The 42,349-nt window shown below is 41.1% G+C and carries 27 protein-coding genes and 2 pseudogenes; 14 read left to right on the top strand and 15 right to left on the bottom strand.

Annotation, left to right across the window (positions count from 1 at the left end; all coding sequences use genetic code 11):
- The first annotated feature begins 283 nt into the window (after nt 1-283).
- On the top strand, nt 284-2,137 hold the full coding sequence (locus tag H6G76_RS27415; protein WP_190708216.1) for an aspartate kinase: 1,854 nt from the start codon (nt 284-286) through the stop codon (nt 2,135-2,137).
- 43 nt (nt 2,138-2,180) lie between these two features.
- On the opposite strand, the gene H6G76_RS27410 is transcribed toward H6G76_RS27415, so the two are convergent.
- Complete coding sequence (locus H6G76_RS27410; protein WP_190708214.1) at nt 2,181-3,047, bottom strand: hypothetical protein; 867 nt, start codon at nt 3,045-3,047, stop codon at nt 2,181-2,183.
- A 478-nt stretch (nt 3,048-3,525) separates the two neighbouring features.
- Here H6G76_RS27410 and H6G76_RS27405 point away from each other — a divergent pair, with 478 nt between their 5' ends.
- From H6G76_RS27405 to H6G76_RS27390, 4 genes and pseudogenes are all read left to right on the top strand, one after another.
- Nucleotides 3,526-5,019 carry a tetratricopeptide repeat protein gene (locus H6G76_RS27405; RefSeq protein WP_190708212.1) on the top strand — a complete coding sequence of 498 codons (1,494 nt, stop codon included), beginning with the start codon at nt 3,526-3,528 and terminating at the stop codon, nt 5,017-5,019.
- Between the two features lie 220 nt (nt 5,020-5,239).
- Complete coding sequence (smc, locus tag H6G76_RS27400; RefSeq protein WP_190708210.1) at nt 5,240-8,917, top strand: chromosome segregation protein SMC; 3,678 nt, start codon at nt 5,240-5,242, stop codon at nt 8,915-8,917.
- A gap of 257 nt (nt 8,918-9,174) precedes the next feature.
- A pseudogene (locus tag H6G76_RS27395) lies at nt 9,175-9,435 on the top strand (hypothetical protein); the annotation flags it as partial.
- A gap of 58 nt (nt 9,436-9,493) precedes the next feature.
- Nucleotides 9,494-10,474 (top strand): PRC-barrel domain-containing protein, encoded by a 981-nt coding sequence (locus tag H6G76_RS27390; RefSeq protein WP_190708206.1) that lies wholly within the window; start codon nt 9,494-9,496, stop codon nt 10,472-10,474.
- Nucleotides 10,475-10,532: 58 nt separating this feature from the next.
- Here the strand turns inward: H6G76_RS27390 and H6G76_RS27385 are convergent, their stop codons facing one another.
- Nucleotides 10,533-12,083, bottom strand: coding sequence for a hypothetical protein (locus H6G76_RS27385; protein WP_190708204.1), 1,551 nt, complete (start codon nt 12,081-12,083; stop codon nt 10,533-10,535).
- 19 nt (nt 12,084-12,102) lie between these two features.
- The gene (locus H6G76_RS27380) at nt 12,103-13,704 is read right to left on the bottom strand and encodes a tetratricopeptide repeat protein (protein ID WP_190708202.1); all 1,602 of its coding nucleotides are present in this window, start codon (nt 13,702-13,704) and stop codon (nt 12,103-12,105) included.
- Nucleotides 13,705-14,131: 427 nt separating this feature from the next.
- Here H6G76_RS27380 and mrdA point away from each other — a divergent pair, with 427 nt between their 5' ends.
- A complete protein-coding gene (gene mrdA / locus H6G76_RS27375) occupies nt 14,132-15,970 on the top strand; it encodes a penicillin-binding protein 2 (protein WP_190708200.1) in 1,839 nt (612 codons plus the stop codon).
- 331 nt (nt 15,971-16,301) lie between these two features.
- Here mrdA and H6G76_RS27370 read toward each other — a convergent pair whose 3' ends face one another.
- Nucleotides 16,302-16,577, bottom strand: coding sequence for a UBP-type zinc finger domain-containing protein (locus H6G76_RS27370; RefSeq protein WP_190708198.1), 276 nt, complete (start codon nt 16,575-16,577; stop codon nt 16,302-16,304).
- A 304-nt stretch (nt 16,578-16,881) separates the two neighbouring features.
- Here H6G76_RS27370 and H6G76_RS27365 point away from each other — a divergent pair, with 304 nt between their 5' ends.
- Nucleotides 16,882-18,150 carry an NAD(P)/FAD-dependent oxidoreductase gene (locus H6G76_RS27365; RefSeq protein ID WP_190708197.1) on the top strand — a complete coding sequence of 423 codons (1,269 nt, stop codon included), beginning with the start codon at nt 16,882-16,884 and terminating at the stop codon, nt 18,148-18,150.
- Nucleotides 18,151-18,161: 11 nt separating this feature from the next.
- On the opposite strand, the gene H6G76_RS27360 is transcribed toward H6G76_RS27365, so the two are convergent.
- The 5 genes from H6G76_RS27360 to H6G76_RS27340 all read right to left on the bottom strand — a co-directional run bounded on the left by H6G76_RS27360 (nt 18,162) and on the right by H6G76_RS27340 (nt 28,106).
- On the bottom strand, nt 18,162-18,440 hold the full coding sequence (locus H6G76_RS27360) for a hypothetical protein (protein ID WP_190708195.1): 279 nt from the start codon (nt 18,438-18,440) through the stop codon (nt 18,162-18,164).
- Nucleotides 18,441-18,796: 356 nt separating this feature from the next.
- Nucleotides 18,797-22,048, bottom strand: coding sequence for an efflux RND transporter permease subunit (locus H6G76_RS27355; RefSeq protein WP_190708193.1), 3,252 nt, complete (start codon nt 22,046-22,048; stop codon nt 18,797-18,799).
- Nucleotides 22,049-22,064: 16 nt separating this feature from the next.
- Nucleotides 22,065-23,372, bottom strand: a complete 1,308-nt coding sequence (locus H6G76_RS27350) for an efflux RND transporter periplasmic adaptor subunit (protein WP_242056538.1) — start codon at nt 23,370-23,372, stop codon at nt 22,065-22,067.
- Between the two features lie 107 nt (nt 23,373-23,479).
- Nucleotides 23,480-23,893 carry a DoxX family protein gene (locus tag H6G76_RS27345; RefSeq protein WP_190708191.1) on the bottom strand — a complete coding sequence of 138 codons (414 nt, stop codon included), beginning with the start codon at nt 23,891-23,893 and terminating at the stop codon, nt 23,480-23,482.
- A 982-nt stretch (nt 23,894-24,875) separates the two neighbouring features.
- Nucleotides 24,876-28,106: a DEAD/DEAH box helicase gene (locus H6G76_RS27340; protein WP_190708189.1), complete on the bottom strand. Its 3,231-nt coding sequence runs from the start codon at nt 28,104-28,106 to the stop codon at nt 24,876-24,878.
- A gap of 558 nt (nt 28,107-28,664) precedes the next feature.
- Between H6G76_RS27340 and H6G76_RS27335 the strand changes: the two genes are divergently transcribed.
- Complete coding sequence (locus H6G76_RS27335; protein ID WP_190708187.1) at nt 28,665-30,821, top strand: polyribonucleotide nucleotidyltransferase; 2,157 nt, start codon at nt 28,665-28,667, stop codon at nt 30,819-30,821.
- Nucleotides 30,822-30,939: 118 nt separating this feature from the next.
- Here H6G76_RS27335 and H6G76_RS37320 read toward each other — a convergent pair whose 3' ends face one another.
- Complete coding sequence (locus tag H6G76_RS37320; RefSeq protein ID WP_242056537.1) at nt 30,940-31,179, bottom strand: transposase; 240 nt, start codon at nt 31,177-31,179, stop codon at nt 30,940-30,942.
- Nucleotides 31,166-31,336: pseudogene (locus tag H6G76_RS37315) on the bottom strand (Uma2 family endonuclease); the annotation flags it as partial. The gene H6G76_RS37320 and the pseudogene H6G76_RS37315, both read right to left, overlap by 14 nt.
- A 376-nt stretch (nt 31,337-31,712) precedes the next feature.
- Here H6G76_RS37315 and H6G76_RS27325 point away from each other — a divergent pair.
- On the top strand, nt 31,713-31,976 hold the full coding sequence (locus tag H6G76_RS27325) for a DUF3146 family protein (protein WP_190691661.1): 264 nt from the start codon (nt 31,713-31,715) through the stop codon (nt 31,974-31,976).
- A gap of 38 nt (nt 31,977-32,014) precedes the next feature.
- Here the strand turns inward: H6G76_RS27325 and H6G76_RS27320 are convergent, their stop codons facing one another.
- The 3 genes from H6G76_RS27320 to ntcA all read right to left on the bottom strand — a co-directional run bounded on the left by H6G76_RS27320 (nt 32,015) and on the right by ntcA (nt 34,840).
- Entirely contained in the window at nt 32,015-32,461 is a 447-nt protein-coding gene (locus H6G76_RS27320; RefSeq protein WP_190708185.1) for a pre-16S rRNA-processing nuclease YqgF, read from the bottom strand.
- Nucleotides 32,462-32,505: 44 nt separating this feature from the next.
- Nucleotides 32,506-33,996: a DUF3084 domain-containing protein gene (locus H6G76_RS27315; RefSeq protein WP_190708183.1), complete on the bottom strand. Its 1,491-nt coding sequence runs from the start codon at nt 33,994-33,996 to the stop codon at nt 32,506-32,508.
- A gap of 172 nt (nt 33,997-34,168) precedes the next feature.
- Nucleotides 34,169-34,840, bottom strand: a complete 672-nt coding sequence (ntcA, locus tag H6G76_RS27310) for a global nitrogen regulator NtcA (RefSeq protein WP_015113299.1) — start codon at nt 34,838-34,840, stop codon at nt 34,169-34,171.
- Between the two features lie 533 nt (nt 34,841-35,373).
- Between ntcA and fabI the strand changes: the two genes are divergently transcribed.
- From fabI to H6G76_RS27285, 5 genes are all read left to right on the top strand, one after another.
- Nucleotides 35,374-36,150, top strand: coding sequence for an enoyl-ACP reductase FabI (gene fabI, locus H6G76_RS27305; RefSeq protein WP_190708182.1), 777 nt, complete (start codon nt 35,374-35,376; stop codon nt 36,148-36,150).
- A 96-nt stretch (nt 36,151-36,246) separates the two neighbouring features.
- Nucleotides 36,247-36,894: an imidazoleglycerol-phosphate dehydratase HisB gene (gene hisB, locus H6G76_RS27300; protein ID WP_190708180.1), complete on the top strand. Its 648-nt coding sequence runs from the start codon at nt 36,247-36,249 to the stop codon at nt 36,892-36,894.
- Nucleotides 36,895-37,004: 110 nt separating this feature from the next.
- Nucleotides 37,005-37,988 (top strand): ABC transporter ATP-binding protein, encoded by a 984-nt coding sequence (locus H6G76_RS27295; protein ID WP_190708178.1) that lies wholly within the window; start codon nt 37,005-37,007, stop codon nt 37,986-37,988.
- Between the two features lie 432 nt (nt 37,989-38,420).
- Nucleotides 38,421-39,941 carry a polysaccharide biosynthesis/export family protein gene (locus H6G76_RS27290; protein ID WP_190708176.1) on the top strand — a complete coding sequence of 507 codons (1,521 nt, stop codon included), beginning with the start codon at nt 38,421-38,423 and terminating at the stop codon, nt 39,939-39,941.
- Nucleotides 39,942-40,558: 617 nt separating this feature from the next.
- On the top strand, nt 40,559-41,401 hold the full coding sequence (locus tag H6G76_RS27285) for an SPFH domain-containing protein (RefSeq protein WP_190708175.1): 843 nt from the start codon (nt 40,559-40,561) through the stop codon (nt 41,399-41,401).
- 2 nt (nt 41,402-41,403) lie between these two features.
- Here the strand turns inward: H6G76_RS27285 and folP are convergent, their stop codons facing one another.
- A complete protein-coding gene (gene folP / locus H6G76_RS27280; RefSeq protein WP_190708172.1) occupies nt 41,404-42,249 on the bottom strand; it encodes a dihydropteroate synthase in 846 nt (281 codons plus the stop codon).
- Between the last annotated feature and the right edge of the window lie 100 nt (nt 42,250-42,349).

Below are 42,349 nucleotides of genomic sequence, written 5' to 3'. Positions count from 1 at the left end.
GCCTATTTTATTAACCCAGATTTTTGCCAAGCTTACTTCTTTAGGACGTATTCATCCCGTTTCTACAGGCATTAAACCCTCGTAAATTGGCTAAGGTATTGACTTTTATGAGGTTTTTTCAACACAATAGGCAAAATTAGCCACAAAATTTACATGACAAGTTTTTTGTGCCAACTGATTCTGATAATTTAGTAAATTAAATAACTACTGCTAATGCCTTCAATGCTTCCTAGCCCGGTGGGAATATTGATGAAAGTAGGCACACCTCATTTAACACAAAGTTATGGCGCTTATAGTTCAGAAATACGGTGGTTCATCTGTCGGTTCAGTCGAACGTATCCAAGCTGTTGCCCAGCGTGTATATAAAACAGTTAAAGCAGGAAACTCGTTGATTGTAGTAGTTTCCGCAATGGGTAAAACCACTGATGGACTCGTCAAACTAGCTAGTGAAATCTCAAAGAATCCTAACCGCCGGGAAATGGATATGTTGCTTTCTACTGGTGAGCAGGTCACAATTGCTCTCCTAAGTATGGCATTGCAAGAAATTGGACAGCCTGCTATTTCAATGACTGGCGCACAAGTAGGAATTGTGACTGAAGCAGAACACACCCGCGCCCGAATTTTGCACATAGAAACTGACCGTCTACTGCGTCATATTAACCAAGGTAAAGTAGTTGTAGTAGCTGGTTTCCAAGGGATATCCAGCACCGGAGAGTTAGAAATTACGACCTTAGGACGTGGTGGTTCCGATACTTCAGCCGTCGCCCTAGCAGCAGCAATCGGAGCAGATTTTTGTGAAATTTATACAGATGTCCCAGGAATTTTAACTACAGACCCGCGCTTAGTCCCTGAAGCCCAGCTGATGGATGCCATTACTTGTAATGAAATGCTGGAACTAGCAAGTTTGGGTGCAAAAGTATTACATCCCCGTTCAGTGGAAATTGCCCGTAACTATGGTGTACCTTTAGTAGTGCGTTCTAGCTGGACAGATGACCCTGGTACTTGGGTAACATCGCTCAAACCGCAAGAGCGATCGCTGGTAAATTTAGAAATTGCTAAGGCTGTAGATGCAGTAGAGTTTGACATGAACCAAGCCAGGGTCGCGTTGTTGCGCGTACCCGATAAGCCAGGGGTAGCAGCTAAGTTATTTGGGGAAATCGCTCGTCAAAATGTCGATGTAGATTTAATTATTCAATCAATTCACGAAGGTAATACCAACGATATCGCCTTTACCGTCACCACACCCATATTAAAACGGGCAGAAGCAGTAGCAGCAGCGATCGCACCAGCCCTGAGAAATCCATCTAATCCCAAATCAGACGAAGCCGAGGTAATTATCGAGCAAGACGTTGCCAAAGTTAGTATTTCTGGTGCAGGGATGATTGGTCGTCCTGGGGTGGCGGCGAAAATGTTTACCACCCTCGCGGAAGCAAGCGTGAACATTCAAATGATTTCTACGAGTGAAGTCAAAGTCAGCTGCTTAGTGAATGCCACAGACTGCGATCGCGCTGTTGCCGCACTTAGTACCGCCTTTGAAATCGCAGCTAAGGGAGAGTCAGAAGAGACAATAAGCAGGGAACAAGAGGTAGTCCCATGCCCCCCGCCCCCTGCACCCTGCCCCGTTTCCTCTTCCCCTGTGCGCGGTGTCGCCTTAGACTTGAACCAAGCACGGCTGGCGATTCGCCAAGTTCCAGATAAAGCCGGGATGGCGGCGAAGTTGTTTGGCATCTTGGCACAGCACAACATCAGCGTTGATATGATTATTCAATCTCAACGCTGTCGCATCATTGATGGTGTTCCCAAACGGGATATTGCTTTTACAGTTCCGCGTATGGATGGAGAAACTGCCCAGAAACTACTCACTCAGGTGGCAGCAGAATTAGGCTGGGGTGAAGTGGTTTTAGATAGTGCGATCGCTAAAGTTAGTATCGTTGGTGCAGGTATGGTGGGACAACCAGGTGTTGCGGCTAAAATGTTTGGGGCGTTGGCACAACACCAAATCAATATTCAAATGATTGCCACCTCAGAAATCAAAATTAGCTGTGTTGTCGCCCAAGAACAAGGTGTAAAAGCCTTACAAGTAATTCATGCTGCCTTTGAATTAGCTGGTAGTGAGAAATTTGTAGTTCCCGCATAGAAGCCAACTACAAATTGACAGGAAGCCTGTATTGGCTTCCTAATCATAAGTCTTTCGGGGTAGCCATGATCTCTGCTGACATATCTTCACCACACCAAACTAAATCTAGTTTTTTGAGTTGTTCTAGACTCAGACAACGTTCTGCTTCATTCATCCAAACAACTTCAGGTTCTTCCATTGCCGCTAGCAAATCTTGAAAGATGATTACTTGATCAAACTGAGGATTTGTTTCTTGATCATTTAATATTGCTGTGACTCGCTGTTGAGGTAACTCTTGCAAGCTATTAAAAATAAATTTTGTCGGAAAGTCTACATCTTGCAGGGCTGGATGCCGTTTGACTAAACCAGCCAGTAAGACTCCTAAATAAGCTGCTGCTTGGGTATTACTTAATGATTGCACCTGACGAGCCGCAATTATGGTTAAGTTTTGATAAAAGGGGCATCCTAAATTTTGCTCAATCGCCGCAATTGGATCTGCAACTTTAGCGAATTGCAATTGAGCTTCAAAAAATTTTTGCTGCTGTTGTGGTAAGTGATCAATTAAGACTTGTTTGGTGCGATCGCTAATAATTATTTCAGCATCTAGCCCAAAACTAAAGTCTTTTCCTGGTTCCAAACCTGCGTTAACTAAGATGTGAAAGACATTATTTTGAGCTTGTTGCTGCATTTGTTGATATCTAAATTTCCCTAAACAATTTTCAAAAAACCAACTGTGACTTTCAGCATCGCATTCTAACAGCACTTCATTGACTATTAAATTAGTTAACTTTTCTTCTTTGATAATCTTTTGCCATCGAGTAATCAAATTCTGAAGGGCAGCCATGTCGCGCTGATGCAGTGCCTGAGTCAATTGACGCTTGGCTTTTGTTAGTTGTTTGTTTTTGTGGCGTTGAAATATATTGATTTTCACGCTATTTTGCGTTTATGGCAGTTTGATTACAACTCTTTTAGCGTACTTAGCAATAGCCTGTCATGAGTAAAATCACGGCGAAAACTCTACCAAGTAATTGTTTAGTAGTTACTCAGTAATAATTTTACAAAAATAGAGGATTATTAATCTCAAAATCAGACAAAAATATTTTCTTAGCTTATTAGCTACGTAGTAAGATGACGTATTTTCTCTGAGCTTTATTGTTTTTTAGTCTACACTGCTATATGGTGTTTATTATAGTTACTTGTATCAATTGACAATTATTTTAAAGTTGTATACTTTGTCTAACAAATACTGGTATACAAAAAATTTATAGTACTAATAACTCTAATATAGCAATCCTAAATGAATTACAAACAAATCTACTCCCTACTCCCTACCTCAACCAGTACTTTATAAATCAAATAGGATTGCTATATATAATCATGTAACTACGTATAAAAAATTTATCTATACTATGGATGGTCAAATTCTTGAGGTACGTTACCGCATTTTACAAGTCTTGTGTATGGAGGAAGCAGTACAAAAATATTTGGTTGAAGATACTGCTTTAGCTGATCAGCAATTTATTGTCAAGCGACTGCATCCAGAAACTCAAAATATTCAACATTTAAAACAATTACGAAAATCTTTTTTTAAAGAATATAAACTTTTAAAGCAACTTGGGCAGGAACACGACAGAATTCAGAACATTTATGACTCTTTTGAAGAAAGCAATGAATTTTATTTAGTTCAAGAATTGATTGTTGGTCATCAATTAACGGAAGAAGTTTTGTCAGGTGTACCTATAAATGAAGAACAAGTAATTGATTTATTATTAGAATTATTAGAAATTTTATTATACATACATAGTCGTGATGTAATTCACCAAAATATTCAACCATTAAGTATTATCCGCCGATATTCAGACAATAAACTTGTTTTAGTTGATTTTGGTTCTGTTCAAGAACTGGTGACAACTACAGTAGGCAATTTGGAATATATACCTATAGAACAATTACAGGGTCAACCTCAATATAACAGCGATATCTACGCGTTAGGAATAGTGGCGATCGCTGCAATTATGGGTTTAACCACCGAAGAGGTATCAATATTACAAAGTCAGAAACATTTATTCACGGGTGAACTAATTTGGTATGACGGAATCACAAGAGTGAGTCAAAATCTGATCCAAATTATCGATAAAATGGTCAGGTTTGATTATCGTCAACGTTACCAATCTGTAGCAGCAGTTTTACATGATCTCCAACAGCTAAAATATGCTCATTATGAGCCACCAAAACGTCAGGCTAGAAAATTGGGACTCATGCTTATAGGAGTAGCTAGTTTGATGATTGTTATGATTACAGGATGGTTCTTACAAGGACTAAAACTAGGAAGTAATGAGCAATTTAGTTATCAAGAAGGAATAAGTCAATATGAAAAAGGCAATTATCAAGAAGCAGTAAGTAACTTTACTCAAACTATTGAAATTAACCCACAAAATTCTTTAGCTTATAATCATCGAGGTGATGCTTTTTATCGCTTAGGTGATTATGAAAAAGCACAAGCAGATTCTAGTCGAGCAATTGCACTGAATCCTCAAGATGCTAATGCTTATTATGACCGAGGATTTGCTAGGTTTGGACTAGGGAAATATCAACAAGCGATCACCGACTACACACAAGCGATTAAAATTAACTCTCAAAACTCCTACGCTTACTATGGAAGGGGTTTAGCACGGGTGAAAATTAAAGATTATCAAGCGGCGATAGGGGATTTTAGCCAAGCGATCACTATAAATTCTACATATGGTTTAGCTTATTATCGTCGGGGTTTATTATACGCCCAATTAAGTAATAAAAAAGTAGCGATCGCTGATCTAAAAAAAGCAGCAAAACTGTTCCAAGAACAGGGAGATAATGATACTTACAGAGATATACTGCAAGAAATTAAAATCTTGCAAAAATAACTATTGGCTACTTGCAAAATCATCTAGTCAAAAATGCTAGAAAAGAAAATTATCTTTTATATTCCAATAATTCCTCTCCTCTGCGCCTCTGCGGTAGCCTGCGGCAAGCCGCTTGCGCGTCTACGATAATCCTTAAATTCTCTATACGAAACTATTGCGAAATTTTTATTAGTTGATACACTTGTTCTTCATTAACCATTAGCCCAGTGAACCAGCGCATATGGTATACGTCAAGCGCGTGGAACTTACCAACTTCAAATCCTTCGGCGGTACTACCTCAGTCCCTTTGCTACCGGGGTTCACTGTCATCTCTGGGCCAAATGGTTCCGGTAAGTCTAATATTTTGGATGCGCTGTTATTTTGTTTGGGACTCGCCAGTTCTAAGGGAATGCGGGCTGATCGCCTGCCGGATCTGGTAAATAATACTCAAACGGCTAAAGGACGCGCATCCGTGGAAGCTAGTGTGACGGTGACGTTTGATTTATCGGGGGAGGATATCTCACGCAAAGGCGCAGAGGAGGACACTTGCGTGGGCGGGTCTCCCGACTTGAGCAAAGTGTCCGTCGCGGGGAGTGAGGATGGCGCGGAGGAATTGGAGGAAGATGAAGAGAATTCCCACTCCCCACTCGCTACTCCCGACTCCCCAACGGAATGGAGTGTCACCAGACGGTTGCGGGTGACTCATCAAGGAACTTACACGTCAAATTACTATATCAATGGTGTTGCTTGTACGCTGACGGAGTTGCATGAGGAGTTGGAGAGTCTGCGGATTTATCCTGAAGGCTATAACGTCGTGTTGCAAGGGGACGTTACTAGCATTATCTCGATGAATGCTAAGGAAAGGCGAGAAATTATTGATGAGTTGGCTGGGGTGGCGGCGTTTGATCGCAAGATTCATCAAGCCAAGGGTACTTTAGATGAGGTGAAGGAAAAGGAAGATAGCTGTCGGATTATTGAGACGGAGTTAACTGCACAGCGCGATCGCCTTTCTCAAGATAGAGCGAAAGCAGAAAAATATCAAAAGCTGCGAACGGAATACTTGCATAAGCAATCTTGGGAAGCAGTTTTATCGTGGCGTTCGCTGCAAGCACAGCAAGAAAAGTTAGCGACAGAAATTCAAAATGGCGATCGCTCTCATAATGACCTTACACTCCAATTAGAAACTCTGAATGTCGGCATTACCCAAAAAACTGCTGAACTAGAACAACTCAATGCTCATGTGAAAGCTTTGGGTGAGGAGGAATTATTAGCGGTACAGTCTAGCCTCGCTACTCAAGAAGCAGAACGCAAGCAACTCCAGCGTCAGCAAACAGAATTAGAAACAACTTCCCAAGAAACAGCCAAACGCTTGGTGCAAACGCAGCAAGAAATTCAACAGCATCAACAGGCTTTAGGAGAAATTGCTCAAACCCAGAATGTCGAACGACAATCTATAGTTTATTGTCAACAGCAACGGGATGAGGCAGAACAAGCACTGCAAAAATCCCGTGAAGCCGCCGCCGAAATCGCTTCAGCTTCGGAAGTATGGGTGCAGCAACAAACTGCACTGAACCGTCAAATCGAAACTGTACTGCAAACTCTGGAACCGCAACGCACAGAGCAAGCACAGTTAAAAGAACGTAATAGTCAGCTACAAGAATTAATTCACGAACAAACTCAGTTAATTGCCAATTTAGAACCGCAGTTAGCAGAAAAACAAGCTGAGTGTACGCGAGTTGAGGCAGAATTTAACGTCTCTAACGAACCCATCCAAAACTTAGCGCAAAATCTCGCCGCTACAGAACAGGAATTACAAATCCAGCAAGATACGCAAAAGCGGCTTTCCCAAGAGCAACGGGAAAAACAACGCCAGTTAGATAAAATTGAGGCACAAACACAAGCACAGCAAGAAGTCCAAGGTACTCAAGCGAGTAAGGTAATTATTCAATCGGGAATGCCTGGGGTTTGTGGTTTGGTGGTACATTTAGGACGAGTGGAACCCCGTTATCAATTAGCGTTGGAAATTGCTGCTGGTGCTAGGTTGGGACATATCGTAGTCGATGATGATGGTATCGCCGCCGCCGGAATTGAACTTCTCAAGCAAAAACGCGCGGGGAGAGCCACCTTTTTACCATTAAATAAGATTCAAGCTCCGAGAATTACCCAAGATGCAACCCTGCGATTAGCTAACGGCTATGTCAATTATGCTGTGAACTTGGTTGAGTGCGATCGCCGTTATAAAGATGTATTTAACTATGTTTTCGGTAACACTGTCGTATTCGCTAACTTAGAACAGGCGCGGAAAAACCTCGGTTTATATCGCATCGTCACCTTAGACGGAGAATTATTAGAAACCAGTGGCGCAATGACTGGTGGTAGCACAAATCAGCGTTCAGCGTTGCGCTTTGGCACAGGAGAAGCGGCAGAATCAGATGAAGTTATTGCGTTGAAAAATCGCTTGGCAGATATTGAACGGATTTTAGATCGTTGTATCGATGCGATCGCATCCTTATCAACCAAAACTAAACAGCTATCCCAAGAACTCACGGAAGCACGTCAAGCAAGGCGCGAACAGCAATTGCAATTAGAACAGTTGCAAAAAGATATTAAGGCTTTAACAGCGCAATTAGAAGGGACGCGATCGCAACTTGCCCAAAATACGGAAAAATTCTCCACCGCCCAATCTCGCCTAGAAATTTTAGATAAAGATTTACCAGGGCAAGAAGCGCAACTACAACAATTACGTCATGCTTTAGCTGAGTTAGAAGCATCTCAAACACCCAGCGAATGGCAGCAAATCCAAGCGGTAATTAAAACGCAAGAGCAACAATTACAACAACGAGAATCTTCATTACGGGAAGCAGAACAACGGCTGAAAAACTTAGAAAATCAGCAACAAAGGTTGCAAGAACGTATTCAAGAAGCTGAACAAAAAATTGCTCAGTATCATCAAGAACAAGCAACTTCTCAGCATAAAATCCAAGCACTCAGCACCCAGCACGCAGCACTCAGCACCCAAATCACCGAAACTCGCGCCAAGCTGGGCGAAATGGAAAAAAGCTTGGGTGAAGAAAAACAAAAACGTGACGCAATTGAACAAGAAGTGCGATCGCATCTTCTGCGTCAGCAACAATTGGAATGGGAACTCGAAAAGTTGCAAGAAACCCAGCAAAAGCGGCGGGAGGAATTACTAACCCTACAAAGCCAATTGCAAGAACTACTCCCAGAATTGCCCAGTCCTTTACCAGAAGTACCCGATCAAGTAGATTTAGAAGAATTGCAGAAAGAATTGCGATCGCTTGCCAAACGCCTACAGGCAATGGAACCTGTAAATATGCTGGCGTTAGAAGAATACGAACGCACCCAAAACCGCCTGCAAGAACTTACAGACAAGTTACAGACGTTAGAAGCAGAACGTACCGAATTATTATTAAGAATTGAAAACTTTACCACATTGCGGCAACGCGCCTTTAAAGAAGCCTTCGATGCTGTTAACGAAAACTTCCAATCGATTTTCGCAACCCTCTCAGAAGGCGACGGCTACCTACAACTTGATAATCCCGAAGATCCCTTTAACAGTGGTTTAAACTTAGTTGCTCACCCCAAAGGTAAACCAGTACAGCGACTAGCTTCCATGTCTGGGGGAGAAAAATCCCTCACCGCCTTAAGTTTTATTTTCGCCCTACAACGCTACCGTCCATCACCTTTTTATGCCTTTGACGAAGTAGATATGTTTTTAGACGGAGCAAACGTAGAACGATTATCTAGAATGATCAAACAACAAGCACAACTAGCACAGTTTATAGTTGTGAGTTTGCGTCGTCCGATGATAGAATCAGCCGAACGCACCATTGGCGTTACTCAAGCACGAGGTGCTTATACCCAAGTTTTGGGAATTAAATTAAAATCATCTAGTTAGATTCAGGGCTTACGCAAAATCATGAAAAAACGAACCACAAAGGACGCAAAGTTCACGAAGTTATAAGAGTTTCAGAGGGTTCTTGCATAAGTCCTAAGGTTAAAGGTGACAGGCGACAGATTAAGGAGAGAGTTAACCACCTCTCAACGCCATTAGCCATTGATTTACATTAGCTAATTTTGATATTTGTTCCTAATGAAAGTCATAGCAGGATATTAAATACATCACGCAGCAAAAACTTTACAAAGTCTTGCTTGATAAATTTTATTTTTGCTCTGCAACGCTACTGCCCGCCATCTTTTTATATTTTTAAAGAATATAGAATAGATATGTTTTCAGACGGGGCAAACTTAGAACGATTAGCTAGAATGATCAAACAACAAGCACAACTTATAGTTGTGAGTTTGCGTCATCCGATGATAAAATCAGCCGAACGCACCATTGGCGTTACTCAAGCACGAGGCACTTATACCCAAGTTTTGGGAATTAAGTGGCCCACCTCGAATACATCTGCTTGAAACTTTGTTAATAATAGTGTATAGATAAACCGGATTCGAGATCAGGACTCGGTATAGAATGACCTCTGAACAGATAATTAGGCGTTCCGACTTATTAAATACTCAGGTGATTACCCGCGATAACGCCAAGCGGCTAGGGATTGTGAATCAAATCTGGGTTGATATCGATCAAAGAGAGGTTGTGGCTCTTGGTTTACGAGACAGCCTGATCTCTATCTCTGGACTGCCACGCTATATGTACCTCAGCAGTATCAACCAAATTGGTGATGCCATCCTGGTTGATAACGAAGATGTCATAGAAGATATTGAAATTGAAGCTTTCAGTAATCTCATTAACTGGGAAGTAATTACAGAAACAGGTGAAGTCTTAGGCAGAGTCCGGGGCTTTAAGTTTGATGCCATCTCAGGTAAGCTGCACTCTATAATTATTGCTTCCTTGGGAGTACCACAAATTCCCGATCAATTTCTTAGCACTTATGAGATTTCAATAGAGGAAATTGTTAGCACTGGCCCCAGCAGATTAATTGTATTTGAAGGAGCAGAAGAACGCACAACACAATTAACTGTAGGCGTTCTAGAGCGTTTAGGTATCGGGAAAGCACCTTGGGAACGAGATGCAGAAGAAGAATATGGTTATTCTGCACCGCGTACAGTTGCACCTTCAAATCAGCTACCTAGTGGCGTACCATTACAGCCACCTAAGCCAAAAGTTCGCACCCCCGAACCCGTAGCGCGGGAAGAAGAATGGAATGAAGACTACGTAGAAGAAGAAAGACCACGGCGCGAAGTCATGAGAGCGCAACAGTATGAGTCTATCCGCTACGAAGAAGACGAAGAAGAAGATAACTGGAGTGAAGCCACAGGGCGAGATAGATATCAACAACCGCCCAAGTACGAAGCCAAAGCCTACACCGACGATTACGATGATTATGACGATGATGTAGAAAGCGATGCTTGGGAAGATGCGCCAAAACCAGTGAATATTCCCAAAAAAGTCAAAGAAAGACAGCCAGAATACGAAGAAGAAGGCGGATATTAAGTTTGAGTTTTGACCCCTCCTCAGTCACGAGGAGGGGTTAACTTTAGTCAGTTAATTTCTATGTTTTATTTACCCAATAAAGATGATATCGTTCACTATCCACCCAAGCCCTATTAAAATCCTTGATAGGAACGATATTTAAATCATTTCTGGTGGAACCCAGTTTTTTATTTAAAATCAATAAAATTTTGTTTTTGACTTCTTGGCTTTCAAATAAAAAATGAATTTGTCTTAATACCTCAGCTTGGTCAACCCCTTGCCGACCTTTTTTATATAGGGTAAAGCTTCCCATTTTCTGTAGTTCAGGATAGTAAAATTTACGGTTGAGATAACCTGATAAGGCAGCCATATTCGCATCTCTGCTGGCTACAATAAATTCATTATTTAGCTGATTTTTTTGGATGTAATGAGCCGTTTCACGACTGGCAGAAAATGGGATAATTAAATCTTTTGAAAAGCCATATATCCCTCCGAGCAACTGAGCATAGAGAATAAATGTAAAGGCAATGTAATGCCATTTTTGAGCTAATTCAAATAATTTTGGCTGAATAGAAAACTTATTAAATAAATAGTTAGAGTTTTGATAATAAATCTCTAACCATAAAGCTGCTATAAGAACTAAATAGAGATGTCCTAAATGACGAGGACTTCCGGGAAATTGTAACTGCCTTAAATATATAAACGTGAGGATTACACCATTCCCTATAATATAGAAAAATAGAGGAAATGGCTTTTTAGAAAGTTTAACTGAAGTTAGTGCAAAGATAAATAAAGCTATGGAGGCACAAACAATTGAATCTAGCCATTTTCTATGAGGAATAATCAAGAAATAACTAGCAAACAATCTATTTATACATTTCAACAAATTGCGGATATCAAATTGAGTTGTCCATCCATTATTCAACCCTCCATGTAAGTAGCTATCTTCAGGAGGAATAATAATATAAGCTGATAATAAACAAGAAATTGTAATAATGCCAATACTTATCAATAAATCATATTTAGAACTTTGTTTAAAATACTGTTTTCTATGCTCATTATCAAAACAAAATTCAGCTAACAAAGTCAATGACAAAGCAAATGAAATTAATAAAGCATAAGCACTACTATTTGCTAATAAACCTAATAAAACAGCTAAATATAAATAAGTTGTTTTTCTAGATGGAAATGCTGCACAGAAAGCAAAAACAAACAGCAGACTAAAAGCATAGTTTCTAGAAACAATCAAATATTCATATAAGGGAAAATATCCAAATGTAAACAGTAATTTCTGTTTATAATTAAAAGGACTATATACGTAGAAAATTGTAACCCCAGCAATTATAATAGCTAAATGAAAAAGTTGCATAACCAAGGGAGTGTCAGCAATTTTTATCAAAAATGCTAGAGAAAAATACCACAAAACCGGATGCCCTTCATATTTAATATTTGCAACTAAATTACTAAGAGATTCGCTATCTCTAGCAATCAGCCAAGGGTTTAGCTCATCTCGCCACATGGAATGGTTAAGAATACCTATAAAACCGAGAAGTGAAAAAAGAATTACAATCAACCAAGGAGAATGGGCAAATAATATTGAAATCCGATTAATTGCTTTTTTCACTAACATTTATCTTACAAAGCCTTTACTAAAAATTTAAAATATCCAAAGATTCTTCTATTTGTAAATCTAAAATTCGTTGCCGTGCGTCTTTCAGGGCTTCTAATTTACCTTCTTTAAGATAAATATTTGCTGCTTTTTGAAAGTCTTCAATTGCTCCTGGCTTATCTCCTATCTCTGCCAGAATATTAGCACGGTTGTAATAAGCATCAGCGAAGTTAGAATTAATCTGTAAAGCCTGTGTGTAATCTGTTAGCGATCGCTCCAAATTACCTAAATCATAAAAAGCATTTCCCCGATTATAATATGCGTCGGCATAATGAGGATTAATTTCGATTGACTGTGTGTAATCTTCTATTGCACCTTCATGATCTCCAATATCAGCACGCGCATTCCCTCGATTTTTGTAAGCCACCGCATCACGAGGATTTATCTTGATAGCTTGAGTAAATCCTGGCTGATATCCTAAAAAATAACGTGCCATTCCACGGTTTTTGTAAGTTGCAACATAATTAGGATTAATTTTGATTGCTTGAGTATAATCCTCGATTGCACCTTGATTATCTCCCAGATGAGAACGAGCATCAGCACGGTTTTTATAAGCGACAGCAAAGTTAGGATTTAATCTAATCGCTTGAGTATAATCTTCAATAGATAGTTCATAATTTCCTATTTGATAACGTGCTAAACCTCTATTGAGATATAATTTGGCATCATTGATATTAATTTGTATTGCTTGAGAATAATCTGCGATCGCCTCTTCATAATCTCCCAGATGATAATAACTTAAACCTCGTTTATAATAAATTTCAGCATCATTTGATTGCGATTTCAACGCTTGGCTATAGTTAGTAATAGCAGCTTGATATTCACATTTTTGAAAGCATTCATGCCCTTGATTTAGAAAATTTACTTCTTGAATATATGTGTAAATATTATTATTTGCTTCAACAGGTGCTTTAATAATCTGAACATTATTAGTAGGTGACGGCTTATATTTTTCTTCCTTAGAAATATTATAATTAATGGCAGATTGATATTGTTCTAAATAACAACGCAAACCCCCAGCATATAAAAGCTGATCTATCCCAAAGGCGATTCTACCTGTTTTCAGTTTAATCATGCGGGTTGGTAGAAAACCTGCTAAAAACAGATGGTATTCCGATTGCGCCTCATGCACTTCTTCTTGGATAAAAATGCAAACTATCACGGCATTTTTTTCAACTTCTTCAGAACTGACAGACCATCTAACTCTATCAATACTACCGTGACGAGATTTCACCTCAATACCAATGGTCGGGTCAGTAGTTAACGTAAAATCAATTTTACCATCGCCACCAAAGCGTTTTTCATAATCAACTTCGGTAATACAATCAGCCAAGCGTTCTTTAACAACTTCTTCTCCTAATTTCCCTTTGAGATAGCTGATAAAAACATCACGCACTGGCGAAACACGCTTATATTTTTCTGCCATTTGCCAGCAAAAATCACGTAGTATTTTTAATCTTTCTCCAGAGATTATAGTTAACTCACTATGTTGACCTTCTGTTTCGCAATGAAGCAGACACCCAGATGCCAATCTTTTAATAAAATCAGACTGTAGCGATCGCAGCAGCGTAATCCAGTCCATTTATATATCTGCGAATCTTTTGATTCGATTATTTTATTAAAATATCCTAACGGCGTAAACATTATAAATTAACTAGACTCATCTTCAAAGTATATTTATACATAAATATACTGAGAAAATATTGGTAGTTGTGCAAAGCATCACTAGTGGATATTATGGTTTAGCAGATCCCAAAAATTATCTTTCAATTCCAACAAAAATGAACTATGAATATACAAAAAAGTAAGTGTTTATACTGAATACTAAAAATTATTCAGTATAAACACAGCAATATTGTATAGCACTGGTATTTGATTTTTGAAAAAATCAGTACATTGTTAATTAGCTTCTTTTGGGTTGCCTATTGCCTGATTACACAAGTATGTTCAGTAATCAAATCGCATTCCGATATCTAGAAATTACTTATTTATAAATAACACTTTCTTCTATGGCAGTACTACAACCTTCACCTTTAAGTGAAAAAAGAAACACTCGTACAGTTGGACGAAATTTCCAGCCTGTATTCTTAATTATATTTACTCTATTAATGACCACTGGAATAGCGATGCGTTTAGCGTATCTGCAAATTGTTGAGGGGTCGATTCACCGCAAAAGAGCCGAGTCAAACCGTATTCGGATGATTCCTAAACAACCAGAAAGAGGTAATATTTTTGACCGGAATGGCAAACTTTTAGCTAGTACACGCTACCCTCGGTCTGTGTATCTTTGGCCGATGGCACATACTAAGCCCTCTTGGCCAATAGTAGGGCCGCGTTTAGAGAAAATTTTAGACATTCCTCAAGCAGAAATCGAAAAAAAATTAGACGAAGCGGGAGTAAATTCATCTTCTCTTATTAGAATTGCGCGTGATTTAAATGAAGCCCAGATTACAGCTATCAAAGAGTATGAAAACGACTTGCCAGATGTCGAAGTTCATACAGAAGCCGTTCGTTATTATCCTCACGGTAAACAACTAGCCCACGTATTAGGATATACACGAGAATTAACGGCTGAACAGTTAAAAGAAAGAAAGGCAGAAGGCTACCGTTTGGGTGATGTCATCGGACAGATGGGAGTCGAAAAAGCCTACGAGAAAGCATTGCGGGGTGAATGGGGAGGTCAGCAGGTAGAAGTAGATGGTGCTGGAAGACCACTGCGGGTTTTAGGAGAAAAACAAGCCAAAGCTGGGAATGACCTTCACCTCACCTTAGATTTAGATATGCAAAAGTCAGCCGAAAAAGCTTTAAGTGATAGAGATGGGGCTATTGTTGCCCTCAACCCAAAAAACGGTGCAGTTTTAGCCTTAGTATCTCACCCCACCTTTGACCCGAATATATTTTCTAAGCAAAAACTCTCGCAAAAAGATTGGGAAACTGTACAAGGTGAGGATCATCCTCTAGTTAATCGCGCCCTCAGTGCTTTTCCACCTGCTAGCACTTTTAAAATTGTCACCACAACTGCTGGGTTGGAATCAGGGAAATTTTCACCTAGCACAGTACTACAGACATACGGTTCCTTAAATATTGGTGGAACTAGATTTGGTGAGTGGAATCATGCTGGGTTCGGGCCTTTGGGTTTTGTTGGCGCATTACAGTGGAGTAGTGATACTTTCTTTTATCAAATAGGTAGGGGTGTGGGTGGCCCAGCTTTAATTGCATGGACTCGCAAGTACGGGTTTGGACAAAAAACTGGCTTTGAGTTCGCATCAGAAGAAACGAAAGGTTTAGTACCTGATGAAAGTTGGAAGCAGAAAGCCTGGAAAATGCCTTGGACTGTAGGCGACACAATTAATATGTCAATTGGTCAAGGTGCTTTACAAACTACACCTTTACAGGTCGCTGTGATGTTTGGTGTACCAGCTAATGGTGGCTACCGAGTCCAGCCGCATTTGCTTAAAGATAACGAAGATGCTAAAAGCTGGCGCGAATCTTTAAATATGAAGCCAACAACAGTGAAAATTTTGCGCGATGGGTTGCGAAAGGTTGTCGCTGAGGGGACAGGTAAGGTTTTGAACAAACCAACAATTCCGCCTGTAGCTGGCAAGAGTGGCACAGCCGAAGCTTGGCAACGTGGTGTCAAACAAAATCATGCTTGGTTTGGTGCTTATGCCCCAGCAGATAACCCAGAAGTTTTAATTATTGCCTTTGCTGAACACTCTGGTGGTGGTGGTGGTAGTGTAGCAGCGCCGATGATTTTACAAATTATGGAAGATTACTTCCAGCGTAAGTATCCAGGCAAGTATCAAAAACCAGAGGCGGAAAAGCCAGATAATCAACGTAGGAATTAGAGACAATTAGAAGTTTTCACTACTAGAAGTCGTACTCATACAACAATACGGTTCAGTTAAGATGATTAGTTAGGTTTAACAATCTGTAGAGACGTTGCAATGCAACGTCTCTACAAGGTTTATGGGTAGATTAATTATGTTATCTGAATTGTATTGGGTTATAAGTAGCTCAACCTAAAAAAACATCAAATGTAGTGGATTTGACAAACTTCACATAGTTATAGCAATAGCCAAGGTAGAGAAGAAACTGGGATAAGGTTACAATCTAGACAGCAAAAGACTTTTAAGCCTATCGCCTGTTCACTGCAATAACTTAATTAGGCTCAGTTTATCAATAATTCTTTTGTTGCTTATCTACAAAACACCACAGCCATTCTTCCCCTAATTCTGCTGAACTAATAACAGGATGCCCAGTCTCTTCATAATGACGACGTGCGTGTTGATTTTTGGAAGAGTCACAGCACAGCATCTTACCGCAGGTTTGGCAAATACGAAGATGTACCCAACGCTCATTGAGTCGAATGCACTCCTGACATTGAAATACAGGATAGTTGGATTTGTAAATTAAGTTTTCTAGAGTCAGTTCATTAAGATGTTGGCAAGACATATAATTTTGCTGCGATCGCTCTCATTAAAACAACAGTAGCTTATACACAGGCATAACTGATAGTTTCAGTGCAACATAATCATCCTCTTAAGAAACACAGGCAATAGGCAATAGGGCAATAAGAAAAGAAATTGTGTTTCTTCTATATTTTGCACTTTGCGTGAGCCGCTAGTGGGAGACTAAAATCTTGCAGCACAAACACTATCAGAGTCGATAGCTAATAATTTTCAGAATTACACTCTGTGGATAGAAGAGACAGTTCATGGAGTATGCGACAAGTTATGTAGCAGGATCATAATCACCAATGACTAAACGAGTAATTGTAGTTGGGGCTGGTTTAGCAGGTCTGGCTGCTGCTTATGAACTGACTCGCGCCGGTTTTGATGTGCAAGTATTTGAAGCCCGTGAGCGAGTAGGAGGGCGAGTCCATACTGCCTTTTTGGATGCGGGGCAGTATGGTGAATTGGGTGCAGAGTTTGTCGATGATGATCATACGGCACTGTTATCTTATGCTGCTCAATTCAACCTCTCGCTTGAGCCTGCCTTTAAATTTCCAGATGACCTTCGCTCTTACATTGATGGTCATTTCTCTAGTCAAAAAACGCTTAGTTCTCAACAGAAAACTGCCTTAAATAATGCGTATCAGCAGTTAGACCAACTATTAGAGCAACGTGCCGACCCTGACCAAACATTAGCCCAGTGGCTGGCTGCACATTCGATTGATCCTTTTGCCTGCAAACTTATCCGTCAGCAATCTTATGGGTTGTATGCAGCAGATCCAGAGGCGATTGGAGTTGGTTTCTTTGCCTACAGTGGTACTTCTGGCAACCGCTCTTTAAGAATTCGCGGTGGTAATACTCAGTTGACAAGCGCATTTGCTCGTTTTTTAGGTGATCGTATCCAGACAAACACGCCAGTTGTGCGAATTGGGGAACAAGAACAAGCTGTTGCTGCGAGTGTAAAAACACCTCAGGGGCAGATTGAAGTATTGAGCGATTGGATTGTGGTCACGGTTCCGTGGAGTGTCTTGCGCCATATATCTATTGAGGTTGGGCTGACACAGGCACAACGAGAAGCGATTTCTCACTTACCTTATGGGGTATCAGTTAAGACCTTACTTCAGTATTCCCACCGTTTCTGGCAGCCATCCAGTTTCGGGCTGGTGGTGACAGACAAACCTTATCAAACCGTCTGGGAATCTAGCTCAACTGGGCTAGGTGAAGCAGGAATTCTTGCTTGTACCAGTAGTGGTACGCCAAGCCGAAATGTGGTGGGATGCGTGGAATTAGCACAACAAACAGTATCTGCACTTTACCCCAATGCGCCCCAAGCGATCGCTACTGCAACGCATGATTGGAGTACTGATCCCTGGGCAGGTGGTAGTTACTGCTATTTTGCTCCTGGTGACTTAAAAACTTGGCGTTCTGAGCTATCTTACTGCGCTGGGCAGGTCATTTTTGCAGGAGAACATACTGCGCCGCTTGAATATTGTGGCTATATGGAAGGGGCCATTCGCAGTGGACAAAGAGCCGCAGAGCAAATTTTAGCTTTTACTAATAACTCAACTAACTAAATGTAACAGAATCACAAATTTTCTTTATTGGTAGTTGAGCGAATTGCTTGATTCAAATCCCGTAATAATTCTTCCTCTAAATCACGTTCTTGCTTGAGTTCTCGAACCATTTCCTGACTGGAACCAATCAGCAAGCCAGCAACCCCACCAATAATCGCGTATTTTTGGGCTAAGTCTTTATACATTGGACTTGTGTAAGGTGAAGGAAGTAAATAAGCAATAATAAAACCAATACCAGCACCTAAGAATGCAGTCACAATGCCTGAGAAACCGATAAGTTTGGCGTTCATTTGTTTTGCCTGGATTTTTAAATATCCCTAATAGCTGATCAGGGGATATTTTAATTGTCTCAACGGATTTTCAAGTGGGAGTTTTATCTTTAAATCTTTTAATATCAAAATCTTACGTTCGGTTATGATAGCTTTCAGATACAGCAGGGAAAAGGCAACAGGCAATAGGCAAGAGGGTTGAAAGTATTCTACTATATGACTTTTTTCTGAAAATTTCTACTTCATTCACCTGCAATCTACTGGAAGTAATTTTTGTAATACCCAAATACAAGTAAACACCGATATTTATCGGTGTTTACTATGGTAATTTCTAGAAGAAATTTTGGATTTTTAGGCGAAATTTTGCCAAAATTTCGCTATTTTGCATCGTTAGATTTAGTACGCTCATCACCGGCTTGCATTCCTACCCCTGCCGATTTTTGTTGAGCAACTGCTGTGGCTTGTTCATCCTCCTGTTTATTTGAAGTAGACTGACCTGCATGAGTAGAAGGTTTGCGCTTTAAGAACCGTTCCTCTAAGTTTTTGATAATTACGTACAACACTGGAACAATTAGCAAACTCAAAACGGTTGCTACTAATAACCCTCCAAACAACGCCGTTCCTAACGACCAGCGCGAAGCAGAACCTGCACCTGAAGCAACAACGAGTGGGAAAAATCCCAGCAATGACGCACTGGAGGTCATCACGATTGGTCGAAATCGCTCTTGAGCGGCTGTCAAAGCTGCTTTTTGAATGCTCATTCCTTGTTCAAAGGCTTGGTTAGCAAACTCAACGATTAAAATCGCGTTTTTTGAGGCGAGTCCAATCAGCATTACTAACGCTACATTGGCGTAGACATCGTTTACCAAACCGCGCCAGGCCAATGCACTTAACGCACCTAACAAAGCTAACGGTACAGTTAACAGAATAATTGCGGGGTCAACATAACTTTCATACTGAGCCGCCAGGGTGAGAAACACCATAATGATCCCGAAGCCAAAAATCAGAATTCCTAAGTTACCTGCGGATAATTCTTCGCGGGCGGTTCCTGTCCAATCGCTGCCAACGCCAGGTATTGCTGTTGCGTTCACAACTTGCTGCATTGCTTGAATCGCTTGTCCGCTACTGTAACCCTGTGCTTCTCTGCCTTGTAAACTGATGGAACGGAAGCCGTTATAGTGACTGATGACAGATGGCCCTGTAATTGGCGTGAGTTTTGCTACTTCGCTCAATCGCACCATTTGGTTGTTTGTCGATCGCACATAAAGCTGATTAATATCATCTGGCGATCGCCTATAATTACCTTCTGCTTGCACATATACACGATAGCTCTGCTGTCCGAGAGTAAAATCGTTGACATACTGCGAGCCAACAGCAGATGACAAGGTATTTACAGCCTGCTGAAAATCAACGTTGAGGGCTTCTAGACGATTGCGATCAAAGTCGATTTGGAACTGGGGTGTACTGGCGGTAAACTGGGTAAACACTCCACCAGCGAGGGCTGGTTGTTGGTTTGCTTGAGCAATTATCGCTTGGGCATTTGCATTAAAGTCATCTATTGTCAACCTGCCGTTAGTTCTGTCTTCCAGTTGTAACTCAAATCCCCCTAAGGTACTGAAACCTTGAATTGGTGGGGGACTGACTGCGGTAATAATCGCTTCGGGAATCGTTTGAAATTCGCCATTGATGCGCTTTAAGATTGCTGACGCGCTTTGATTAGGTTGTTTGCGTTCTTCCCAAGGTTTGAGCTTGGCAAAAAATACACCGCGATTTGAGCCACTACCTGCAAAACCAAATCCCGAAGTCGCAAAAACGTTCTCAATTTCCGGCTCTTTTTCCAGAATTTGTTCCAGTTTTGTAATCACTTGGTCGGTATAAGCTAGGGAAACTCCATCGGGAGCTTGAATAATCCCTAACACAATCCCCTGGTCTTCTGAGGGGACAAATCCTGTTGGTACATGGGTAAACATAAAGTAAGTTGCTGCTAAACCCACGACAAACAATCCCACAACAGCGTAACGCAGGCGAATCAAAAAATTAACGATCGCCAGAAATCGGTCAATAATCCATGCCAAAATCTGATTAAATTTGTTAAAAAACCAGCCCAACGGGCCGCGTCTCGGTTTTGGCGGACGCAGTAAAATCGCAGACATACTCGGACTGAACGAAAGCGCGTTAAACGTCGAGATGGCAATTGAGAATGCAATCACTAAGGCGAACTGCTGATACATTTTTCCGGTTGAGCCGGGAAAAAATGCTACCGGAATAAACACCGCCATCAACACCAACGAAGTTGAAACCACTGCTCCCGTCAGTTCTTCCATTGCTTCAAAGGAAGCTTGTAAAGGTCTGACTCCTTGTTCAATTTTGCGGGCGATCGCTTCTACAACGATAATGGCATCATCAACTACTAAGCCTGTCGCTAAGATTAATCCAAATAAAGTTAAATTGTTCAGCGAAAATCTGAATACGTAAGCAAATGCTAACGCGCCAATCAGCGACACAGGAATTGCCACAATCGGAATAATTGTGGCTCGCCAGTCTTGTAGAAATAGAAAAATTACTAATACAACCAGAGCGATCGCTTCAACTAGAGTTTTGACAACTTCTTCCAGTGAAGCTTGCACAAATCCAACGGTATCGTAAACAATCTTGGTTTTTAATCCCGGCGGAAACTCTTTGATCAATTCGTTCATTTGCGCTTCAATGCTTCTCGCCACATCCAGCGCATTACTTCCAGGTGATTGATATATTGCCATACCAATCGCTGGCTTACCATTATTTTTCGCGTTGCTGGCGTAAGTTTCTGAGCCGAGTTCCGCACGACCGACATCACTGAGTTTGACTAAATCTCCATTAGTTCCTACTTTAATGACGAGGTTCCCAAACTCCGAAGCATCTTTAAATTGACCATTCACCCGCAAGGGAATTTCATAGCTTTGACCTGGGGGTATTGGTGCTTGACCCAAGGTTCCGGCTCCGGCGAGAATGTTTTGCGATCGCAATGCTGTCGCCACATCTGCCACAGTTAATTGCCGACTCGCTAAAGCATTGGGATCGAGCCACAACCGCATGGCATAACGCTTTTCTCCAAATATCGTTAAATCGCCGACCCCTGGCGTTCGCAAGAGTTGATCGCGTAAATTTAGGTCAATATAGTTACTTATAAATAACGGATCGTACTCATTATTTTCTGCATAAAACGTATACACCAACAAAATGCTTGTCGAAGCAGTTTGCGCTGTCACACCAAGTTGTTGGACAGTTGTAGGTAAGCGAGGTGTTGCGCGTGCAATCCGATTCTGTACGTTTACTTGGTCAATATTTTTATCAGTGTTCGACCCGAAATATACTGAAATTTGGCTACTGCCTGCGGAACTGTTCGAGGTCATGTACTGCATACCCTCGACACCGTTAATCTGACGCTCTAGCGTTGTTGTGACTGCACTTTCGACGGTTGCCACATCTGCCCCAGTATAGTTCGCTGATATCTGAACCCGAATCGGTGCAATGTCTGGCAAATAATTGAGTGGTAATAGTGGAATACACACGAATCCCACAATCAGAATCACTAGGGTACAAACGGTAGTTAGTACCGGACGTTTGATAAAGTTGTTCGCGATCGACATTAGCGAGTGTCCTGGTTTAGGATTGCGGTTGAATGGGTGTGCCTTCTCGCAGTTTGAGAATGCCAGATGTAACGATGGTTTCGCCGGGTTTTAGTCCATCAAGAACTTGATAATTGGTTCCCTGGATATCACCGAGACGTACTAAACGTTGATGCACAACTTGCTGTTGTTTGCCGTTGACAGTTGTGTTTTCTGTGACAAAGACAAAACTCTGTCCACCAATTCGAGAAATGGCAACTGTGGGAATAAGTAACCCTGGTTGTCGATTCCAAATTACCCGTGCTTGCACATATTGCCCATCGCGTAATCGGCCTTGGGAATTGAGAAAGCGTGCTTTGCTTAAAATCGATTGTTGATCTGAACTTACTGTTGGCGAAATGTAGTTAATCTGACCCTTGCCGATGATTTGCTGCGTGTTAGGATCAATCAACTGCACAGGTAAGCCAATCCGCAGTTGTTTCAATCGATTAGAAGGCACAGAAAGATTCAAATCTAGGGCATCGTTCTGGATAATTGAGGTGATAGTTTGTCCAGTGTTGAGATAATCTCCAACTTTCACTGGAAATTCACCCACTATACCAGTGATGGGTGCTACTACTCGTTTGAGATTGACATTAACTTGAGCCGCCGCCGTACCTGCTTGAGCTGCGCGGACATTGGCTTGGGCTTGTCTAACTGCGGCACTAGCTGCTGCAACTTGTTTATCTGCTGCTTGTAAATCAGCGATCGCAGTTTGTAAATTATTTCTGGCTACATCTAACTCTTGTTGGGCTTGCGCTCCTTCTTTTACCAATTGCTGGGTGCGATTAAATTGTGTGCGCTGAAGTTGAACATCAGCAGCGGCCTTAGTACGTTGTGCTTGGGCTTGTTGTAGTTGTGCTTGGGCTGTTTTTAAGCCAGCTTGGGTTGCACTAGCGGCGGCGATGGAACTGGCAACATTTGCCTGAGTCTGATCTAAACTCAAAGATGCGATCGGTGTTCCTTTCTGCACCCGTTGACCGCTAGACACGAAAATTGTTTCAATTCGTCCCTGGATTTGCGGCTGTAGTGTGACTTTTTGCTGTGCTTCTAAGGCTCCGACAAAGTTAGAACTTTCTTCAGTTGTGCTAGTCCCAACTTGCTGAACTTTCACTGGCAATGCGGAGTTTTTCGCATTGGCTGCGGGAGAATTTTGAGTAGGAGCATTTGAACGCCCAGTGCCAAAACTCGAAAATATAGCCATTCCACCAATAGCTAAGACTAAACCCAGCCCCACCCCTACCAACAATCCCTGCTGTCCTGAAAGTTTTCCCAGAACAGAATTACTAATTTTAGAAGTCTCCAATGGCTCACCCTCCTACTATCTAGGCAAAACAACTAAATGTTAAGAAAGACTACTCATTAACTAGGAACGAACAATAATCTCATAATTTCAGTGAGAAATTCTTCTCCTTAAGTGTGGATTGCAGATCTCACTTTTGTTCTGTCTAGAAGTACATCAACGCTCCAGATTCCTGATCCTTGTGCAGCAATATAAAAGAAGAGGAAACAGTAAAGGACTGCTAACTCGCCATGATTGACAAGCGGCAGAAAACCTGGCGAAGCGTGTAGCATGAAGTAGGCAACTGCCATCTCACCGCTTGTAATAAAAGCTGCATAGCTTGCTAGTAGTCCCAAGGCAATCATTAATCCGCCAGCAAATTCAATCAGTCCACCAAATCCCATCAATGAAGCCAATGATATTGGAGGCTTGTTGCCTTGTATGCCAAACAGTTTCTGACTACCATACATAGCAAACATTAAACCTGTAACGATTCGTAAAATTGCATAAATGTATGGGGAATATTTTCCGATAAACGCGTCCATAAACACCTCTACCTTTCTAACTATGCATTCACAAACCTATCCATCCACAGGAATATAAAAATGCCCTGACAAAGTAACAATTATTGCTGACAACACTGACAGTTCAATATAGAACATATATATAATTAATTTCTCTTTCGTTAGTAAGAAATTGTTATTTACAATAATGTATATTTTACTTTTTTGATATTTAAAAATAGAGCCATAATTTTTTATCCTGATAGTTTACTTAAAAGTGCTGAAAGTTAGTACAATAATCTGAATTTTCATTTTAAAAATAAAACTCTTGTATAAATCTAGCAACGACGGTAAACAGGCAATCGGGTTGAAAATGTTTATTATATGGCTTTGTTCTTAAAATCTGTAATTCATTTGCCTGCAATCTGCTGTAATTACATATAGAAATTCGGAAGAAACAACAAATGATGATCAGCTATAGGAATCAAATACTTACCACAGACGGAATAGTAATGGCTATGGGGCGCATATAATATGGCATTCATCATGAAGACTGCTTTTTAAGCGTATATAGCAAGCTATCTAGGAGTCAAAAATTCAATGAAAAACTTTTTTGTTTTTCACTTCTATTTCCGGCTAACTTATTATTAATAATTGCACGAGTCACATGATTAATCAATAATAAATTCTCATATGTTTTTTATTAGTTTTATATTAGGTTTATATTGATTTTCTAAAATTTACAAATATAGCGATCGCGGGCTGGCAATGCAGCAAATATTTAAAGTCGATTTTTCTAATCGCTGATTTTTTTGGCAATCTCAACTAATTCATACATACAATTTTCGGAGTTTCATGTTTAAAACCTGAACAATTGTGTTCGGAACTCGGACGTTGATGTTTTGAACAACGCAACCCAACCTTACATCTTAAAAAAAGTAAGCACAGAGATATACAGCGAATTAACCACAAATTCACTTTAAAAATACTCTGCGTTACTCCGCGTTTAAATTCTTAAACTCTTTTACTCCCCATCTTCATCAATCAAAGCATTGCGATCAAGTATGAGTAAATTACGAAGTTGGTCTGTATCTAATTCAGTTAACCATTCTTCACCAGCACTCACGACTTGTTCAGCTAGTTGTTTCTTACTTTCAATCATGTCGTGAATCTTTTCTTCTAAAGTGCCAGTGCAGACAAACTTGTGTACTTGCACATTCCTCGTTTGACCAATCCGAAATACTCGGTCTGTAGCTTGATTTTCAATCGCCGGGTTCCACCATCTATCAAAGTGAAATACATGATTAGCACGGGTTAAATTCAATCCCACACCACCTGCTTTTAAAGAAAGAATCATAATAGGTGGCCCTTGCGGATCTTGTTGGAAACGGTCTACCATTTCCTCGCGTTGTTTTTTACTGGTGCTGCCATATAAAAAGAAAACTTCTCTACCTAATTGCTTTTCTAAATGTGGTTTGAGTAATTTACCCCATTCTGCAAATTGAGTGAAGATTAAAGCGCGATCGCCTTCTGCAATTGCCACATCTAACATCTCTTCTAGACGTTGTAATTTACCAGAATTATGTTGTGCTAATGTACTTTCTTTTAAATACTGGGCTGGGTGATTACAAATCTGTTTGAGTTTAGTTAATAAAGCTAAAATCATGCCTCTTCGTTGCAATCCTTCAGCCGATTCTATTTCAACCAAAGATGTATCTACTGTTTGTTGATACAGTGCGGCTTGTTCTGTAGTTAAACCACAAAATATCGTCATTTCTTGCTTCTCTGGCAAGTCTTGAATAATGTCGCGGTCTGTTTTTAATCTTCTTAAAATAAAAGGTTGAACCAATGAACGCAATTGATTCAAAGAAGCTGCATCACCATACTTTTCAATCGGCATGGCAAACCGCCGTTGAAAGAATTGTTTATTGCCTAAATAACCAGGATTGAGAAAATCTAGAATTGACCATAATTCTTGTAATCTATTTTCTACTGGTGTACCTGTCAAGGCGATGCGGAATGTTGTCTCTAACTGTCTAACTGCCTGTGATTGTTTCGCGTCATGATTTTTCACATTCTGGGCTTCGTCTAATACAATTGCCTGCCAAGAAATAGTTTGCAATGATTTAACATCTCTATAAATTAACGAATAACTAGTAATAACTAAATCATGCTTTTTCACAGCTTCAACAAATGCCTTTCCTTTAGGGCGTTTGTCACCGTGATATTGCATTACTTTCAAGCTGGGCGCGAACTTTCTAACTTCCCGTTCCCAATTACCTAAAACAGAGGTTGGACAAACTAGCAAGGTGGGTTTTTCTAATACATCCTGTTCTTTGAGATGTAAAAGAAAAGCAATAAACTGTATGGTTTTTCCCAGTCCCATATCGTCGGCGAGACACGCGCCTAAACCCCAACGTTCTAAAAAAGCCAGCCAAGCTGCACCCCTTTCTTGATAAGGACGCAACTTTCCTTGGAAACTAGCTGGTGTGGGTAAGGGTTTAATTTCCTGATTATTCGTTAACGCCCCAATCAATTCTTGTAAAGCCCCAGATGCTTCAAAACTCACCACTGGTAATTTTTCAATCACCTGGGTATCTCCTGTACTCAAGCGCAAAGCATCTTCTAATGACAGTGCCATTTGTTCTTTACGCGAAGCGAAAAATGTCTGGGCTGTTTTGATGTCTTGAGGACGTAACTCTACCCATTCGCCGTTAATTTCTACTAGGGGACTATTCAACGCTACTAATCGATCAAACTCAGCTTTAGAAATTGTTTGTCCGCCAATTGCTAATTGCCATTGAAAATTTAATAGACTTTGCAACCCCAAGCTTCCTTCTCTTTTCTTAGAAGTTTCGGCAGTAATCTTCAACCCTAAACGGTTCGCAAAACCTTCACGGTTAGATAAAGTGGGCGGCAAAATTACGCCTAAACCGCTATCTTCAAACCTCCAAGTTACAGACTTAATAAATTCATAAGCTTGGATCGGATTTAGCTGACAAGATTGGGGATATTCTGTTTCTAAACTGGGTGCGATCGCCCCATACAATCGAGAAGCTAACCCCAATCCATGTAAAAATGTTTCTTGCGGTTGGTCAATTATCCGGTTTTGATATGTTAATTTTTCAACTGGATTTTGCCAAATCGTTGCTGCATCTAACAAAAATTCAGGATCATCAGCCGCTTGGAGAAAATATTCTAACGTCCAGGTTGTATCTCCCGATGGAGGATGTAGTTGAAAACAGGTGCGAAATAGGGCTTTTCCTGCCAATTGATACTGTAACGGCATAGTCCAAGCTTTTAGTGCCGCATCTAACCGTTCAACACCAATTGCATCTGCAACTACTGTGTTAGATGCACTAGTTAAACCTTGCAACCACTGCCGCACTGCTGATGGCAAAGTCGCCATGACCCTGGGTTCCAGGATGGCTTGACCACTTAGCATCTGCCGTACTTGGGCATCGATTGTAGCGTTAAGAAATTCTAAAATTAATTCCTGCGGAGTCTTCGGTAATTCTACAGAAACAAACCCAATCCCAACTCCCGACTCTCTATTCCCTGCTTCTTGATAAGTACGGCCAGCCAGAGGCATTTTTGCGGCGAATTTTTCTAACCGAGTGGCATCGACAGCACTGTCTAACAGCACTCGCCACCCAGCCAGGGTAGTACCATCTGTTTGGTGTTGGATATTTGGTAAATATTTAGAACGTGAAATTAAATCTAAACTCCAACGTGCCACCTGTGACCAAAATCTTAAATCTCCAGCTAAAAAAGCATCTTCACCATGAGTAATGTTTAAGGGAAGAGATCTCAGAAATTGAATTGCTTCGTTGATATTGAGGCAAAAACCTTCAACTTGCCAAGGTTGTAGAAGTGCTGAAGCATTATCTAAATCTTGGCTAGCAGAATGCAAAGGCGATAAAGTTAATGTTCCATCTTTACTATTTTCTAAAATATGAGTTGGTAAAGCGATGATTTGATGATGTGTATTTAAACTTGGTTCACTAGGTTTTGTGACTTTACGCGATCGCATCCCTTGAGGCTGTAGTTCCGGCTGTGTGGCACTCCCAATGCTAATATTCCGCGAAGCCAACCACTGGTTTAACTCCAGTGATGTCATTGCCAATGGATTTACTGGTATATCTGTAGATTGAGTTAAATCCCAACTTACTTGCTGCGATCTCCAAGTTTCTCCCCAAATAAATAAACCACCATTTTTATTATTTGTTAACCAACTTCCGTGTAAGATTGCCATTTGCTAACTACTAAAATTGTCGTTAAATTCAACTATTTCAAACTCTGATTTTTTGGATTTCAGCAATATTAACAGTCAAAACTATATATCAAAAATAAAATATTTTAATTACAATCAATAAGCAAAAATGAACTATTGTAAATAAAAATAACTTAGGCTAAAGCTCTCCTCGCTCCTGCCTGATACCCACGCTAAATATTCACGTCAACTTACTTATTAAAATAGTGTATGGCTTGGCCATGAGAATACTTACTGAGAATATTATCCATTAGCCAGCCTCAAGATTAGAAAATTTAATTTTACAAGACTAATACAGCTAATATTTGCAACGTTGGTACTATTGTACAACCAGGGTTACATTTAGACATATTTTCGGATGTGGTGAGCCTAACAGAGAATCGAGCAGTCAGATCTACTGCTGCTTGAGACGCAAACTTGTATTACATTTAGCTTTCAAAGACTTGTTGCTCTTTGTATGTAACAGAAGCCAGCCAGAGTGCATAAATGTTAGGATTGCCACAGAGAGAGAATAGCGTGCATAGAAGGAAAAAAAACTGAATGGCAGAAGTTGAAAAGTCAATATCCTTTGATGGACGGGATATTCGACTGAAGTTGGGCCTACTAGCTCCCCAGGCTGGTGGGTCGGTTTTGATAGAATCAGGGGACACAGCTGTTTTGGTCACAGCTACGCGATCAGAAGCCAGAGAAGGCATTGATTTTCTTCCCCTGACCGTAGATTACGAAGAAAGACTTTATGCAGCAGGTAGAATTCCTGGTGGGATTATGCGTCGGGAAGGTCGTCCACCAGAAAAAGCGATTCTCACTAGTCGTCTTATAGACCGTCCTTTACGTCCTCTGTTCCCTTCATGGTTGCGGGATGACCTGCAAGTTATCGCCTTAACTCTATCAATGGATGAGTTAGTGCCACCTGATGTCTTAGCAGTCACTGGTGCTTCAATAGCTACCCTGATTGCCCAAATTCCCTTTAACGGGCCAATGGCAGCCGTGCGGGTGGGCTTAGTAGGAGATGATTTTATTATTAATCCTACCTATGCAGAAATTGAAGCTGGCGACTTAGATTTGATTGTGGCTGGTTCACCAGATGGCGTAATCATGGTGGAGGCAGGAGCTAATCAGCTGCCAGAGCGAGATATTATCGAAGCGATTGATTTTGGCTACGAAGCAGTACGCGATTTAATCAAAGCACAACTAGATTTAATAGCAGAACTGGGTCTGGAAATAATTAAACAAGCACCTCCAGAGGTAGACCAGACGCTAGAAAATTATATTCGCGATCGCGCCAGCAGCGAGATTAAGAAAATTCTGGCTCAATTTGAATTAACTAAACCAGAACGTGATGCAGCTTTAGATGTAGTTAAAGATACAATCGGAGCCGCGATCGCTGAACTACCAGAAGAAGATCCAATTCGCGTTGCTGCCACTGCTGACCCTAAAGCACTAGGCAAAACTTTTAAAGAGATCACCAAATACTTCATGCGCCGTCAAATCGTTGAAGACAACGTGCGCGTTGATGGTCGCAAGCTAGATGAAGTACGCCCTGTTTCTTGTCAAGTTGGTGTTTTACCAAAGCGCGTTCACGGTAGTGGTTTATTCAACCGTGGGTTAACTCAGGTTTTATCCAACTGTACCCTTGGTACTCCTGGAGATGCCCAAAACCTCAATGATGACCTGCAAACAGACCAATCCAAACGCTACCTACACCATTACAACTTCCCACCCTTCTCCGTTGGCGAAACCAAGCCCATGCGTGCGCCTGGTAGACGCGAAATTGGTCACGGGGCTTTAGCAGAACGAGCAATATTGCCCATCCTGCCACCCAAAGAACAATTTCCTTACGTGATTCGGGTCGTATCGGAAGTACTTTCTTCAAATGGTTCCACCTCAATGGGTTCAGTCTGCGGTTCCACCCTCGCCCTCATGGATGCTGGTGTACCAATCATCAAACCTGTGAGTGGTGCGGCTATGGGTCTGATTAAAGAAGGTAATGAAGTCCGTGTCTTAACTGATATTCAAGGCATTGAAGACTTCCTCGGCGACATGGACTTTAAAGTTGCTGGGACAGATACCGGGATTACTGCCTTACAAATGGATATGAAAATCTCTGGTCTGCCTTTAGAAACTATTGCCCAAGCTGTTCACCAAGCCAAAGAAGCGCGGTTGCACATTTTGGAGAAAATGCTGCAAACTATCGACCAACCACGCACAGAAACATCGCCTTACGCTCCACGTTTGCTGACGATTAAGATTGATCCAGACATGATTGGTTTAGTCATCGGCCCTGGCGGTAAGACAATTAAAGGTATTACCGAAGAAACTGGCGCTAAAATCGACATTGAAGATGATGGTACAGTTACCATATCTGCTGTTGATGAAAGCAAAGCCAAGAAAGCGCGGAACATCGTCCAAGGAATGACACGTAAGCTGCATGAAGGGGATGTCTACGCCGGACGCGTAACTCGAATTATTCCAATTGGTGCATTTGTGGAATTCCTACCCGGTAAAGAAGGTATGATCCACATTTCTCAACTAGCTGACTATCGCGTTGGCAAAGTTGAAGATGAAGTAGCCGTCGGTGATGAAGTGATTGTCAAAGTGCGTGAGATTGACGGTAAAGGACGGATTAATCTCACACGCTTAGGTATCCATCCAGATCAGGCAGCTGCGGCGCGCGAAGCTGCGGCAGTGAATCGATAAAAATCGATTTGGGATTTTAGATATTTTCTAAAATCCGCGATGCCTTTGTTATAGGCATCGCCGTAGCTTCTCTAAAAGTTTTGTGCAAGTCATAGAAACCGCATGAAGACATTGGCGGTTAAATAGATAAAAATAGATTTAAGTTGGGTGGATAATCAGTTAGTAAGTGAACGTGATTAACTGTGCCACCAATAGCAATTACTTTGCATCCTAAATCTGAACATTGTTTAGCGATCGCTGCATCAATAATCTCATAACTACGGAAAGCTATATTTGCTTTTTTCCCCAAGTGCAAAAAGCCTTTTTTGCTGCTAATTGCCCAATTTTTTGGCTTTCTTGAATAAATGAGAGTTCTCATGGGGCATTAGTGGAGTCATAATTTCTACTTTTCCATTGTCATAGGCAAGTCGATAATTTCTGTGATTGCCCATATCTGCCAGCATAGCTTTGAATGTCTGCCAGCTAATATTGTTCAGCAGGGTTCTTGTTTCTGCGAGTGAAGCTGTTGTTAACATAGCTAGCACTTTTTAATTTATAATTTTTAGTCTTCTAGTTTTATCTATAACATTTGTCATGACTATCGTTACTGATGTGCTATGGCAATCATTGTAGGAGATTCAAACAAATCTATTGCCTATTGACTGACTACACCAGTATGTTCAGTAATCTAACCGAATTCCTATACAAGTAATCATAATGAGCTAAATTGTCCGATTTTTTCAGATGATTACAGCAAAGTTTTGATAGCGTTAATTTGTAATTTCAGCCGTTTGGCTCTTCAACAAATTATTAAAGCCCCCTTTTGTCAGTTTGTCGATTTACGCTAAGTTTGGTAAATAAAAGAAATAGACTGCATTGTTTGCGTTTATCCCACACTTGATATACAGCATTGTGAGTACAAAACGTTTGCCAGAAACTACTGCCCATGTCAGAATTACCCGCCAATCCTGGCAACACGGCTTTCTTGAAGGCGAAGTCAGCGCAGGTGACTTTGAATGGCATTTCCAGTGGCATTTCCGCCGTGGAGAGCTTTCTGTGAAGCCTTCCCAAGGTCGGGCTTTAATCAAAGAACCGCTTGGTCGCTTCTTGGAAAAACAAGATTATCAGCTGGAACCAGGAGGAGACTATGCTTTTACTATTCGGGCAGAACTATAATCAATTAAATAATTCTTTGTAAGTATTTTTCTCTAGCGTTAACTATTAATTGATTCTGTCAAGCGATTTAAATATCTTTCAATTAACAGAATTGCCACAATATCATCGATTGGTCTTGGTGGTTGCCGCATCCCTTTTGGTAATAGTTTTGTTAGCCCTTGAGGTGGATACATCTGCCAATAGCGATCGCGCGCTTCTAAAGTAGAATAACGCTCATCTACTAGCATAATATTTAATGGTTGCACTAATTCTGCTTGTAGCTGCTGTTTCCATCGCTTTGCTGTGGTTTGATTACCCATCACGAGTAAGGAAATGGGAAACTTCTGCCTTAATGTTTCTATAATGGCGATCGCATCTTGTGCAGGCACAACCTGATGATAATGTAGTTTGCGATCTAATCCCATCACAGCTAAACCACACTTATCTTTACCAGGATCGAAGCCGAGAATGACTGGTTGAGTTGGCGAGAATTCATTTAAGGTCATATTAAACTTTTGCCCGTTTCCCGTTCCCTGTTTTTTGGAAAATTTTACGTACTGAAAATAACTGTGCCGTTTTGAATAGCTATTAACCTGACTCGTAAAGGCCCTGCTGTGTAAGTGTCTTCTGCGGCTACTGCTTTAATATCTAAAGGCTGGTCTGATTGTCTTAGCTGATTAACAAATCTCAGAAAAGTCCCATCTATTTGTACACTTTCGACAATTCCAGCATTCCGCGCCCGAAATTGCGAAGCAGATATCAGCAAATCTAGTCTTTGCCGCAGCTGATAAGATGTCATGGTTCGAGGGTCTGCGGTAGTGGTAGCTAGGACTTCGCCGCCTGCAAAGACTAATACATTACGCGCAGCATCTGCAAAAAATTCTATCTGTTTTTCCCCTCTAACATAATTGCCAGCCGAGAAAATTCGCACCACGTATTCTCGACCATCACTTACCTGTTTAATCAACTGCTCAACTCTTTCTGGAGGAACGCGCAGTATTTGGGTATTTTGTGGGGTTGCGCCAGGTTCAGTTAATTGGAAAAGGGCATTTTGGTTAGCGTCTCCTAAAAGTTGCAAGATTGCCTGACGCGCCGCGACAGCTTGGTTAACTTGAATAACAGCACCTGCCAAAACTTGACCACGAACCACAGCCAGCTTGCCCAAACGCAGGTCTTGATAAGACTGATAGTATTTTTCTAGTCTTGCTACTTCCTGTTCTAAATCATCCTGTTGTTTTTCTAATTCTCTGAGGCGAGATTCTCTTGTGGCAATTACTTTCTCTCGTGCAGCAATGTCTAGATTGCGATTTTGAATGAGGTTATCTAGTTGGGCAATTTTGCGATCGCGTTGTTCAATAATTTCTTGGCGATTGGCAAGTTCTCTATCTCTTTTTATAATTGCTGTTTTGGCTTCATCAATTGCTTTTTTGGCTTCAGCATATAGCCTGCGTCTTTCTGCCTCTAATTGGCTGACAGCTGCCTGTAATGCCTGTCTTTGGTTATAAACGTTTTGCAGTTCTGATCTGGCTTGTTGATACTGCGTTGCTACTTGATTTAACCGCCCTTGAGTGCGTTGTAGTTGCGCTTGAGTTTGGGCTTGGCGGCTAATGGTCTGGTTAAGTTTTGCTTGGGTTTCCCTTTGTTTGGCGTTAGCCGCTTGTAATGATTTATTTATTACCTGTAAGTCTTGCTGTGCCTTGGTTTGCTCTTTTCTCGCTTGGTTTAGCTCATTCTCTACCTGACTTTTTTGCGCTTCTGCGGTTTTCAGTTGTTCGCGTTTGTTTCTTAGGTCTTTTTGAATATCTTCTAACTCAAAAACACCCTTACGCAAACCTTCATCAGCCGCAAATAAAATTCCTAAGGTCGATGCTGAAATTAAACCACCTGTAAAAATAGTTACCACTACAGCCGTATTTTTTGGGCGTAGCTTAAATAATGAGAGGCGCGCTTTGCCAACGCGTGTGCCAATGCGATCGCCCACGGTGGCAATTACGCCTCCCAGAATTAAAATTGCTGCAATGAGGATGTACCCGGTGGTCATCTTCAACTACCGAAATGGTTCCAGATACAGCCTACTACTTTCGACCATTGTCTGTGGAGGATAGATGATTGGCAATAGCTGATCTTAATCAATTTTAGATTTACCTCTAGCTATGAGTATTAACTGCAAAAACAAACGTAATACTTGCCAACTCCTCTACCTCCAATTGGTTTTAAGTGAACTGCCTACTTAAGCTAACAGGTTTATGCACAGTAATCTTCTTTTTGTGAATAGAAATCATTTTCTTTTCACGTAAATCACCAAGTAATCTAGTGACGGTAACGCGAGTCGAACCAATTGCCTCTGCGATCGCTTGATGAGATAGCTTGAGATCAATTGTGATGCCATCTGCACAAGGAACACCAAAATCACGACAAAGAATTAATAAAAAACTCACCAATCTGGAACCCATATCTCGGTGAGCTAGAGTTTCAATCATCATCTCTGTCTGCAAAATCCGCGAAGACAGACCCCGCAGCATTAGCATTGACAATTCTGGATTTTCCTTGAGTGCTTGCTCTACTTGTTCAATTGGTGCTGACAGCAATTCTACAGGAGTAAATGCAACAGCGTGGTAAAACCTATCCGACTTATTTCCCGTCAGCAAAGACAACACACCAAAAACACTATTTTCCCGCAACAGTGCTACCGTTATTTCTTCTCCTGCTTCGTATACCCTGGAAAGTTTTACAGCACCCTTAAGAAGAAAATAAACTCGTTCAGCAGGATCGCCCGGAAAAAAGATCGTTTTATTTCGTTCAAACGTTTCCACAACAGGCGGAAACGCGCCAGTTGCCATCTGACGAAAAACATTTGCTAGGGCTTTATCTTGTGTCACGATCATCTCCCTTCCCCTACCCAATGCCGGAAAAACTAAGAAACTAATTACCTAAGAATACACCTGAAAAATGAATAAATCACCGTCAACCTTTCTGTACTTTCCTATACTCAAATACTCAACTTGAGGCTGATTTGTTCATAATGATACATAATTTTTCACTGTTTTAGCTAGTAGTTGTTATAAGTACTTACAAACTCCTATCTATCAGGTTTTTTGCAAAAAAATTTACGAGATCTTGAGAATATCTTCAGGAATTGCAGACAATTTTTTTAAACAGGAAACATATCTCCTAAATATTATTTTTACAAATCCTGTGCCAAACAAAGAAAAACAGGCCTCAGATTCTAGTATCCTCCTAAGAGGATGTCTGAAAAGTCCCTGATGATACACTAAGCAGTTGAAGTATTCTAAATTCCCTGAAAAAATTTAGACTTCCGTCTGCAATACTCTCCTGTAAAAGGGAACCTAAAGGATCAACAAAAATATTGGATACTGCTCAGGCATCCTGATCATGATTGATTTCGTTAACAATTTGTATGCTGAATCTGACTGGAAAGAACGCCCTTGTTACAGGTATTGCCAATAATCGCTCTATCGCATGGGGTATTGCTCAACAACTGCACGCAGCCGGAGCGAATTTAGGTATTACTTACCTACCTGACGAACGCGGCAAGATGGAAAAAAAAGTCGCAGAATTGGTAGAACCTCTCAACCCCAGCTTATTTGTTCCCTGTAATGTCCAGAACGACGAACAAATTAACTCTACCTTTGAAGCGGTGCGTGACAAGTGGGGCAAGTTAGATATCCTCATCCACTGTCTGGCGTTTGCTAATAAAGATGATTTAACTGGAGGATTTAGCCAAACTTCCCGTTCTGGTTTCAATACAGCTTTAGAGATTAGTACTTATTCTTTAGTACAGTTAAGTGGCGCGGCTAAATCTTTAATGACAGAAGGCGGTAGCATTGTCACCTTGACGTATCTTGGTGGTGTTAGAGCTGTTCCTAATTACAACGTTATGGGAGTAGCCAAGGCAGGCTTAGAAGCGAGTGTGCGTTATTTAGCCGCAGAACTAGGCCCTCAAAATATTCGCGTCAATGCCATCTCAGCTGGGCCAATTCGGACTTTGGCATCTTCAGCAGTCGGCGGAATTTTAGACATGATTCATCATGTTGAACAAGTAGCACCCCTGCGGCGTACAGTAACGCAACAAGAAGTGGGTAATACTGCGGCTTTCTTGTGCAGTGATTTAGCCAGTGGTATTACCGGGCAAGTTCTGTACGTGGATGCAGGATATGAAATTATGGGAATGTAATAAGATTTGGGGAGTAGTGAGTGGTGAGTAGGGAGTGGTGGCTCCACTGTTTTATCTTCTACTCCCTACTCCCTATTCCCTACTCCCTAGTTAACTATGCAAATCAGCGATACTTCTAGCAAAGATTCTATTCTGCACCAAGTTTCTCTTACCACGGCTCGTATTGCCTCTGTTCACCGCGTTACTGGTGAAACTGATGTGCAAGTAACTATCAACTTGGATGGCACAGGAAAATGTACTGCTGCAACTGGTGTGCCTTTTTTAGATCATATGTTGCATCAAATTTCATCCCACGGTTTGATTGATTTAGATATCAAAGCTAAGGGCGACTGGGAAATTGATGACCATCACACTAACGAAGATGTCGGCATTACTTTAGGTCAAGCTTTGCATAAAGCGTTAGGTGATAGAAAAGGTATTGTCCGTTTTGGGAATTTTTTAGCACCTTTAGATGAAGCTTTAATTCAGGTGGCGTTAGATTTTTCTGGAAGACCCCACCTTAGCTACGGCTTGGAAATTCCCACACAACGAGTCGGCACATATGATACTCAGCTAGTAAGGGAATTTTTTGTGGCATTAGTGAATCATAGCCAAATCACACTGCATATTCGCCAACTAGATGGCATTAATTCCCATCACATTATTGAAGCAACATTCAAAGCTTTTGCCAGAGCTATGCGGATAGCGATTGAAGTTGATCCTCGTCGTGCTGGGACAATTCCTAGTTCTAAAGGTGTTTTATAAAGCTGAGTCTGGCTTTGAGTAGCAGCTTATATAAAATTTGGTACGTTGCGCTACGCGACAACATACCCGACTGGCGGCTATAACATTGCTAGGTATTAACTGAAACTAATATGAAATCTGTTGTAGATACTCCTGAATCTCAATCACAACCTATTAATGTTCCGCCAGTTGTTTCAACCTTTGATTTGCGAAAAGTATACCGCAGTGGCTTTTGGCTGAATCAAAAAGTCGTATCTCTCAAAGGCTGTTCTTTGACAGTTTACCAGGGGGAAACTTTTGGGCTACTGGGGCCGAATGGTGCTGGTAAGACTACTTTATTAAAGCTGTTGCTAGGAATTATCCGTCCAACTGGGGGACGGGGGTTATTGTTTGGTAAGCCATTAGGCGATCGCCAAATTAAACAAAGCATCGGCTATCTGCCAGAAAACCCTTATTTGTACGATTATTTGACTGGTTGGGAATTTTTAGAGTTAGCGGCTGGACTCTTCCAGATTCCCAGAAATATACAGCGCGATCGCATTCCGCAACTTTTGGAATTAGTGGGTTTACCTGTTGCTGACGCACGTAAAAAACAAATGCGTCGTTACTCTAAGGGAATGCTACAGCGTGTCGGTATGGCGCAAGCGTTAATTAATGACCCCGCACTGATATTTCTCGATGAACCGATGTCGGGACTCGACCCTCTGGGACGCTACCAAATGCGAGAAATCATTTTAGGGTTGAAAGCCGCAGGTAAGACTATTTTTTTCAACAGCCATATTCTCAGTGAGGTAGAGCAAATTTGCGATCGCATTGCTATCCTCTCTAAAGGTGAATTAATTTGTTCTGGTTCTCTCAATGAATTATTAGGTAGGAGTAACGCTTACCATATCAAGGGTAAAGGTGGTGATCAAGAAATTCTCCACAAATGGATACCTAACCTTGTATTTAGCCATGATGGTTCTTGGCAAGGAACGCTACAAGAAGATTACTATGATTTTCTTGATAGTCTTCGCTTAATGGAAGGTCATATTATTTCTCTAGATTTATCTCGTCATTCCTTAGAAGACTTTTTTATTGAACAGCTAGAAAAACAAAAACTCTCAGTGAACTAAATTGGTGAAAATTGAAATTTTTATAACTCCGACTTTTTAAGAAGTTGGTGTTATTGTTATTTGTTAGACTGTCAGAATTTTTACTAGCTTTAAGCCAGATAAAAAATTAACATTTTACAGTTAAATTAAGATATTATCTAATGACAAAACACTTACAAAAAAAGAATTTTAAGCCTGTTGCTTGTTGTCTGTTGCCTGTTGCCTGCCATACTTTCAATCTCAGCTTAATTAACTGTAAATTTTAGATCTAAGTGCAGATAACTTTAACTTAACTTTATTAAAAATTCAAATGCAATAAACAATTATGCTTCCGGAAAATAGTATCCTTCTGGGAAAATAAAATATGTCGGGAACCGAGATACTTAAGTATAGTCAAGATTAAAATGTTTAGACAGTACTTTGCCGATCGTAGTCTCAGAGTCTAAGGGAAATATGCTTAACACAGGTTTATGGAAATCCCTCACCCAGCCAATGATGGGTGTGGCTTTTTGTTCGGCTATTAATTTAGCTGTGTCGCCCGTCAGCCTAGCTCAGGGACAACCAGTATTACCAAAATTACAACCAGTTATACCAACGTCAAAACCAGTATCACCAACTAGGCAAAGAGTAATACAACCGCCACTACAGGTATCACCAACAGCACAACAATTAGATACCAATTACACCTTAGGAGGCGGCGATCGCATACGTGTTAACGTATTTGAAGTACCCGAATACACCGGCGAATATCAAATTCCTCCTGGTGGCGCAATTAATTTACCTCTAATAGGCAGCGTCCCAGTTTTAGGCTTAACAACTGAACAAGCTGCTGATGAAATTGCTAGAAGATACGCCCGCTATTTAAAACGTCCTTTAATATCTGTCAACTTATTATCACCACGCCCCATTAATGTCTTTGTTGCTGGAGAAGTTACACGACCGGGATCTTACACTCTTAACTTGAGTGGCGGTGCAGGAGATAACCCCGGCGTACAATACCCAACTGTATTAGCAGCATTAACTACGGCTCAGGGTGTGACTTTAGCAGCCGATGTTTCTCAAGTACAAGTACGGCGTAAAATCGGGCGAGGTGGAGAGCAAATAGTTAACCTCAACTTGAAAGATGCTGTACAAACAGGTCAGGTAGGGCAAGATATTACATTACGGGATGGAGATACCATCTTTGTACCTACAGCAACTAACTTTAACAAAGCTGAAGCACGAAATTTAGCAGCAGCTAACTTTGCAGCTAATCCTACCGCACCGCGAACTGTTGCTATTATCGGTGAAGTAAATCGTCCTGGTTCGTATGTTGTTTCAGCAGCCGGTGGTGGAGAAGGAGCCGCAGCTGCTGCTCCTGGAGGTGGTTTACCTACAGTCACCAGAGCGATTCAATTAGCAGGTGGAATCACAGGACAAGCTGACATTCGCAACCTAAAACTCCGCCGACCCACTAGAACTGGTGGTGAACAAACTATTGATGTGAATCTCTGGCAGCTACTCCAAAGTGGTGATATTGATCAAGATATCATTGTGCAGGACGGAGATACGCTGATTATTCCCACAGCTACAGATCTCACCGCCGCAGAATCTACCCAATTAGCTAATACAACTTTATCTCCGAACACAATTCAAATAGGTGTGGTCGGTGAAGTGAAAAGACCAGGCGCGACCGAACTTAAGCCCAATAGTTCTTTAAACCAAGCGTTGCTGGCTGCTGGTGGGTTTAATGATGCTAGAGCTAGTAGAGGTGCTGTAGATTTAATTCGGCTGAACCCCGATGGCTCTGTTACTAAACGTGTCGTCAAAATAAATTTGGCTGATGGAATTAACGAAGAGACTAATCCCATTCTGCGGAATAATGACGTTGTAGTAGTTAGCCGCAATGGTGCGGCCAAGACTGGGGATTCTCTGGGTACCATCTTCGCGCCTTTCGGGCTTCTCAGGGGTTTCCTCAGCATCTTCGGACTTTAATTTAAGATACAGCTAAATCTTGGGGACAATAAGCAATGTTTATTCGTCCCCATAGCTGGTAATCTTTTGGTTCCCAGAAAATGGCAGTTTCTTTGCAGTCTCAATTTCGCCAAGATCCTTGCAAGCTCTCCCGCCTGCAAGGATTATTGTTTAGTTTGTGCCTTGTTTTGGGTTGGGGTATATACCTGCTACTAATGAATATCAAACCTTGGTTGAATTTAGCCTTGAAGTAAATCTGCTAATAGCTAAGGTGATTATTACCGCAAACGAGGATGAAACTTAAATATCAAAAAACTTTTTAACCCTGTCACCCTTCGGGTGACGCTCTTAAAGCCACTTGCTTTATATCGGTGAACCCTTTCACAGCAGTAGCTCACCAATCACCTATCCTCTGTCACCTACCATAAATTCCTTGCCAGTATGTTATCAAGGTGGTTTAATAGCGATCGCATTCTGTCAATCTGTTCGTTTGCACAAAACGTTGCAAATGTAACATAGATGTAGATTCTGTTAGTGAGTGTTGAGAAAAGCAAAAACTAGAGACATTAGACTAAAAGGTAGGACAAAATACCATATCCTTAACACTAAATTCTCTCAAAACTTAAATAGGAGCATCTATGGAGCCAATTATTGCTATAGTCTTAGCACTTGTCGGCTATGCATTAGGATCTGCCAAGATTATTAATGAAGGAAATGAAGCCCTAGTTGAACGCTTGGGTCAGAAACATCGTACTCTGAAGCCAGGGTTGAACTTTATTGTGCCTTTTGTGGATCAAGTTGTGATGGAAGATACCACAAGAGAGCAGATTTTAGACATCAAGCCTCAGAAAGTAATCACTAAAGATAACGTTTACTTAGAAGTTGATGGTGTTGTCACCTGGCAAATTACCAACATGGAGGACAGCTTTTATAAAGTTGAGGATATGCAAGTGGCTTTAGCCAACCTTGTCACCGTTGAACTCCGTGCTCACATTGCCGAGAGAACCTTGTCGGAAACTGTTTCTGCTAGGAATCAAATGAATCAATCGCTGTTGCAGATTGTTAATGACACCAGTCAAAAATGGGGAGTGAAGATTATCCGGGTAGATATTCAAAGCATCACACCCCCAGAAAGTGTGCAAAGGTCAATGGCTGAACAACAAGCGGCTGAAATTAGAAAGCAAGCAGCTATTTCCGAAGCCGAAGGAGAACGACAAGCTGCAATTAAGAGAGCCGAAGCAACGAAAGAGTCAATTCGGATACTTTCGGAAGCTGTCACTGCTAAACCCGAAACTAGAGAAATTCTCAGGTATTTGGTAGCGCAAGAACAATTAGAAGCAAGCCATAAACTTAGTGCTAGTACCAATGCCAAAGTAGTCTTTCTTAACCAAGGACTATCGGAAGGAGCGTTAGATCAAATGCTTGGTGACACCGTAGGTATAGAAACTGAAAGTAGTAAATCTGATAATGGCACTGTGTAGTTTTAACTATGCCGAAACAAAACATCAGCCACTAGCGATACTTCACGCATTTCTTTAACATCGTGAACTCGCAGGATATCAGCACCGTTAGCAATAGCAGCACAACAAGCCGCTGCTGTTCCCCAAACTCGTGCTTTCGGTTCTGGTTGATTTAAGATGCGACCAATAAAACTTTTGCGAGATGCTCCTACTAAGATAGGGCAATTAAGTGCTGAGAGCGATCGCAACTCGCGCAAAATCTCTAAATTCTGCTCATAGTTCTTAGCAAAGCCAATCCCAGGATCAAGAATAATTTTCTGGTGTTCAACGCCTGCGTTAATTGCTACAGTAATTTGCTTTGTCAAAAAATTAGAAATCTCACCCAACAAATCCTGATAGTTAGTCATCTGTTGCATTGTCTGTGGCGTTCCCTTGATATGCATCAACACTATTGGCACATCCAGGCTGGCAACTGTTGGCAACATATCAGGGTCAAATGTACCACCAGAAATATCATTAACGATATCTGCCCCAGCTTCTATTGCTGCTTTTGCTACAGCAGATCTAGTTGTATCTACAGATATGGGTACTGTCATTTCAGAGCGAAGAATCTCTATAACAGGAATTACTCGCTCCAGTTCTTCCTCAAGGGTAATTTGCTCTGCCCCTGGTCGGGTCGATTGCCCACCAACATCAATAATGTCAGCACCAGCAGCTACCATTGCCCATGCTTGAGCTAATGCAGCAGAAGTATTATTAAAATCGCCACCGTCGCTAAAACTATCAGGCGTTACATTTAAAACACCCATCAAATAAGTACGTTGTCCCCAATTGAAACAACGCTCTCTAATTATTAAATTATCGGACATATAGAACCCATTTGACATCTTAGGAAGAACCTGCAAGCCTCTTAATCATGAGCCTGATGAAGCAGAGGTTGAGTTTGGCAGTGGCACTAGCTAGAGTTCG

Origin of the sequence: Nostoc sp. FACHB-152, assembly GCF_014697475.1 — a bacterium.
In the GTDB taxonomy this organism is placed as follows: domain Bacteria; phylum Cyanobacteriota; class Cyanobacteriia; order Cyanobacteriales; family Nostocaceae; genus Nostoc_B.
The sequence above is the reverse complement of the archived record's forward strand: the minus strand, read 5'-3'. Positions and strand labels throughout refer to the sequence as shown.

What these genes read in the sequence shown, in the direction of transcription:
- H6G76_RS27415 (WP_190708216.1), top strand. Translation starts at nt 284, where the DNA reads ATGGCGCTTATAGTTCAGAAATACGGTGGTTCATCTGTCGGTTCAGTC.
- H6G76_RS27405 (WP_190708212.1), top strand. Translation starts at nt 3,526, where the DNA reads ATGGATGGTCAAATTCTTGAGGTACGTTACCGCATTTTACAAGTCTTG.
- smc (WP_190708210.1), top strand. Translation starts at nt 5,240, where the DNA reads ATGGTATACGTCAAGCGCGTGGAACTTACCAACTTCAAATCCTTCGGC.
- H6G76_RS27390 (WP_190708206.1), top strand. Translation starts at nt 9,494, where the DNA reads ATGACCTCTGAACAGATAATTAGGCGTTCCGACTTATTAAATACTCAG.
- H6G76_RS27385 (WP_190708204.1), bottom strand. Translation starts at nt 12,083, where the DNA reads ATGTTAGTGAAAAAAGCAATTAATCGGATTTCAATATTATTTGCCCAT.
- H6G76_RS27380 (WP_190708202.1), bottom strand. Translation starts at nt 13,704, where the DNA reads ATGGACTGGATTACGCTGCTGCGATCGCTACAGTCTGATTTTATTAAA.
- mrdA (WP_190708200.1), top strand. Translation starts at nt 14,132, where the DNA reads ATGGCAGTACTACAACCTTCACCTTTAAGTGAAAAAAGAAACACTCGT.
- H6G76_RS27370 (WP_190708198.1), bottom strand. Translation starts at nt 16,577, where the DNA reads ATGTCTTGCCAACATCTTAATGAACTGACTCTAGAAAACTTAATTTAC.
- H6G76_RS27365 (WP_190708197.1), top strand. Translation starts at nt 16,882, where the DNA reads ATGACTAAACGAGTAATTGTAGTTGGGGCTGGTTTAGCAGGTCTGGCT.
- H6G76_RS27360 (WP_190708195.1), bottom strand. Translation starts at nt 18,440, where the DNA reads ATGAACGCCAAACTTATCGGTTTCTCAGGCATTGTGACTGCATTCTTA.
- H6G76_RS27355 (WP_190708193.1), bottom strand. Translation starts at nt 22,048, where the DNA reads ATGTCGATCGCGAACAACTTTATCAAACGTCCGGTACTAACTACCGTT.
- H6G76_RS27345 (WP_190708191.1), bottom strand. Translation starts at nt 23,893, where the DNA reads ATGGACGCGTTTATCGGAAAATATTCCCCATACATTTATGCAATTTTA.
- H6G76_RS27340 (WP_190708189.1), bottom strand. Translation starts at nt 28,106, where the DNA reads ATGGCAATCTTACACGGAAGTTGGTTAACAAATAATAAAAATGGTGGT.
- H6G76_RS27335 (WP_190708187.1), top strand. Translation starts at nt 28,665, where the DNA reads ATGGCAGAAGTTGAAAAGTCAATATCCTTTGATGGACGGGATATTCGA.
- H6G76_RS37320 (WP_242056537.1), bottom strand. Translation starts at nt 31,179, where the DNA reads ATGAGAACTCTCATTTATTCAAGAAAGCCAAAAAATTGGGCAATTAGC.
- H6G76_RS27320 (WP_190708185.1), bottom strand. Translation starts at nt 32,461, where the DNA reads ATGACCTTAAATGAATTCTCGCCAACTCAACCAGTCATTCTCGGCTTC.
- H6G76_RS27315 (WP_190708183.1), bottom strand. Translation starts at nt 33,996, where the DNA reads ATGACCACCGGGTACATCCTCATTGCAGCAATTTTAATTCTGGGAGGC.
- ntcA (WP_015113299.1), bottom strand. Translation starts at nt 34,840, where the DNA reads ATGATCGTGACACAAGATAAAGCCCTAGCAAATGTTTTTCGTCAGATG.
- fabI (WP_190708182.1), top strand. Translation starts at nt 35,374, where the DNA reads ATGCTGAATCTGACTGGAAAGAACGCCCTTGTTACAGGTATTGCCAAT.
- hisB (WP_190708180.1), top strand. Translation starts at nt 36,247, where the DNA reads ATGCAAATCAGCGATACTTCTAGCAAAGATTCTATTCTGCACCAAGTT.
- H6G76_RS27295 (WP_190708178.1), top strand. Translation starts at nt 37,005, where the DNA reads ATGAAATCTGTTGTAGATACTCCTGAATCTCAATCACAACCTATTAAT.
- H6G76_RS27290 (WP_190708176.1), top strand. Translation starts at nt 38,421, where the DNA reads ATGCTTAACACAGGTTTATGGAAATCCCTCACCCAGCCAATGATGGGT.
- H6G76_RS27285 (WP_190708175.1), top strand. Translation starts at nt 40,559, where the DNA reads ATGGAGCCAATTATTGCTATAGTCTTAGCACTTGTCGGCTATGCATTA.
- folP (WP_190708172.1), bottom strand. Translation starts at nt 42,249, where the DNA reads ATGTCCGATAATTTAATAATTAGAGAGCGTTGTTTCAATTGGGGACAA.